The sequence below is a fragment of the Thalassococcus sp. BH17M4-6 genome (assembly GCF_049323015.1).
Classification (GTDB): domain Bacteria; phylum Pseudomonadota; class Alphaproteobacteria; order Rhodobacterales; family Rhodobacteraceae; genus Puniceibacterium.
On record NZ_JBMPGU010000005.1, the window covers coordinates 166,543 to 224,213 of the forward strand.

At 66.0% G+C, this 57,671-nt stretch carries 41 protein-coding genes (2 of these 41 only partly in view); 23 read left to right on the forward strand and 18 right to left on the reverse strand.

Translation table 11 applies throughout. The features are described from left to right. The 9 genes from ACOXXX_RS09505 to ACOXXX_RS09545 all read left to right on the forward strand — a co-directional run. Positions 1-322 carry the final stretch of a hypothetical protein gene (locus ACOXXX_RS09505; RefSeq protein ID WP_422826332.1) on the forward strand. The gene continues 755 nt to the left of window position 1, outside the view, so the window shows 322 of its 1,077 coding nt (coding positions 756-1,077); the start codon falls outside the window, past its left edge; it ends in the stop codon at positions 320-322. 82 nt (positions 323-404) lie between these two features. Continuing rightward, a complete protein-coding gene (locus ACOXXX_RS09510; protein ID WP_422826333.1) occupies positions 405-590 on the forward strand; it encodes a hypothetical protein in 186 nt (61 codons plus the stop codon). 84 nt (positions 591-674) lie between these two features. Continuing rightward, positions 675-1,793, forward strand: a complete 1,119-nt coding sequence (locus tag ACOXXX_RS09515; protein ID WP_422826334.1) for a hypothetical protein — start codon at positions 675-677, stop codon at positions 1,791-1,793. A gap of 67 nt (positions 1,794-1,860) precedes the next feature. After that, positions 1,861-3,795, forward strand: a complete 1,935-nt coding sequence (locus ACOXXX_RS09520; RefSeq protein ID WP_422826335.1) for an ATP-binding protein — start codon at positions 1,861-1,863, stop codon at positions 3,793-3,795. Then, positions 3,795-4,403: a hypothetical protein gene (locus tag ACOXXX_RS09525; RefSeq protein WP_422826336.1), complete on the forward strand. Its 609-nt coding sequence runs from the start codon at positions 3,795-3,797 to the stop codon at positions 4,401-4,403. Before ACOXXX_RS09520 ends, ACOXXX_RS09525 begins: the two co-directional genes overlap by 1 nt. Continuing rightward, positions 4,400-5,761, forward strand: coding sequence for a DUF6638 family protein (locus tag ACOXXX_RS09530; protein WP_422826337.1), 1,362 nt, complete (start codon positions 4,400-4,402; stop codon positions 5,759-5,761). Before ACOXXX_RS09525 ends, ACOXXX_RS09530 begins: the two co-directional genes overlap by 4 nt. 3 nt (positions 5,762-5,764) lie before the next feature. After that, entirely contained in the window at positions 5,765-6,031 is a 267-nt protein-coding gene (locus tag ACOXXX_RS09535; protein WP_422826338.1) for a hypothetical protein, read from the forward strand. Between the two features lie 12 nt (positions 6,032-6,043). Beyond that, the gene (locus ACOXXX_RS09540) at positions 6,044-6,694 is read left to right on the forward strand and encodes a DUF1523 family protein (RefSeq protein ID WP_422826339.1); all 651 of its coding nucleotides are present in this window, start codon (positions 6,044-6,046) and stop codon (positions 6,692-6,694) included. A 123-nt stretch (positions 6,695-6,817) separates the two neighbouring features. Continuing rightward, the gene (locus ACOXXX_RS09545; protein WP_422826340.1) at positions 6,818-7,741 is read left to right on the forward strand and encodes a calcium-binding protein; all 924 of its coding nucleotides are present in this window, start codon (positions 6,818-6,820) and stop codon (positions 7,739-7,741) included. Positions 7,742-7,750: 9 nt separating this feature from the next. Here ACOXXX_RS09545 and ACOXXX_RS09550 read toward each other — a convergent pair whose 3' ends face one another. The 6 genes from ACOXXX_RS09550 to xsc all read right to left on the reverse strand — a co-directional run bounded on the left by ACOXXX_RS09550 (position 7,751) and on the right by xsc (position 16,327). After that, positions 7,751-8,623, reverse strand: coding sequence for a dimethyl sulfoxide reductase anchor subunit family protein (locus tag ACOXXX_RS09550; RefSeq protein WP_422826341.1), 873 nt, complete (start codon positions 8,621-8,623; stop codon positions 7,751-7,753). A gap of 1 nt (position 8,624) precedes the next feature. Further along, the gene (locus ACOXXX_RS09555) at positions 8,625-9,371 is read right to left on the reverse strand and encodes a 4Fe-4S dicluster domain-containing protein (RefSeq protein ID WP_422826342.1); all 747 of its coding nucleotides are present in this window, start codon (positions 9,369-9,371) and stop codon (positions 8,625-8,627) included. Between the two features lie 94 nt (positions 9,372-9,465). Continuing rightward, on the reverse strand, positions 9,466-12,294 hold the full coding sequence (locus ACOXXX_RS09560; protein ID WP_422826343.1) for a molybdopterin oxidoreductase family protein: 2,829 nt from the start codon (positions 12,292-12,294) through the stop codon (positions 9,466-9,468). Positions 12,295-12,421: 127 nt separating this feature from the next. Next, complete coding sequence (locus ACOXXX_RS09565; protein WP_422826344.1) at positions 12,422-13,498, reverse strand: acetate/propionate family kinase; 1,077 nt, start codon at positions 13,496-13,498, stop codon at positions 12,422-12,424. Then, on the reverse strand, positions 13,495-14,427 hold the full coding sequence (locus ACOXXX_RS09570) for a phosphate acyltransferase (protein ID WP_422826345.1): 933 nt from the start codon (positions 14,425-14,427) through the stop codon (positions 13,495-13,497). Before ACOXXX_RS09570 ends, ACOXXX_RS09565 begins: the two co-directional genes overlap by 4 nt. Positions 14,428-14,548: 121 nt before the next feature. Continuing rightward, complete coding sequence (xsc, locus tag ACOXXX_RS09575) at positions 14,549-16,327, reverse strand: sulfoacetaldehyde acetyltransferase (protein WP_422826346.1); 1,779 nt, start codon at positions 16,325-16,327, stop codon at positions 14,549-14,551. Between the two features lie 295 nt (positions 16,328-16,622). Between xsc and ACOXXX_RS09580 the strand changes: the two genes are divergently transcribed. Next, positions 16,623-18,017 carry a hypothetical protein gene (locus ACOXXX_RS09580; RefSeq protein WP_422826347.1) on the forward strand — a complete coding sequence of 465 codons (1,395 nt, stop codon included), beginning with the start codon at positions 16,623-16,625 and terminating at the stop codon, positions 18,015-18,017. A gap of 7 nt (positions 18,018-18,024) precedes the next feature. Further along, the gene (locus tag ACOXXX_RS09585; protein ID WP_422826348.1) at positions 18,025-19,329 is read left to right on the forward strand and encodes a glycosyltransferase family 4 protein; all 1,305 of its coding nucleotides are present in this window, start codon (positions 18,025-18,027) and stop codon (positions 19,327-19,329) included. A 211-nt stretch (positions 19,330-19,540) separates the two neighbouring features. Here ACOXXX_RS09585 and ACOXXX_RS09590 read toward each other — a convergent pair whose 3' ends face one another. Next, the gene (locus ACOXXX_RS09590; protein ID WP_422826349.1) at positions 19,541-20,305 is read right to left on the reverse strand and encodes a WecB/TagA/CpsF family glycosyltransferase; all 765 of its coding nucleotides are present in this window, start codon (positions 20,303-20,305) and stop codon (positions 19,541-19,543) included. A gap of 115 nt (positions 20,306-20,420) precedes the next feature. Beyond that, positions 20,421-20,555 (reverse strand): hypothetical protein, encoded by a 135-nt coding sequence (locus ACOXXX_RS09595; RefSeq protein ID WP_422826350.1) that lies wholly within the window; start codon positions 20,553-20,555, stop codon positions 20,421-20,423. A 47-nt stretch (positions 20,556-20,602) separates the two neighbouring features. Here ACOXXX_RS09595 and ACOXXX_RS09600 point away from each other — a divergent pair, with 47 nt between their 5' ends. The 6 genes from ACOXXX_RS09600 to ACOXXX_RS09625 all read left to right on the forward strand — a co-directional run bounded on the left by ACOXXX_RS09600 (position 20,603) and on the right by ACOXXX_RS09625 (position 28,721). Beyond that, the gene (locus ACOXXX_RS09600; protein WP_422826351.1) at positions 20,603-21,727 is read left to right on the forward strand and encodes a Gfo/Idh/MocA family protein; all 1,125 of its coding nucleotides are present in this window, start codon (positions 20,603-20,605) and stop codon (positions 21,725-21,727) included. Beyond that, a complete protein-coding gene (locus ACOXXX_RS09605) occupies positions 21,715-22,689 on the forward strand; it encodes an NAD-dependent epimerase/dehydratase family protein (protein ID WP_422826352.1) in 975 nt (324 codons plus the stop codon). Before ACOXXX_RS09600 ends, ACOXXX_RS09605 begins: the two co-directional genes overlap by 13 nt. Continuing rightward, positions 22,686-23,912 carry a glycosyltransferase gene (locus ACOXXX_RS09610; protein WP_422826353.1) on the forward strand — a complete coding sequence of 409 codons (1,227 nt, stop codon included), beginning with the start codon at positions 22,686-22,688 and terminating at the stop codon, positions 23,910-23,912. Before ACOXXX_RS09605 ends, ACOXXX_RS09610 begins: the two co-directional genes overlap by 4 nt. After that, entirely contained in the window at positions 23,909-24,880 is a 972-nt protein-coding gene (locus ACOXXX_RS09615; protein ID WP_422826354.1) for a glycosyltransferase, read from the forward strand. Before ACOXXX_RS09610 ends, ACOXXX_RS09615 begins: the two co-directional genes overlap by 4 nt. A 10-nt stretch (positions 24,881-24,890) precedes the next feature. Then, positions 24,891-26,996, forward strand: a complete 2,106-nt coding sequence (locus ACOXXX_RS09620) for an NAD-dependent epimerase/dehydratase family protein (protein ID WP_422826355.1) — start codon at positions 24,891-24,893, stop codon at positions 26,994-26,996. Between the two features lie 213 nt (positions 26,997-27,209). Then, entirely contained in the window at positions 27,210-28,721 is a 1,512-nt protein-coding gene (locus ACOXXX_RS09625) for a CpsD/CapB family tyrosine-protein kinase (protein WP_422826356.1), read from the forward strand. 45 nt (positions 28,722-28,766) lie between these two features. Here ACOXXX_RS09625 and ACOXXX_RS09630 read toward each other — a convergent pair whose 3' ends face one another. The 9 genes from ACOXXX_RS09630 to ACOXXX_RS09670 form a co-directional block, all read right to left on the reverse strand. Then, on the reverse strand, positions 28,767-30,083 hold the full coding sequence (locus ACOXXX_RS09630; protein WP_422826357.1) for a chain-length determining protein: 1,317 nt from the start codon (positions 30,081-30,083) through the stop codon (positions 28,767-28,769). A gap of 195 nt (positions 30,084-30,278) precedes the next feature. Beyond that, on the reverse strand, positions 30,279-30,953 hold the full coding sequence (locus tag ACOXXX_RS09635; protein ID WP_422826358.1) for a 4'-phosphopantetheinyl transferase family protein: 675 nt from the start codon (positions 30,951-30,953) through the stop codon (positions 30,279-30,281). 3 nt (positions 30,954-30,956) lie between these two features. Further along, positions 30,957-35,522 (reverse strand): MupA/Atu3671 family FMN-dependent luciferase-like monooxygenase, encoded by a 4,566-nt coding sequence (locus ACOXXX_RS09640; RefSeq protein WP_422826359.1) that lies wholly within the window; start codon positions 35,520-35,522, stop codon positions 30,957-30,959. Between the two features lie 4 nt (positions 35,523-35,526). Continuing rightward, positions 35,527-36,543: a glycosyltransferase family 2 protein gene (locus tag ACOXXX_RS09645; protein WP_422826360.1), complete on the reverse strand. Its 1,017-nt coding sequence runs from the start codon at positions 36,541-36,543 to the stop codon at positions 35,527-35,529. A gap of 4 nt (positions 36,544-36,547) precedes the next feature. Next, entirely contained in the window at positions 36,548-43,027 is a 6,480-nt protein-coding gene (locus tag ACOXXX_RS09650; protein ID WP_422826361.1) for a type I polyketide synthase, read from the reverse strand. A gap of 210 nt (positions 43,028-43,237) precedes the next feature. Next, on the reverse strand, positions 43,238-44,581 hold the full coding sequence (locus ACOXXX_RS09655) for an oligosaccharide flippase family protein (protein WP_422826362.1): 1,344 nt from the start codon (positions 44,579-44,581) through the stop codon (positions 43,238-43,240). Positions 44,582-44,598: 17 nt separating this feature from the next. Beyond that, entirely contained in the window at positions 44,599-45,429 is an 831-nt protein-coding gene (locus tag ACOXXX_RS09660) for a glycosyltransferase (RefSeq protein ID WP_422826363.1), read from the reverse strand. A gap of 124 nt (positions 45,430-45,553) precedes the next feature. Further along, positions 45,554-48,472, reverse strand: a complete 2,919-nt coding sequence (locus ACOXXX_RS09665; protein WP_422826364.1) for a calcium-binding protein — start codon at positions 48,470-48,472, stop codon at positions 45,554-45,556. A gap of 152 nt (positions 48,473-48,624) precedes the next feature. Then, on the reverse strand, positions 48,625-51,003 hold the full coding sequence (locus ACOXXX_RS09670; RefSeq protein ID WP_422826365.1) for a mechanosensitive ion channel domain-containing protein: 2,379 nt from the start codon (positions 51,001-51,003) through the stop codon (positions 48,625-48,627). Between the two features lie 207 nt (positions 51,004-51,210). On the opposite strand from ACOXXX_RS09670, the gene ACOXXX_RS09675 reads away from it, so the two are divergent. The 6 genes from ACOXXX_RS09675 (at position 51,211) to ACOXXX_RS09700 (ending at position 57,297) form a co-directional block, all read left to right on the forward strand. Next, positions 51,211-52,341 (forward strand): ABC transporter permease, encoded by a 1,131-nt coding sequence (locus ACOXXX_RS09675; RefSeq protein ID WP_422826366.1) that lies wholly within the window; start codon positions 51,211-51,213, stop codon positions 52,339-52,341. 2 nt (positions 52,342-52,343) lie between these two features. Continuing rightward, positions 52,344-53,159 carry an ABC transporter ATP-binding protein gene (locus ACOXXX_RS09680; RefSeq protein WP_422826367.1) on the forward strand — a complete coding sequence of 272 codons (816 nt, stop codon included), beginning with the start codon at positions 52,344-52,346 and terminating at the stop codon, positions 53,157-53,159. A gap of 2 nt (positions 53,160-53,161) precedes the next feature. Further along, complete coding sequence (locus ACOXXX_RS09685; RefSeq protein WP_422826368.1) at positions 53,162-54,901, forward strand: MlaD family protein; 1,740 nt, start codon at positions 53,162-53,164, stop codon at positions 54,899-54,901. Then, a complete protein-coding gene (locus ACOXXX_RS09690; protein ID WP_422826369.1) occupies positions 54,898-55,560 on the forward strand; it encodes an ABC-type transport auxiliary lipoprotein family protein in 663 nt (220 codons plus the stop codon). Before ACOXXX_RS09685 ends, ACOXXX_RS09690 begins: the two co-directional genes overlap by 4 nt. A 72-nt stretch (positions 55,561-55,632) precedes the next feature. Continuing rightward, positions 55,633-56,292 carry a cupin domain-containing protein gene (locus ACOXXX_RS09695; protein WP_422826370.1) on the forward strand — a complete coding sequence of 220 codons (660 nt, stop codon included), beginning with the start codon at positions 55,633-55,635 and terminating at the stop codon, positions 56,290-56,292. A gap of 45 nt (positions 56,293-56,337) precedes the next feature. Continuing rightward, positions 56,338-57,297: a zinc-binding metallopeptidase family protein gene (locus ACOXXX_RS09700; protein ID WP_422826371.1), complete on the forward strand. Its 960-nt coding sequence runs from the start codon at positions 56,338-56,340 to the stop codon at positions 57,295-57,297. A 3-nt stretch (positions 57,298-57,300) separates the two neighbouring features. On the opposite strand, the gene ACOXXX_RS09705 is transcribed toward ACOXXX_RS09700, so the two are convergent. Then, a protein-coding gene (locus ACOXXX_RS09705) for a lytic murein transglycosylase (protein WP_422826372.1) crosses the window boundary here: on the reverse strand, positions 57,301-57,671 show its final stretch. The gene runs 868 nt beyond the window's last position; only the last 371 of its 1,239 coding nucleotides appear in the window; its start codon lies beyond the right edge, outside the window — the gene reads right to left on this strand; its stop codon occupies positions 57,301-57,303.

Here is a 57,671-nt window from a genome sequence, read left to right on the forward strand (position 1 = left end):
GATCAACAAGCTGCGCACCGACACCAAGCAGCGCGTGGTGCTGTACGACGCGCTGTCCAAATCGCTCAAGACCGCGCAGCAACAGGACGTCGCGCACCGGATCAACGAGATCGGCGTGCAAACCGACAAGGAAGCGCAGGCCGCCATGGCGGCCATCGGGACGGCCACGAACCAGCGCATGGCCGACATGATGGAAAAACACGAGGACCACATGGTCTTTGCCCGCGAGGTGCTTGAGCAGAAGGCCAAGGCCGACGAACGCTTTGCCCGCCGGTTCGCTCAGATCGTCGAGAAGCACGACAAGAACCTGTACGGCGCGTGATCCGATGCCGCTTGGCACCGCCAGATCCGTCTTGCGAAGCGCCGGTCCGGCGCTGTGGCTGGTCGGCTCGGCCGCAGCCGCGATGGTGACCTTGGCAGCCTTTATGCACGGCGCCGATACGGTCGGGTCCATCACGGCCTTCGTGGCCGTCGGCTGTCTGCTCAGAACCTTCGGGGTTGGCGGAGGGAGCCGCCGGGACGACGATACCACCAGCCACGGCGGCACGGGGGCGGGCGACTGGCTCGCGAACGGCGAAAACGATGACTGACCGCTGGCACGCTTCGGTGAGTGGTCGGGGCACCCTGACGGCATCCGGTCCCCGATGCTTGGCGACGCATGGCCCGGAGATAACATGACCGACTTTTCCCACGACCATGTCGGCCTGAGCGAGCAATTCGCCAGCCGACGCTATTTCGCCAAGTTCGAGGCGATCACCGCCCACCTGGGCCGGGTCGCCGCCGTCCTGCAATCCGAAGGACGGCTGAGCAAGGAAGAGGTCTATGTCATCGCCCGCTACGTGCGCGGGCTGGCGTTTACGTTTCGCGCACTGAGCATGAAATACCTGCTGGTCGGGCGCGACACCGGGCAGTTCTTCGGCTCCATTACCATGGACGATTGCGACTCGGGTTTTCCGGTCGCGTCGGAACTCCTGGTGATGGCCAATGACGCCCAGCAGGCCGGGCGGCACCTGTCCAACATGCCAGGCACGAAGGCGCTGAAATCGCAGATGGTCGAGCAGATCATCGGCCAGAAGAGCCTGCCCACAAGGCTGCAATTCGCGCTCAGCCAAAGGCTTTACTACGAGGAGCTGGCGCGCGGTCAGCTGTTCTGGGCGCGCAACGACCCCGAGGCGCGCTGGCTGGAAGGGTCGCATCCGCGCACCCGCTACATGATCCACTGGGCGGTCTACGACACGCAGGTCAACCTCCCGACGATCTACCTGATGGAGGTCGAGGATACGGGCCGCACCGCCCTGCCCGTGGACGAGCGCCGCTGGCCCGAGGTGCAGGCGCATCTGATGGGCCAGGCCCTTGGCGGGCTGAAACTGCTGACCATCGCCAAGGCGTTCGACGAGACGTTCGACGACCTGCACCCCAAGCGCCTGCGCCGGCTGCACGTAGGGCCGATGTATTCGCACGCCTTCACCCGGCAATCCGGCCCGATCCGCGACGTTCTGGCCGAAGCGCGCGCACCGCGGGGGCAGGACTGGGCGCTGGCCTTCACGCTGGAAGAGCTGGAAAGCGAACGCGCGGTCGAGGAACGCGCCGGCTGGTTCGGCACGGTGGAGCGCGAGATCTTCGCGCTCGATCCTTTTGCGGGCCGCGGCGCCGATACCGGCGCCACGCGGACGGATCGGATGATCGTGTTGCCCGAACGCCCGTTTCAGGTGCTGGCGGAAAAGAACCCGCCCGGATTTGCCACGGTGCGCAAGTTCGTGGTCAGCCCGGCGGGCCGGGTGCTGGTGTACTGAGCGTGGCGCGCAAAGGGACCGCGGCGATGAGTATTTTTGCCAAGAAGAAGCCGGGGACGGAGACAAGATGAGCCTGACATCCGATCTGATGGAGCTGCGCGAAGAGGATATTCGCAAGCATTACGCCGCCGCCGTGGCGCTGCTGGAGGGGTTCGATCATACCCCTCGCATCGCCAAGGCGGGGGCCGCGCCCGCGCCCGAACGGTCGACTGGCCTCGGCACGCGCCGCGCCTTTCGCAGCACCACGCCGGGGCTGGTGACACGCCGCACCGCGCGGCCCGAAGGCGTGCAGCTGATCGCCCGGATCGAGGCGGCGGACGGCGACGATCCGCTGGTATCGCCCCTGCAGGCCAGCGTGATGACCACCCTGCGCCGGGCGCTGGCCATCGCGCTGGCGGTGGGCGAGACATTTTCCGACGCCACCGGCCTTGGCGATCTGAAACGCGCCAACCTGCAGGGATCGTTGGGCGGAGATCAAAAGACCGCCTTTGCCGAACTGCTGAGTGCCGAGGCGCTGGCGGTGGCGCATGTCTTTGGCAATGCGCTGGCTTTCCTGCTAGGGCCGCAGATGACCGAGGTGTCGGTCGAGGTGGGCGAGGTCGAGGAGTTGCTGACCGACAACGCGCAGGTGGCGCTGCACGGGCTGCTGTGGGAGCTGGATCAGGACATCGAGGCGCATGCGGCAGACGACGCGCGGCTGGTGGCGACGGTCGCCGCTTTTGCCGAACAGGTGATGGAAAAGGTTGCCCTGCGCGCGCAGGGGGCGGCGCGGCTGGAGGCCTTTACCGGTGCGGGCTGGCGGGTCGAGGCGGATGATTTCACCATCCGCGGTTTCACGCCCGCAACCCGCGCGCGCGGCACGACCCTGACCATGCAGTTCAAGAAACCGCATCAGGTGGTCGGCAACCACATCGCCAAGTACCAGGCGATGCGGCTTGCCAAGATGCTCATGGCCTATGACTTCGACCGCAAGCTGAACCCCTTTGCCGAACTTGGCGGCTTCATCTTCACCTTCATGGGGGATGGCAAACCCGGGACGGGCAAGACCACGCTCATCCAGATGATGGCGGGGCTGATCAACGATTATTGCCAGGTGGCAGGCTATCCCTTCCGCTATCAGAACCTGTCGACCGACAACATCGACAGCTACCAGGGCAAGTCTGGCCAGAACGCCAAGGCCTTCATCGACAACATTCTTGACCCCAATGTCATCGGCTTTGGCACCATCGACGATATCGACACGCTGGCGGGCAAGCGCGGCGACAGACAGTCGTCTGCCGGGCAGCTGGAAATCACTTCGGTTCTTATGGAGAGCTTTGCCGGGGCCAACACGGTGGTGCGCGGCAACTGCACCTTTGGCATGTTCTCGAACTATCCCGAAAACGTGGATGACGCTTTGCGCCAGCGGGCCGGTGCGCGGTTTCTGGTGGACGGGCCGCAGACGCGGGACGATTACATCGACATCCTCGCGCTCCTGATGGGCAAGAACCACGACATCCCGCTGGGCGATCACGACCTTTACGAGGCGCAGGCGATCCAGAAGGCGGTGGCGGCGAGTTTTGAATCGCACTCCCGCCCGCATGAGGCCGGTCTGCTGGAGGTGTTCGACCGGGTGCATGCCTCGGTCGGCGAGTTGGACACGATCGCCAAGCTCGGCACGTATCTGAAGGCCATTCAAGAGGCGGACGAGCGGTTCACCGGCCGCGCGATCAAGAACATCACCGACGCGGTCAAGGTCCGGGCGATGGACTTTGAACTGCCGGATGAGTGGATGGAGGAGCCGGAGCTATTCCTCTTCAAAAGCTACGACGAAAAGGCCGCGATGATTTCCGACCTGCGCAAGCCCATCACCGTCGAGATGGTGATACAGGAGATCAACCGCTACGCGGACAGCGAATTCCGCTATGCCGACAAGTCGGACGAGGCCGCCATCGAGGCGATGGTGCGCGACTTCGGACGGCAGGAAGAGGCGAAGAAACGGTATCTGGAGGGGAAGGTTTGATGTGGGGGCTTCCCCAGACATCTGATACTTTAATTGCCCTTGGTACCTTGATTGCCGGGAGCGCGGCTCTGTGGGGCGCTTATACTGCTTCCAAAGGCCTTGATCGATGGAAGAACCAGAAAGAGTGGGAAGACAATCGTCAACTGGCGCGTGACATGGCACTGATCGCCAGAGAGTGCTCTGACTATTTCCATTCCTTTCGGAGCCCATTTATGTCGGCAGGCGAGATGGACATGGCCTTTGAGGACAAATTCGAAAAGGCGGTCGATCGGTTCAGCGAGAGAGAAAAGAATGAAGCATCAGCTCTTGCTATGAGTCGTCGACTACAGCGACTTAACGATCCAATGCAAAGACTTTATCCCAGACTTATTGAAGCAGACCTTTTGTGGGGGTCACAACTTGAGCGAGATCACTCCGAAATGCGACGAATGATAAATCGAGTTGTGACCGCACATGAGCTTCAGGACATGGGTTCTAACCGCGAAGAGAATAACGAATATCGCCGAACAGCATATGGCATGCGCGATGATGAGATTGGTCAAGATTTCGAATTGATCGTTAAGAGGATTATTGCCGAAGCCAAACGTAAAATTGGGCAATCCCGATGAAACGCTTGATCGAAGCTGGTCTCATGTTCGGCAACCTCATCGAGGTCGACAGCCCCGCGCTGGTCGAGCGGTACAACCGCGCGCTCAAGCATCTCGCGGGCAAGACAACGGCGCTGACAGATTTCCACATCGACATCTCGGGCTACAGCCCCGAGATCGGGGATGAGTTGAACGATCACCTCTATCTCAACCACAATGGCGTCAACCGACAGTTCATCCTGCTGACCACCCAGCAGAAGACCGCGCCGCTGCTCAACGCCAAATTCTCGACCTCGCGCGATATCCTGCGGCAGTTCATCGACGAGAACGAGCGCGAGCTTTTCGCGCTCACCGCGCGCGACGCGGTGGCGGGCGAGTTGCTGAATTCGGTCTATGATGTCAGCGATCCGGTGCGGCTGTTCGACATCCACACCGTCAGGATCGAGGCGGATACCACCAGCGGCACGGTGCGCGATGCCGACCGGCTGGCGCACATGGTGGACCGGTTCATGACCGAGGAGGACGCCTGGTACGACGACGTGCTGATCGCCGACATGATCACGCTTTCCAAGAAAACCGGCGACGTGGTGCGCAACCCGGTGCGGCTGAAACAGATGGAGTTCCGGCAGGAGAATTTCTGGACCGCGCATTTCGGCGGCATGTACATCTTTCGCACGGTCGAGGAACCCGCCGTCATCATGGGCGGCAACTGGGCCGCGCCCGGCAAACTGCCGATCGAATACGTGATCAACACCACCGACCGGAACCGGGTCGCGATCTTTCTGGACGTGAACGACCTGGTCGAACCCATCGTCAAGGCGCGCGGCGTCGATGCGGCGGCGATCCTGCGGCAGAAGATGGATTTCATCGTTGTCGATGCGGCGCAGGACGCAGGGCTTGATCTGACCGGCGCCACCCGCCGCGACATCCGCAATCTGGCGCGCCGCCATTCCGACCGGCTGCCCGAGGCGTGGCACGGGCTGAACCGGCTGGTGAACTGGGCCGAGGGCGTGGGCGACTGGCCGCATATCTCTTCGGACCATCCGAGCTATTTCCTGACGCTGCGGGCGGCGGATACGCCCGACAAGGATCTGGTCAACATGCTGCTCGCGGAAATGGCGCCAATGGACATCCGGCAGCTTTTCATCTGCCACAAGAGCCTGTTCTACCGCCAGTACGCCGACTGGGGCGAAACCAAGAAATCCTACGTTGTGGATTTTCTGACCCGGGAATATCAGGTGGACAAGGTGGGGGCACGCCGCGCACTCTTTGGGCACGAGGCCCCGATGGCGGAACCGGATCCGACGCCGCCGCCCGCGCCTGCGCCCAAGGACGATCTGATCGCCCGCGTGGGTCCCTGGGGCGCTGTCAGGAGGTAACGCATGTTCGCATTCGCCCGGCTGATGATCATCGCCTTCGTGGTGCTGACGATCGTCTATATCTGTGTGTCGCTCTATTCCCGCTCGGTCCGGCGCGGCAAGCTGCGGGCCGAATGGGACGAGGAAGGCATGACCGGCGACAAGGAAGCCTTTGTCGAGCAGGGGTTGAAGGAGTATGACAATTCTCTGCGTCGCAAGTTGATCCTTGGGGTCTATATCGTACCGATGTGTCTGGTGGGCCTGATCATCTACCTGAACAATTTTCACTGAAGGGGCCGCAACATGGTCTACGTCAAATGGGTGTTCATCCTGACCTTCTGGGGGCTGGTCGCGGCTGTGCTGCACTACACCCTTCCGCAGAAGGACATCGTGCGGATCACCGACACCTATGTCGAACGCATCGACTTTGGCGAGAATTCGATCTTCTGGGCGCATCCCGCGACCGGCGACAATCCTAACCCGGTGAACCGCGACGTGTTCTTTATCCAGACCTTCCAGGCCAACAACAAGCCGATGATCTACCGCAACGAGGATACCGGCTGGGGCTGGCCGCCGTATTTCAAGTTCGACACCTCGAACCTGCAAGCCGAAGCGTCGGATCTGGAATCCAAGACCACCGGCGGCGCGGCGCAATGGGCCTTGGTCCGGCATTACGGCTGGCGGAACGAATTCCTGTCGATCTATCCCAACGCAATCTCGGTCCGGGCCGTCGACGGGCCGGATGCCAGCAAGGGCATTCCCTGGATCAACATCATCATCCTGACGACGCTGGCCGCCGTCGTCTGGGCGATCTGGGTGCGCTGGCGGCGGTTCCGGCAAAACCGCATCGACCCGGTCCTGACCGATGTGGGCGACAGTTTCGAGGCGGCGGGCGATTCCTTTGCCGAACGGCGCGGGCGCTTCCGCCGCTGGCTTGACACCTGGCGCAAGTGACCGGCCACCGGTCACATTGTTGCGCATTTGAGCCATAATCTCTGCGTATTTGCTGTGTAGTTTCCGCTCTGGAGCGCCCCCGATCCGTCGGGCGGCGGCAGAGCAGCAAAGGACGCAGAGCCTATGTTTACGATTATCGGACTTGTCGGTGTGGCGCTGACGGGCGGCGCCCTGGCTGCCATCCTCGAGGACAACAACATCATCTTCGGCAGCCGCGACGAGGACGAGATCGACGCCGGGGGCGGTGATGATTTCGTGCAGGGCCGCCACGGACATGACCTGATCGACGGCGGCGAAGGCAATGACACGCTTTATGGCGCGCAGGGTCACGACACGCTGATCGGCGGGCCGGGCGATGACGTCATCCATGCCGCGCAGAACAACGACCTGCTGCAGGGCGACGCGGGCAACGACAGCCTTTACGGTGGCGTCGCGCATGACACGCTCGAGGGCGGCGAAGGCAACGATCTGCTGGACGGCCAGACCGGCCGCGACGACCTGAGCGGCGGCGACGGTGACGACACCCTGCTGGGCGGGGCCGGTTTCGACACGATGTCGGGCGACGCGGGCAACGACTTGCTGCAGGGGCATGTGTCGCACGACTGGCTGGACGGCGGGATCGGCGACGACACGCTCGAGGGTGGCAATGGCCAGGACACGCTGATCGGCGGCGAAGGGGTCGACGTTCTGGACGGCGGGCGCGGCGACGATGTGATCGCTGCGGGTGCGGGCGATCACGCGACCGGCGGGTCGGGCAACGACACCTTCGTGCGTGTGATCGACGACGGCCCCGAGGCCTATTTCGAGGATTTCACCCCCGGACAGGACACGCTGGTGGTGACCTATCCCGACGGCGACGACGTGCCCGAGTTCGACGATCTGCTGATGACCTACGACGCCGAATACGACGAAACCGAGGTCACGCTGACGACCGACGCCGGGCCGCGGCTGGTGTGCTTTCTGCCCGGTGTCACACCTGCCGAGATCACGCCCGACATGGTCGATTTCCTGAGCCTGAGCGAAGCGACAGCCCTGCTGGCCGCGTAAACCGAACCGCTACCGCGCACCGTAGTAAAGGCCGACCACATGCTCGGCCTCGGCAAAGAACAGCCAGCGCGCGACAAGCACCCCGGCGATATGGCACAGCACCGCGATCACGGCGAGGCCGTGGCCAAAGGGCAGGAGCAGCGCCAGCACCGGGAGCACAAGCATCAGGATCAGCGCGATGATCCGCAGCTTCATCCCGTGACGTCGGCCCACGACAAAGACCATTTCGCGCATCAGGTAGTTGCTGCCGGTATGCGGCGGCTCGAAGGCCCGCACCGCGCCGCGAGAGCCAAGGCCCGTGGCGGTGCCGATGTCGGTGCCCGACGCCGCCAGCCTCCGGTCGCCCGTCACCCACCAGATCACCTGCACCGCACCTGCCGCCAGCAAGAGCGCCAGCGCGATGCTGACCCGCCCCGCCAACAGCGCGCCGCCCGCCAGCGACAGCGCCAGGAAAAGCGCCGGGGTCAGCGGGGTGAACCAGCGCGGCACGGTCCTGAGCTGGGTGTAGATCATCGAGGTGGTGAAGACCGTGCCAAGGCTGAGCAGAGCGCCGAGCCACCCCAACGGCACCAGGGTCACGCCGAAGAACACCAGCCCTGCCGCATAGATCCCCATGACCACGAGCGCTGCGACGGCGCAGCACGCCTCGCGGCTGAGCCAGCTTGTCCGCCATTGCGAAAACGCCTTGAGCGCGCGTTCCGGATGGCCCAGATGCAAGGCCGAGGACATGAGCCCGCCCACCGCCATCACGTAGCCGATGAGGAAGAACACGAAGGCGATCCAGCCCGTGGGCGGCGTCGGGTCGATGCCAAGCCAGAACAGCAGCCCCAGCCCCAGGCCGGAAAAGGTGGTGAAGGCGATGATGGACGGCGCGGGGTGCATGTCAAAGCTTCTCCAGCGTCTTGTCGAGCCATCCCAGGAAGCCGCGCGGCTCTTCCGCGACGGGTTCGAGGAAAGGCGCCAGAACCGACTGGTCGGTCCAGCTGTCCCTGGGTCGCGGCGGCAGGTACTTGTTGACGGGCTTGGTGCCCTGTTCGGGCATCAGGTCGATGCCGCCACGGTCGGCCACCAATTGGCTGACGGCGCTGTCGGGATCGCCCAGATCGCCGAAATGCCGCGCGCCCGACGGGCAGGTGCGCACGCAGGCGGGCACCCGGTCCACTTCGGGCAGGTTGTCGTTGTAGATCCGGTCGACGCAGAGCGTGCATTTCTTCATCACGCCCTCGGCCGCGTCCATTTCGCGCGCGCCGTAGGGGCAGGCCCAGGCGCACAGGCCGCAGCCGATGCAGTCGGATTCGTTGACCAGCACGATGCCATCCTCGGTCCGCTTGTAGCTGGCGCCGGTGGGGCAGACGGTGACGCAGGGTGCGTCTTCGCAATGCAGGCAGGATTTCGGGAAATGCACCAGCTGCGCCGGGCCGGTTTCGGGCTGCACCTCGTAGCTGTGCACGCGGTTGAGGAAGGTGCCGCTGGGATCGGCGCCGTAGGGCTCCTGATCGCTGAGCGGAGCGCCGTAGTTTTCGGTGTTCCAGCCCTTGCAACTGACCACGCAGGCGTGACAGCCGACGCAGGTATCCAGGTCGATGACCAGCCCCATCTTGCGGTCGGTCCTGGTTGGCAGGTCGGTCATAGTCTTGCCCCCCTCGCGCGCGGAATGCCTGCGGCATACGAGAGACGCTGTCTCTCGTGCTCTCTGGAGGTATTTTGCCAAGAAGAAAGAGCGATCATTTGCCCACCTTCCAGCGCAGCGTGTCGGGGGCGGGCGGCACCGGCGAGCCTTGCGGGTCGATGACCGGCTGCGCCTCTGCCGGGGGTTTGGATTTCTCGATCTTGACGCGCAGGTCGAACCAGGCCGCCTGCCCGGTGATCGGGTCGGAATTGGCCCAGCGGAGCCCGTCGCCCTTGGGCGGCAGCAACTCATGGATAAGGTGGTTGAGCAGAAAGCCCTTGGTCGCCTCGGGCGCGTCCTGGTCGAGCGCCCAGGCGCCCTTGCGCTTGCCGATGGCATTCCAGGTCCAGACGGTGTTTTCGTTGAGCGCGGCCATGTGCGCGCAAGGCACGGTGATTTCACCGTGGGACGAGGTCACGCGCACCCAGTCGCCGTCGCGCAGCGCCAGCTTTTCCATCCAGTAGGTCGGCAGATACAGCGGATTGCGCCCGTGGATCTGCCGCAGCCAGGCGTTTTGCGAGCCCCAGCTGTGATACATTGCCATCGGCCGCTGGGTCAGCGCGTGGATGGGAAATTCGACCGGATCCTCGTGCGCATCCGACAGCGGCGGATACCAGATCGGCAGCGGGTCCATCGTCGCCTTCAGCCTGCCGCGCAGATGCTCGGGCGGCTGCCGTTCGCCGATGCCTTCGGCGGCCCGCTGGAACTTGCGCAGCGGTTCGGCGTAAAGCTGAAAGAGGTAGGGCTGCGGGGTGTCATAGAACCCCATGCTGACCGCCCAGTCCTGATAGGCTGTGTTCCAGGGTTTGAAATAGCTCGCTTCGTCCGCGATGTGGAAGGTCTGAAAGCCGCCGTTGGCGATGTAGCTGTCAAGCTGCGCCTCGTTCGGATCGCCCTTGCCCTGCACCAGTCCCTTTTCGCCCAGCCGCCAGCCGGCAAGGGGGCCGAGCCCGGGCTTGCGCTGGTGGTTGGTGATGTAGTCGGCATAGTCGGCGTATTTCTGGCCGCCGTCATCGTTGACAAAGCCCGGCAGTTTCAGCCGCGCGCCCAGATCGCAAAGCACAGACTGAAAGCCGCGGACGTCGCGGTCGGGCGCCACCACCGGCCAGCGGATCGCATCGGCGGCGGTATCGGGCTCCGAGATCGGGCGGTCGAGCAGGGAAATGCAGTCGTGCCGTTCCAGATAGGTGGTATCGGGCAGGATGAGGTCGGCATAGGCCACCATTTCGGACGAATAGGCGTCAGAATAGATGATCCGCGGGATCACGTAATCGCCGTTTGCGTCGGTGTCGGTCAGCATCTCCATCACGCCGCGGGTGTTCATCGACGAATTCCACGCCATGTTCGCCATGTAGAGAAACAGCGTGTCGATCTTGTAGGGATCGCCGGCATGCGCGTTGGAGATCACCATGTGCATCAGGCCGTGGGCCGACAGCGGGTTTTCCCAGGTGAAGGCCTTGTCGATCCGGGCGGGTGTGCCGTCGTCCTTGAGCGCCAGGTGTTCGGGCCCGCGCGGGAAGCCCAGGTGCGGACCGTTGAGCGGGCTGCCCGGCACGGCATAGCTGTGCGGTGTCGGGTGCGCCTCGACGGGGCGCGGATAGGGCGGTTTGAAGCGGAAGCCGCCGGGGGTTTCGACGCTGCCCAGCAGGATCTGCAGCATGTGCAGGGCGCGGCAGGTCTGGAAGCCGTTGGAATGGGCGCTGACGCCGCGCATGGCGTGGAAACTGACCGGGCGGCCAATCATCCGAGAATGTCTCTCGCCGCGGAAATCGGTCCATTCGCGGTCGAGCACGATGGGATCGCCAAAGGCCACATCGGCCAGTTCGGCGGCGATGCGGCGGATGCGGGCCGCGGGAATGCCACAGCGGGTTTCCACCGCTTCGGGGCTGTATTTGCCGTCCAGATAGCGCTCGGCCATCAGATGCATGACCGGGCGGTGCGTGGTGCCCGCGTGGCGGTATTTCGCGGCAAGGTCCGGTTTGACGCCGGGCGCGTCGAAGGCCGTCAGCTTGCCGGTGGCCCGGTCCATGACCAGCGGTTTGCCGTTGTCATCGCGCAGGAAGAGTCCGTAGTCCGGCGACTTCGGATCAAGGTTCACCAGCACCGGCGCATTGGTGTAGCGGGCGAGATAGTCGAGGTCGATCTTGCCCGCACGCAATAGCTCGTGCACCAGCGCCAGGATGAACAGGCCGTCTGTGCCGGGTGTGATGCCCACCCATTCGTCGGCGATGGCGTTGTAGCCAGAGCGGATCGGGTTGACGCCGATGACCTTGGCGCCGCGTTCCTTGAGCCGCCCCAGACCCATCTTGATCGGGTTGCTGTCATGATCCTCGGCCACGCCGAAGAGCATGAAAAGCTTGGTATGCTCCCAATCCGGCTGGCCGAATTCCCAGAACGCCCCGCCCATGGTGTAGATGCCGGCCGTGGCCATGTTGACGCTGCAGAACCCGCCGTGGGCGGCATAGTTCGGCGTGCCGAAATTCTGCGCCCAGAAGCTGGTGAAGCTCTGCGACTGGTCGCGCCCGGTGAAGAAGGCGAGCTTTTCCGGTGCCGTGTCCCGGATCGGCTGCAGCCAGTCGACCGCAGTTTGCAGCGCCTCTTCCCAGGTGATTTCCTCGAACTGGCCCGACCCGCGCGGACCGGTTCGGCGCAGCGGCGCGCGCAGGCGCGACGGCGCGTTGTGTTGCATGATCCCGGCAGAGCCTTTGGCGCAGAGCACGCCCTTGTTCACGGGGTGATCGCGGTTGCCCTCGATATAGGCGACCTTGCCGTCCTTCATGTGCACGTTGATGCCGCAGCGGCAGGCGCACATGTAGCAGGTCGTCTTGCGCACCTCGTCCGAAACGGGGGGCGAGGTTTCGAGTTGCGGCTGGGTCAACGCCATGATCTGCCTCGGGTCCTTGGGTGGTCCGACGCTAGGCGATTGGCCTGGAGGGAACCAGAATTTTCTGCTTTCCGGACGATTTGCCAGACAACGTCGCGGTCCGGGCGGCTTTGGCGGAACAGGGTTCTCATCCCTCCTCCAGCAGCCGCTGCGTGTCGGCGGCGATCTGACGCTCTTCGTCCGCGGGAACGATGTGATGCGGCACCGGCCCGGCCCAGGCCAGACCGTCCATGATCCGGTCGCGGATCGCGGCGGCGTGTTCGCCGATGCCGCCTGTAAAGGCCACCGCATCGACGCCGCCCATCGCGGCGATCATCGACCCGGCGTGGCGGCAGGCCCAGTAGACAAAGTGATCCACCGCGAACCGCGCCGCCGGCGCGTCCGACGCCAGCAGCGCCCGCATGTCAGACGTGCCGCCCGACAGGCCCAGCAGGCCCGAGCGGTTGTTCAGCAGCACCCCGGTTTCGTCGATGCCGAAGGCCGCCGCCATGGCCAGCACCGCGTTGGCGTCGATGCTGCCCGACCGGGTGCCCATGGTCAGCCCTTCAAGCGGGGAATAGCCCATCGTCGTCGCCACCGACCGGCCGTCGCGGATGGCGCAAAGCGACACGCCGTTGCCAAGGTGACAGGCCAGCAGGCGCTGCGGCAGCGGCTGTCCGGTGCGCTGCGGCAAGGCCGCGACGAGCGAGGCATAGCTGATGCCGTGAAACCCGTAGCGGCGATAGCCCTGCGCGGTCAGATCGGGGGGCAGTGCATAGGTCGTGGCAACCGCCGGGTTGGTGGCGTGAAAGGCAGTGTCGAAGCTGGCGCATTGCGGCAGATCGGGGGCCCGCTGCGCCAGCGCCAGGATGCCGGCCAAGTGGTGCGGGTTGTGCAGCGGGGCCAGCGGGATGCAGTCGCGAATGGCCCCGATCGCCGCCGGGGTCAGCCGCACGGGCCGCGTCAGATCGGTGCCGCCATGCACCACACGGTGCCCGGCGGCCGTGATCCGTTCGAACGGATGCCCCGCCTGTGCCAGCGCGTCGAGCAGCGCCATGAGCGCCGCGTCGTGATCGGGCGCCGACACCGCGCGCCGGACCGTGCCAAGTCGCAATTCGCCCGCCCCGCCGATTTCGGTCACCGACCCGGCGATGACCGATGTCAGGTCGGTCGAGAAAAGCTCGACCTTGACCGAGGACGATCCGGCGTTGACGACAAGGATCATCGCGCCGCCATCACCGCGCCCAGCGCGGCGGATGCGATGCGGTCCGGCGCCGCCTGCGACCGCGACGTCAGCAGGATCGGCACCTTGGTGCCCAGCACGATACCCGCGCAGCAGCAGCCCATCCCCAGGCTCATCAGCTTGAAAAGCGCGTTGCCGCTGGTAATGTTCGGAACCAGCATGATATGCGCGTCGCCCGCCACATCCGACGCATAGTTCTTGGCCTGCGCCGCTTCGGCCGAAAAGATCAGGTCGAGCGCCATGGGCCCCTGCACGATGGCCTCGGGCAGCGCGGTCCTGGCCCAGGCCGCGATCTCTTCCGCCTCGTGCGTATTGGGGATCGTGGGAATCGGATCCTCGGTCGGGGCCAGCAGGCCGGCCTTGGGCCGGTCGATCCCAAGCTTGTGCGCCATGCCGACCGCATGGGTCAGGCAGGCCTGCCGCGTGGCAACGTCCGGATCGACGTTGAGCGCCGCATCGGTCAACAGCAGGGGCCGGTCCGACGTGGGGCTGGTGATGTGAAAGACATGCCCGCAGCGCGTGCCCTTTTCCCGCAGGCCCGCGCTGGACGGCAGCAGCCCCTTGAGGAAGGTCGACGTGTGGATCTGCCCCTTCATGATCGCGTCCGCGTCACCCTCGCGCGCCAGCCGCGCCGCTTCCGGGGCGGCATGTTCATGCGGCGCGTGGATCAGACGCAGGTGCGAGATATCCCAGCCGATCCGGTCGGCGGTGGCCCTGATCTTGGCCTCGTCACCAATCAGGATCGGATCGGCAAGGCCTGCCTCTGCCGCCTCGCGGATGCCCTGCAGCGGCTTGGGGGCGCCCGCATTGACCAGCGCCACGCGGGGCACCGGCAGGCGCGCCGCCCGGTCAAGCAGGGACTGCGGACATTCCGCGCGGGTGCGCGACACGAAGGGGAAGGGATCGGTCATCTGAGGTCCTCTCAAAACGATGCTGCCCCTACCCTGACGCCCTGCCCCGCGGGTGCAAGCGGCCGCCGCGATGGCCGGGGCGCGTATGCCCCGCGCCCCGGCCACGTTGCCCGTTTCGGCGTCACACCGCCTGCTGGCGCATGTCCGCCGCGTCGATGCCTGCGACCGCCACGGGCTTTTTCATCGCGTCGCGGCGGAAGGGTTCGCCCAGTTCCTGGTTGATCATCGCCTCGATCAGGGTCGTGACGCCATTCTGCATCTGGTCCTTGATGGCCTGATCCAGCGCAGCGGTCAGTTCCTCCATCGTGCGCGCGACCACGCCCTTGAGCCCGCAGGCCTTGGCGATGCCGGCATAGGACACCTGTTCATCCAGTTCCGTGCCGACAAAGTTGTCGTCGAACCACAGGGTCGAATTGCGCTTTTCCGCGCCCCACTGGTAGTTGCGGAACACGATCTGGGTGATCGCAGGCCATTCCCCGCGGCCGATGGCGGTCAGTTCATTCACCGCGATGCCAAAGGCGCCGTCGCCGGCAAAGCCCACGACCGGCACGTCCGGGCAGCCGATCTTGGCCCCCACGATGGACGGCAGGCCATAGCCGCAGGGCCCGAAAAGTCCGGGTGCGAGGTATTTGCGCCCCTCGTCGAAGGACGGATAGGCGTTGCCGATGGCGCAGTTGTTGCCGATGTCGGACGAAATGATCGCCTCACGCGGGAGCGCGGACTGGATCGCACGCCAGGCCATGCGCGGGCTCATCCAGTCGGGCTTGTCGGCGCGGGCGCGTTCGTTCCAGGTGGTGCCGGGATCATCATCCTCGTGATCCATGCTGGACAGCTGCTGCGCCCATTTCGATTTCGTCTCGGCGATCCTGGCCTTGCGGGCGTCGCGGCCGTCGTCGCCCGCATCGTCCGCGAGGTTTGACAGGATGCCCTGCGCCACCTTGGCCGCATCGCCGACGATCCCCACGGTCACCTTCTTGGTCAGGCCGATCCGGTCGGGGTTGATGTCGACCTGGATGATCCTGGCATCCTTGGGCCAGTAATCCATGCCGTAGCCCGGCAGGGTGGAGAACGGATTGAGCCGCGTGCCAAGGCACAGCACCACGTCGGCGTCCTTGATCAGCTCCATCCCCGCCTTGGATCCGTTGTAACCCAGCGGCCCGGCGAAAAGCGGATGCGATCCGGGGAACGCGTCGTTGTGCTGGTATCCGACGCAGACTGGCGCATCCAGCCGCTCGGCCAGTTGCATCGACGCATTGATGCCGCCATCGCTCAGCACCACGCCAGCCCCGTTGAGGATCACCGGGTTCTTCGCCCCGGACAGCAGCTCTGCCGCGGCCTTGATGGAATTTTCACCGCCCGGCGAGCGTTCGAACTCGACCGGCTCAGGGATCTCGATATCGACGACCTGGGTCCAGAAATCGCGCGGGATGTTCAACTGCGCCGGGCCGCACAGGCGCTTGGCCTTGGCGATCACGCGGGTCAGCACCTCGGCCACGCGGCTGGGGTCGCGCACTTCTTCCTGATAGGCGACCATGTCCTCGAACAGCTTCATCTGTTCGACTTCCTGGAAACCGCCCTGCCCGATGGTCTTGTTCGCGGCCTGCGGCGTGACCAGCAGCAGCGGCGTGTGGTTCCAGTAGGCCGTTTTCACGGCGGTGACGAAATTGGTGATGCCGGGGCCGTTCTGCGCGATCATCATCGACATCTTGCCGGTGGCGCGGGTGTAGCCGTCGGACATGAACCCGGCGCTGCCCTCGTGCGCGCAGTCCCAGAAGGTGATCCCCGCCTTGGGGAAGAGATCGGAAATCGGCATCATCGCCGATCCGATGATGCCAAAGGCATGTTCGATCCCGTGGCGCTGGAGCACCTTCACAAAGGCTTCTTCGGTGGTCATTTTCATCGGTCGGTCCTCGCAGGGTGAAAGCCGCCGGCGGCCGCGGCAGGTTGCCATTTTACTAAAGCGCGCACCGCCCCACAGATAGGGCCAGCGAAGCCGGTGCTTTAAGTCCAGTTCGCAAAATATCCCGCCAGTTCTTCGTTCCCGTCGGCGCGACCTTTCTGCAATAGGGTCAAAGATACGCGACGTTGCGGCCGAATCGTACAAGACTCTGGCCACGCCCGCCTGTAGGGTTTCGCCTGCGATCCGGGGCATGGGGGGCCTGCGGATTGCCTGACACGAGGTCTTTGCAGCCGGGATGCCCAACCCTCTTGCCTATTTGGTGCTGGCGATCTGGCCGATCGTCACGGTCGCCCTGTTTCGCCGCCTGCCGGTCGAACAGGCGCTGATCCTGTCGATGCTCGTGGGCTATCTGTTTCTGCCCGAACCGCCCGCGCTTTTCGATTTGCCGCTGATCCCGCCGCTGACCAAACACAACATCCCGGCGCTGGCGGCCTTTGCCTGTTGTTTGTGGATGTACGGGATCAGGGGATCGCTGCTGCCGCAGTCCATCGTGGGCAAGGTGCTGCTTCTGCTCTTTGTCTTTTCGCCGATGTTGACGGTACTGACCAACCCCGAGGTGATCTTTTTCGGCCAGATCGGTCTGCCAGGACTGGGGATCAAGGATGCCATCGCCCTGCCCCTGCAGCAATTCTTGCTGATCCTGCCGTTCCTGATGGCGCGGCAGTTCCTGTCCGGCGGCGGGGCGCAACGCGATCTTCTGAAGGCGTTCGTGGTCTGGGGGCTGGTCTATTCGGTGCTGATGCTCATCGAGGTGCGGCTGTCGCCGCAGCTCAACATGTGGGTCTACGGCTATTATCAGCACCTCTTCGCGCAGGCGATCCGCGACGACGGCTTTCGCCCGGTGGTCTTCCTCTATCATGGGCTGTGGGTCGCGTTCTTCTGCATGACCGCCGCGGTGTCGGCGCTGGCGATGTGGCGGCAGGACGGCGGCAAGCGCAAGATCGGCTACCTGCTGGGCGGGGTCTATCTGGCCGTGGTGCTGGTGCTGGCGAAATCCCTGGGCTCGCTGATCTTCTTCGTGGCGCTGGCACCCTGCGTGCTGCTCTTGGGGCGCATCACGCAGATCAAGATGGCGATCCTGATCGGGGCGCTCGCGGTGGCCTATCCGATCCTCAAGGGCGCGGACCTTATCCCGCAGGACAAGCTGCTGGAGCGCGTGGCCAGCATCGACGAGACGCGGGCGGATTCGCTGCGGTTCCGGTTCGACAATGAAAACGTGCTGCTGGAACGAGCATATCTCAAGCCGGTGTTCGGCTGGGGCAGCTGGGGGCGGAACCAGATCCTCGACCCGGTGACGGGCGAACAGCTGACCGTGTCGGATGGGCGCTGGGTTATCGTGATCGGGGTCTACGGCTGGGTCGGGTTCCTGGCCGAATTCGGCCTGCTGCTGCTGCCGCTGATCCTACTCTGGCGCGAGGCGGTGGTGGACCGGGACGGCAAGGTATCGGCCTATATCGCGCCGTTGTCGCTGCTGCTGGCGATCAACATGTTCGATCTCTTGCCCAATGCGTCGATCACGCCACTGACCTGGCTTCTGGCCGGGGCGCTCATGGGCCATGCCGAGGCGCTGCGCAGCGCGCGGCTGGCGCGCGGCGGGCTGAATGCGCTGCGCTGGCAATCCATTCTCTGAGGTGACCATGCCCCCTGAACGCGCCGCGCAGACCGGCAAACCCCGTGTGCTTGCCATCGCCGAGGCGGCCAATCCCGAATGGGTCAGCGTGCCGCTGGTCGGCTGGTCGCTGGCGCAAGCGCTGCGCGAGGTGGCGGATGTGCACCTGGTCACGCAGATCCGCAACCGCGATGCCGTCCTGCGCGCCGGGCTGGTCGAAGGGCAGGGGTTCACCGCCATCGATTCCGAAGCCTTCGCGGCGCCGCTCTGGTCGCTGGCGGAAAAGCTGCGCATGGGCGAGGGCAAGGGCTGGACCATGGTTCAGGCGATCAACGCGCTAAGCTATCCGTGGTTCGAACGGCTGGTCTGGAAGACCTTCGGCGCCGATATCCGGGCGGGCACCTATGACATCGTGCACCGGATCACCCCGCTCAGCCCGACGATCAGTTCCTCGCTGGCGGGCAAATGCGCCAAGGCGGGCGTGCCCTTCGTGCTGGGGCCGCTCAATGGCGGCGTGCCCTGGCCCGCGGGCTTTGACGCCGAACGGCGGCGCGAAAAGGAATGGCTCAGCTATCTGCGCAGCGCCTATAAACTGCTGCCCGGGCGCGGCGCCACGCTCCGGCACGCCAGCGCCATCCTGGCCGGGTCGCGCCACACGGCGGGCGAGGTGCCGGAGCGGTATCAGCACAAGGTCGTCTACCTGCCGGAAAACGGTATCGACCCCGCCCGCTTTGCCCGTCGCGCCGATCCGGCCCCAGGGGCCCTTCGCGCCTGTTTCGTCGGACGGCTGGTGCCCTACAAGGGCCCCGACATGCTGCTGGAGGCGGCGGCCGACCTGCTGCGGTCCGGGCAGATGACACTGGACGTGATCGGCGACGGGCCGATGATGCCGCAGCTCCAGGCCATGGCCGCCGACCTGCCGGGGGTGACCTTCCACGGCTGGATGGCGCATCGGGACGTGCAGCAGGTGATGGCGCAGAGCCACATCCTGTCCTTCCCGTCGATCCGCGAATTCGGCGGCGGCGTCGTGCTCGAGGCGATGGCGCTGGGGGTCACGCCGCTGATCGTCGACTACGCCGGGCCGGGCGAACTGGTGCAGGACGGCCTGGGCTTCAAGGTGCCCTGCGGCACCCGCGAGGAGATCGTGAGGCGGTTCCGCGTGGAACTGCAGCGCCTCGCCGCCGACCCGGCAGCGCTTGCAAGCACAGGGGTGGCGACAAGGCAGCGGATCGAAAGCCATTTCACCTGGTCGCGCAAGGCCGAACAGGTACGCGCGGTCTATGACTGGATCCGGTCGGGGCAGCCCGGCAACCCGCCCGCGTTCTTCCTCTGATTGCAGGTTTTCGCGAACTTCACGCCCTGATACGCTGATCCAAACGCAACAGGTTCAAAGCGATGAGCCACCCTTGTCGCGCCCAATCTTGACCTAAACGTCAACTTGATCGACAACGGCGCCAGTTTCGCATCTGCAGGGGTGGCATGCGAAGAGCGTGTTGTCAGTACCCTGTTCACCACCTCTGCGCCCCGCGACCATCGCGCGGCGGTCACAGCCGGGTCGGAAACAGCCGTTGTCCCAGCGCCCGCAGCATCTGTCCCGGCAGGATGGCGATACAGCGCGCATAGCGCGGGCCCAGCCTGCGCGGGCTGCTGACCGCGCGCCACATCCATTCCAGCGCAAATCGACGGGCCCAGGCAGGGGCGCGCTCCTGGGTTCCGGCAAAGAAATCCAGCCCCGCCCCGATCGAAGCAAAACCGATTTCGGGTGCATGCAGACGCCCCGCGGCGCAGAAGATCTCTTGCCTCGGCGCGCCAAGGGCGACAAAGCACAGGCCTGCGCCCGATGCGTTCAGGTCCTCAAAAATCGCCTCGGCCGCCAGACCTTCGGGATCGAACCCGAAGGGCGGTGCCGTGCACAGCACGACCTCGAGTCCGTGCACCTCCCGCTCCAGGTAGGATTTGGCGGCCATCAGGGTCGGCTGGGTGCTGCCCACCAGCGCCACGGTCACGCCCTGCCGCGCGGCGATGCGGCACATCGGCAGGATGGCGTCCGATCCGGGGATCAGCTCCACCGGTTTGCCCGCCAGCCGCGACATCCAGACGATGGGGTTGCCGTCCGCCACGATCATATCCTGCGCCGCGTAGGCGGTTCGAAACTCTGCCGAGGCGCGCAGCTTGACCAGGTGATCGAGGTTGATCGTGGCCAGCGCAAAACCTTCGCGCCGCGCCAGCCGTTCGGCCACGCGTGCCTTCAGACCGGCCCAGGTCGCCACATTGACCCGCAGGCGCTGCGATTTCACGTAGAAGTCCATCGAACTGTGCATCTCCCCGACGCGTGTTCTACCGCAAAACCGCCCGAACGTAGGAGCCATAAATGCCACAGTCGGGAATAATTCGCCCGCAACTGTGGCCGATGCGCCGACAAAATTACGCTGCACTGCAGCTTTCTGCAAAATTGTTCCAGTCTGCCGAAATATCGACACGATTGCCTGATGAAAGCAGGGCCACGGCCATGCGGTAACGAGCAGAGGGTTTATGCAGCGATCCGATCAGACCGGTCACCGCAGAAGCGGGCCGATCCGCAATGCCGTTGGCAGGGCGGAGCGCGCATGACGTCGGTGTCGATCATCGGCTGCGGCTTTGTCGCCGATCTGTACGCCCGCGCGCTGGCAGTGATGCCGGGCGTCCGCGTGCGCGGCGTTCATGACCGCGACGCCGATCGGCTGGCGCGGTTCTGCAGCCACTGGTCCCTGCCCGCCCAGCCGACGCTGACGGCGCTGCTGGATGCCGCCGAACCGGGCAGCGTGATCCTGAACCTCACCAACCCGGATGCACATTACGCGCTGAACAAGCAGTGCCTTGAGGCGGGTTTTCACGTCTATTCCGAAAAACCGCTTGCCATGACGCTGGAGCAGGCACAGGACCTGCATGCCATCGCCGATGCCGCCGGGCTGATGCTGGTCTCGGCGCCCTGTTCGGTGCTGGGCGAGGCGGCGCAGACTTTGGGCCACGCCCTGCGCACGGGAGTCGCGGGCACGCCGCGTCTGATCTATGCAGAGCTGGACGACGGCTTTGTGCCGCAGGCGGCCTATGACAAATGGCGCACCGAAAGCGGTGCGCCCTGGCCCTATGTGGATGAGTTCAACGTCGGCTGTACGCTGGAACATGCGGGCTATTATCTGGGCTGGATGATCGCCTGGTTCGGCGCCGTGCGCACGGTGGTCGCCGCCTCGGCCGAGGTGGTGCCAGACAAGGTCGGCAGCGGTGCGATGGCCCCCGACCTGTCGGTCGCGACGCTGTTTTTCGACACCGGCCCCGTGGCGCGGCTGACCTGTTCCATCGTGGCCCCCCACGATCACCGCATCCGCATCGTCGGCGACAAGGGCGTCCTGTCCTGCGACGCCGCCTGGGACAATGCCGCCAAGGTGCGGTTCGCGCGCCGGATGGCGGTCCGGCGGCGGCTGATGGAACACCCATTTCCCCGGCGTGTGCGGCTGAAGGGGCCGACGCACCCCAAGGTCAAACGCTGGGGGGCGGCGGCGATGAACTTTCTGCTTGGCCCACAGGAAATGCTCGACGCGCTGGCCGAAGGGAGGCCCTGCCGCCTGACCAACGATTTCGCCCTGCACATGACCGAGGTGACGCTGGCCATTCAGAACGCGGGCGAAGACAGCGGCGCACAGCGCATGACCACGACCTGCCAACCGATGGAGCCGATGCCATGGGCGCGGTGAACCATGTTCTGATCACCGGCGCCGCAGGGTTCATCGGCCGCGCCACGGTGGCCGAGGCGCGCGCCCGCGGCATCCGGGTGACCGCGCTGGTGCGCAGCCAGGGTCGGCCCGAGTGGGCAGAGGATCCAGAGATCTGGCTGTGCCGCTTCGATCTGGCACAGGCCGATCCCAAGGCGCTGAGCGCGGCGCTGGACGGCGTCGATGCGGTGATCCACGCCGCCGCCCATCTGGGCGGAGAGGCCGCGCGCCACGAACGCGACACGCTGCGCGGAACCGAAACGCTTTTGACCGCGATGGCCGGGCAGGAGGTGTGCACCCTGGTGCTGGTCAGCAGCCTTGCGGTCTATGACACGATCGCCGTGCCGATCGGCGGCACTCTGACCGAGGACGCGCCGATGGAAAAGGCCGACGCCGCGCGTGACGCCTATGTTCGCGGCAAGCTGCGGCAGGAAACGCTCTGCCGAAACGCGGCCAAGGCACAGGGCCTCACGCTCTGGTGCCTGCGACCGGGCGCGGTCTATGGGCCCGGACGGCTCGACAATGCGCATCTGGGGGCCGGGGTCGGCCCTGTCCTGCTGCGGGTCGGCGGCAAGGGACAGATCCCGCTTTGCCATGTCGGGCTCTGTGCCTGGGCGCTGGTTCAGTCGGCGGTGACGCCGGGCGGTGGCACGCTCAATGTGCTGGACGACGATCTGCCCGACCGTGCGCGGTTCCTGCGGGCGCGGCGGCGCGCGGGCTGGCCGAAATTCGTGATCCCGGTGCCGTGGCAGCTGCTGATGCCGATGGCCCAGTTGTTCGACCGCCCGTCCCTGCCCGGCCTTCTGCGCGTGCCGGTGCTGCGCGCCCGCATGACGCCGCTGAACTACTCAAATGACGCGATGCGCCGGGCCCTTGGCGGACACGAGACCCGCGATTTCGAGGCGCTGATGGCCGACGCCATCGGAAAGGACGGGGCCAGATGACCGCGCTGCCGAAACTGGCCTACCTCACCGGGGAATACCCCCGCGCCTCCGACACCTTCATCCAGCGCGAGGTCGCGGCCCTGCGTCGCCTTGGGCACGTGGTCGAAACCTGTTCGATCCGCCGCACCGGGGCGGAACACCTCGTCGGGCCGGAACAGCGCGACGAACAGGCGCGCACCTTTCACGTGCTAGAGGCATGCCGCGCCCCCATCACGCTGATCCGGGCGCACCTGCGCTGGATGCGGAACCCCGGCCGCTATCTCTCGGCGCTGCGGCTGGCCTGGCGCACCGCGCCCAAGGGACTGCGCGGGCGGGCCTACAACCTGATCTATTTCGTCGAGGCCGGCGTTCTGGCCGCGCATCTGCGGGACCACGGCGTCGATCATCTGCACAACCACATCGCCAAGGCATCCTGCACCGTGGCGATGCTGGCGGGGGCGCTTTCGGGCATTCCCTACAGCTTTACCATTCACGGCCCGGACATTTTCTTTGAACCACAGCACTGGCGCATCGACGAAAAGGCCCGGCGCGCCGCATTTGTCGCCTGCATTTCGGAATTCGCGCGGTCGCAGCTCATGTGCTTTGCGCCGCAGGCTGTCTGGTCGCGCCTGCATATCGTGCATTGCGGCATCGACCCCGACCGCTATGGTCCCGGTACCCGCACCGGCAACCGCCTGCTGTTCGTCGGGCGGCTGGCGGCGGTCAAAGGCGTGCCGCTGCTGCTTGAGGCGATGCGCGACCTGCCGGAGGCCGAGTTGACGGTCATCGGCGACGGACCCGACCGCGCGGCACTGGAACGCCAGGCGCAGGGCCTCAACGTGCGGTTCCTGGGCTATCAAAGCCAGGATGCGGTCGCCGCCGCCCTGCGCGATACGGATATCTTTGTCCTGCCCAGCTTTGCCGAAGGCGTACCCGTCGTGCTGATGGAAGCGATGGCCGCAGGCGTGCCTGTCGTCACGACCCGGATCGCGGGCGTGCCTGAACTGGTCGAGGATGGCGCATCGGGGCGTCTGGTGCCACCGGGCGATGGTGCTGCGCTGACCGCGGCCCTGCGCGACCTTCTGGCTGATCCGGCGCTACGTCAGGCAATGGGCGCCAAGGGCCGCGAAACTGTTGCGCGGGAGTATACGATCGCACAAGAAGCCGCGCGCCTCTCGCATCTTTTTCAAAGCTATGCCAAAGGGGGCACGACCCCGTCAAAACGCCCCGAGGTCCGATCATGACGCCAGTGGATGCGGTTCTGATCGGGCGCAACGAAGGCCAGCGGCTGGTTGCGGCGCTGCGGTCCGTGCAAGGGCAGGCGCGACGCGTGGTCTATGTGGATTCGGGATCGGACGATGGCAGCGTGGACGCCGCCCGTCTGGCCGGGGCCGAGGTGGTTCTGCTCGACACCTCGGTCCCTTTTACAGCGGCGCGGGCGCGCAATGCAGGGTTCGCGCGACTCGAAGAGCTGGGCGACACAGCACCTTACGTGCAGTTCATCGACGGCGATTGCCAGCTTGTGGCAGGCTGGATTCCGCAGGGTGCCGCGCATCTGGACAGTCACCCGCAGGTCGCCATGGTCACCGGATGGCGGTCAGAAACGCAGCGCGACGCGTCGGTCTACAACCAGCTTTGCGACTGGGAATGGCACCGCCCGGCGGGAGAGATCCAGGCCTGCGGCGGTGACATGATGGTGCGCAGCGAGGTGTTTCGCGATCTGGGCGGCTTTGACCCCACGGTGATCGCCGCCGAGGATGACGAATTCTGCACCCGCATGCGCAAGGCGGGCTGGCGACTGGAACGGCTGCCCGAAGACATGACCCTGCACGACGCCGCCATGACGCGCTTTGGCCAGTGGTGGCAGCGCGCGGTGCGCACCGGCCACGGGTTCGCGCAGGTCGGGCATCTGCATCCTGACTACTTCCTCACCGAACGCAGCCGCGTGCTGGTCTACGGGCTTATTTTGCCGCTGCTGACACTCCTGTCGCTTGTCGCCCTGCCACTGCTGATCCTGCTGCCGCTGACCGCCTATGGCTACAACTTCGTCCGCACCCGCCGGGGTCTGCTGCTGGACGGCGTGCCCGCGGCAGAGGCGACGCCGCATGCGGCCTTGCTGACCCTTTCGAAACTGCCCAACATGATCGGCATGGCCAAATTTCACTGGCGCAGGCTGCGGGGCCGACAAATGCGCATCATCGAATACAAGTAAGGAACCCGCCATGTCTGACACCCTTCGCGTGGGCCTGATCGGGGCCGGATATATCGCCAGCTGGCATGCCGACGCCTTGCAGGCGACCGACGGCGTTACGCTGGCGGCGGTGTGCGACGTGTCCATCGGTGCCGCGCGGGCACTGGCCGAGGGCTATGGTGCGCAGGCCTTTGTGTCGGTCGAAGATCTGATCGACAGCGACTGCTGCGACGCGGTGCATATCCTGACGCCACCGCATCTGCATCACGATCTGGCGGTGCAATGCCTGCAGGGCGGGCTGCATGTGCTGGTCGAAAAGCCGGTGGCGGAAAGCGCCGATCAGACCCGCGCCATCCAGCTGGCGGCCGAGGCGACAGGCAAACGCTTTCACGCCGGGCACAACTTTCTGGGCATGCCGTCCTACCTGCGCCTGAAGGAAATGCGCGACAAGGGGCTGCTGGGCCGCGTGTCGGGGGCCGAGGTCAACTGGTGTTTCCCGCTGGCGCCGTTGCGGTCGGGGCCCTACGGATTGTGGCTGCTGAGGGAACCAAAGAACCTGCTGCTGGAGCTTGGTCCCCACCTGATGGCCTTTGCCGTCGATCTGTTCGGCACGCCGCAGATCACCCATGCCGAGCTTTCCAAACCCATCGCCCTGCCCGGGGACGACATGCGCCCGCAGGGCTGGCGCATCCTGGCGCGGGCGGGGGATGTCGACATCACCTTTACGATCTCGCTGGTGGAAACCATCGACGACCGTTCGGTGACCCTGCGCGGATCGACCGCCCGGGCGCGGTTCGATTATGCCGCCGACACGCTGATCGTGGACCGCGAAAACGCCTCTGATCTGGTCGTGAACCCGCTGCGCCGACAGATGGATCAGGGCTGGCAGCACATGCGCGAGGGATTGCGCAACGCCGGCACGCAGCTCGGCTCGCTCAATGCCAAATCGCCTTACGGGCTCAGCTTTCGGGGCATGAACGCGGGCGTCTACGATGCCCTGCGGCGGGGCAAGCCCGCCGATGCCCGCTTTGCCGGACCCAGCACCGTGACGGTGATGCAGGCGCTGGATAATGCGCTTGCTCTTCTGCCGGATGCCGCACTGGCAACCGCCGCCCCCGCCGTACAGACCCGCAAGGCCAAACCCACCGCCATGGTCATCGGCGGCACCGGCTTCATCGGGCGCGCGCTGACGCGCCGGCTGGTGGCCGACGGGCGCGACGTGCGGGTGCTGTCGCGCGGACGGCACGGCCCCTTTCCCGACCTGCCCGATGCCGTGGAAACCGTGGGCGTATCGCTCAGGGACCGCGCCGCGCTGACGGACGCGATGCGGGGCATCGACGTGGTGTTCAACTTGGCCAAGTCGATGGACAAGACCTGGGACGACGCGTTGCGCAACGATGTCGCCGTCGCCATCGGCATCGCCGAGGCGGCGCAGGACGCAGGCGTCAAACGGCTGATCTACACCGGCACCATCGCCAGCTACGACATGAGCGATCCGACACGGAAGATCACCGAAGCCACCGCATTTGCCGCCGACATGTCCGATCGCAACATCTACGCCCGGTCCAAGGCCGAATGCGAACGCCAGCTCATGCAGATGCATGCCGAACGCGGCCTGCCGCTGGTCATCGCGCGCCCCGGGATCGTCGTGGGCCAGGGCGGGCCGCTGCAACATTGGGGCATCGGACGCTGGCACGGCGCGGGCGCGGTGCGGATCTGGGGTCACGGGCACAATATCCTGCCATTCGTGCTGATCGACGACGTGGCCGACGGGCTGGTCAGGATGATCGAGCCGGACGCCGCCCTTGGGCAATCCTTCAACCTCGTGGGCGAACGGATGCTGTCGGGGCGCGGATATTTCGATGCGATCCACCGGGCGCTTGGCGCGCGCATCCGGGTCAGCTCGGGCAACCTTTATGCCTTCTACGCGTCCGACGCCGTAAAGTACGCGCTCAAGAAATACGCCCTGCGCCGTTCGGGCGTCATCCGCCCGTCGCTGGCCGACTGGAAAAGCCGCGCCCATTTTTCGCCCTTCGTGAACACCAAACCCAAGGATGTGCTGGGTTGGCAGCCCGAGACCGACAAGGACCGGTTCATTGAAAATGCCATCACCCGTGCCAATCTCTTTGGCTTCTAGGGGGTTCGTCAACAATCCCGGTGTTTTCGACTTATTCTGGCCAAATTTGTTTGGTCTAGTGATCGCAACCCGGGTCCGGACGCGCCGGATCACCCGGCACAAAGAACACAGGCAGACGCGCATGGTTATGACCGACAGTCGCAAGGCACACCGCGGGCCGGGTCTTCGACCCGTGGCCCGGCGCTGCCCTGCCCGGAGCCTGGAGGCGTGAGCATGGCCGACAGACCCAAGTTTCGGCGCAAACGCCGTGCCAAGGTAGAGGATGCGTCCGACATCCTGCCGCGCCGCGTGCCCGAAACCGAAGAAGCGCCCATTCCGCCGCTCGAAACGCGTGAAGAGCGGTTGGCCCGCCGCGCCGCCGCACAGCAGGCCGCCCGCGAGGCGGAACAGAAACGGCTGGCACAAGAGGCCGCGCAGCGCGGGGCCGAGGCCCGCGCAGAAGCGAAACGCCGCGCCGACGCCGAAGAGGCCGCAGCCCGCGCGCAAGAGACACGCCAGCGCGAAGCCGCAGATCGGCTCCAGGCCCGCAAGGCCGCAGAGGCCGCCGCCATCGCCAAGGCCGAAGCGGAAAAACGCGCACAGCGGGACGCCGCCAGGCAGGACGCACAAGCGGCGAAGAACGCCGAGCAGCGGCAGAAAGCCCAAGCAAAGGCCGAGGCCCAGCGCAAGGCCGAGGCGCAGCGCAAGGCCGAGGCAGAGGCCGCCGAGCGCCGCCAGCGCGCCCGCGCCGCCGAACAGCGCGCTCGGGCAGAGGCAGAGGCAAAGGCCGAAAAGATCGCCGCCACCCGCGCCGCTGCGCAGGAGCGCGCACAGGCGCAATTGCTGGCCAAGCAGGCCGAGGATCAGGCCAAGACCAAGGACGCGCAGCCCGTAGCGGATGCCGCGAAACCGGTGACAGAGCCGCAGTTGGAACCGGAGGCTACAGAGACCCGGGCCGAGGAGAAGGAAGACGAAGCTGTCCGAGACGCTCCCGGAGCCGATACCACGCCGCCGACCCGCGCCGACAACTGGGCGCGGCTGGGCACCTTCGAACTGGCTCCGCGTCTGCTGGAGCGCAACCGCATCATCACCGCCGAACGCAGCGATCCGGCGCACGCGATCTTTGACGTCTTGCGCACGCGGCTGCTGCAGGGGCTGGCCGAACACGGCTGGTCGCGGGTCGCCATCACCTCGCCCACCAAGGATTGCGGCAAGACCTTCACCGCCGCCAACCTGGCCATCAGCCTGTCGCGTCAGGAAAACTGCGGCACCCTGCTGCTGGACCTCGATATGCGCGCTCCCAGCCTGCACAAGGCGTTCGGCCTGAACCCGCAGGGCCGGATCGGCGACATGCTGCGGGGCGACGTGTCACCGCTTGCGCACATGTTGCGCCCGGGCCCGAACGAGGTTCACGTCGGCCGCAATATTGCCTTCGGCTTTAATACCCATGTCGAGGATTACGCCGCCGAGCTTTTGCAGGATCCCGCCACCGCAAGCAGCCTGCAGCAGATGCAGGCAAAGCTGCAGCCCGATGTCGTGCTTTACGACATGCCCCCAGCGCTGAGTTCCGATGACGTCATCGCCTCGCGCGCGCATTTCGATGCGGTGCTGTTGGTGATCGGCGGCGGCATCACCACCGAGAGCGAGGTCAAGGAGGTCGAGCGCCGGTTGGGCACGCAGACCCCGCTTTTGGGCATGGTGCTGAACATGGCAGAAGGCGTGTCGGTCAAGACCTACGCCTACTGATCCCGAACCGCCTGACCGCCACCGTCTGACGTTCCGCAAGCGCTGTCAGGATTGTGTCAGGCGCGGCAGGATCCTGTCCAGCCCGAGCTGCCAGAACTTTTCGCCCAGAAACCGGACGGCCGCAAAGACCGCCAGACCGATGGTCAGCAGGGTCGCGCCCAGGGCGATGCGGCGTTTGCGGACATCGCCACGGCTGCGGATTTGCGGGATCGACACCACCGGCTGCATGCCCAGCACCCGCTCCATCTGCGCTGAGTTGCGGATCGCAGGGTTGCGCAACTCGATCAGGAAGGCCGCGCCGACGGCGACGATGATGCTGGCCACGGCGCCCATCAGCGCGGTGCGTTTGCGGCTGCGCGAGACCGAAAACTCGGGCACCAGCGCGGTTTCCAGAATCTCGAACCGGTCGGACTGCGCGCGGTCTTCCAGCATCTGTCCCATCTCGGCCTCGGCCTTGCGGCGGGTGATGACGGTGTATTGCTCTTGCAGGCGCGTCAGTTCACGCTCCAGCGTGCCCAGGGCCCGCTCGACCTCGGGCGCGCGGCGGATCTGCGCGTCGATCTGGGTCAGCCGTTCGGCGATCAGCGCCTTTTGCTCCTCCAGCAGCGCGACCTGGCGTTCCAGCACCTCCTCGCGCTGACGGTCGGCGTTGCTTTGCAGGGTGATGATCTCTTGCTCCAGCCGCAGCGCGGCTTCCCGCAGGGACGACCCTTCGACCCGCAGCGCGGCGATGCCTTCGGGCAGTACCTCGGCATTTTCCTGTTTGAAGCTGGCGATGCGGTCTTCGATGGCGACGATGTCGGCCTCGACCCGCTCGGATTCATCGACGAAGAAATCGAAGGTTTCGCGCACCCGCGACTCGGCCCGACGCGCCGATTGTTCAACCAGCGACAGCGCAAGTTCATTGGCCAGATCGGCGGCCTTCTGCGGGTTGTTGACCTGCGCGGTGATATAAAGCCCCGACGCCGCACCGCGCTGCCAGGAGGGGGAATCGTCGCGGATCTCGACGATCCGGACCGCTTCGCGCAGGGCGGCGACGCGTTCGTTCAGCGACATGTCCGGCTGATCGGCATAGATGCCGTGCTTGTCCATGATCGCCACGACATTGTCGCGGGCCATCAGGCGCTGTTCGATGAGGCGCAACCGCAGTGACGCGTCCTCGGCTTCGCCCGACGTGCCGGCCATGGCATCGGGAATCCGCGCCTCTTCGATCTGCACGACTGCGGTCGCCTCGTACATCTTGGTCATGCCCAGGGCGTTGAGCACGGAAAGCACGGAGCCGATGATGACGATGAAAAGGATCATCGCCTTGCGCCGCCGCAGGGCGGCCATGACTTCGGAAAACGACTGGAACTGGTTCATACTACTGCTCCCGCAGTGGGCCCCCAATGCGATCGGTCAGACGGCATATTGGCACGCGCGACGCTCGCCCGTACTTTCGCCCTCTTCCTGCCGCAATTTAGGGGATTTGGCTAAATTTTGCCATGATTTTTCCGGGTGAGGGTCGAAACAGATCATTTCCAAATCCCGGATTACGAACACATTTTCGCCATAATGCTAGTCTTCGCCGGGCGGCAGGAGACAAACGGACAGCACCAACCCCGCGTGCTGCCATTGCCGGACGGTCAGCACGTCACCCTTGGCAAACGGGGCGATATCTCGGGTAAAACCGAGGCGGGCACGCCCGTCACCCTCTGCGTCGAAGCGCAGCCCGTCAAAGCCGAAAAGCGTCCTGCTCAACGGATATTGCGCCTTGTAGGCGGCTTCCTTGGCGGAAAAAATCCGTGCCCCGGCGTGATCGGGGTCGGCGGGCAGGCCGGCCCGTTCCGTTTCGGTGCTGACCCGTTCGAGCACACCGGGCTCGAGTATTTGCAACACCTCGAGGTCAAGGCCAACGCCCTGCGCATCCGACAGCCGCGCGGCGGCGGCAAGGCACAGGCTGCCGGTATGGGTGATGCTGGCGCAATAGCCCGCAGGCCAGACCGGCGCGCGGTCCGGCCCCGCCGGGATCGCACAGGCCGGGCCGCCACGGGCCGCCAGTGCTGCCCGGGCGGCAGCGCGGCCTGCCTTGAATTCCGCCCTGCGTGACGCCACCGCGCGGCCAACCGCCGCCTCCTCCTCGGGGAAAAGCGGCGGTTGCGGCGCGGTGGCATCGGCGAGTTCAAGCGACAGCCAGCCGGGAAGGTCCGCGCGCGCGCGGTCGCGCAAGGCTGTCAGCGCGGCGAAATCCATGGCTCAGGCGCTGCGGCGGGCGCGCATCGCGCGACGGCGGGCCATGGCATCGCTGCGGGCCTGCGCGCGGTCGTTTGCCGGAGCGTTGGCCGCCACCGGCGTCGCCGGTTTCGGCCCGGACTCTGCGGGGGCAATCAGCCCGCTGACGCGCCCCGCCAGGGCCGACAGCACCGGGAAGCGGAAGATATCGGTGATCGACAGCGCCTGCGCGCCCAGTTCTTCGCGGATCAGCCGGTGCGCCTGCACCGCCAGCAGCGAATGCCCGCCCAGATCAAAGAAGTTGTCGCGCCCGGTGACCGCATCCAGCCCCAGCACTCGCGCCCAGATCGCACCGATCCGCGCCTCCGTATCGGCAGAGGCCGTGGCCACGGTGACCCGCGCGACCGGGCGCGGGGTCTGTTTGGCCAGCGGCTTCACCGGGGCGGGCAGCGCGCCGCGGTCCACCTTCTTGTTCGGGGTCAGCGGAAAACGGTCCAGCCGCATGAACCGCGACGGCACCATGTAGTCCGGCAGCGCCCCGGTCAGCGCGGTCTTGAGCGCCGCCTCATCCAGCGCTGTGTCAGAGGTGTAGTAGCCGACCAGCCGCAGATCGCCCGGCAGATCCTCGCGCGCGGCGACCACGGCCTGCCGCACGCCTGTCTGCGCCTCGAGCGTCGCTTCGATCTCGCCCAGTTCGATCCGATGTCCGCGCAGCTTGATCTGGTGATCGACACGTCCGACGAAATCGATCCGCCCGTCGGCGCGGCGCGTGACCAGGTCGCCAGTGCGGTACATGCGGCCCGAATGGAACGGATTGGGCAGGAATCGTTCCGCCGTCAGCTCGGGCCGGTTCCAATAGCCGCGCGTGACGCCGTCACCGCCGATCCACAGCTCGCCCGGTACGCCGACGGGCACCGGCTGCTGATCCTCGTCCAGAACGTAAAGCTGGGTGTTGGCGATGGGAGTGCCGATATTGACCACGCTGTCGCTGGCCCGCGCCGGTTCGGTCGAGGACCAGATCGTTGTTTCGGTCGGCCCGTACATGTTGGTGATCGTCGCGTCGGTCAGGCCGTTGAACTCCGCCACCAGCGCGCCGGGGAGCGGTTCGCCCCCCAGCATCAGATGCTTGACCCGGCCCAGGGCAAAGCGCGCCTCGTCGTTCATCGCGATCATCCGCGCCATCGAGGGCGTGCATTGCAGGTGGCTGACGTCATGGCGCAGGATTTGAGCGGCGATCGAGAAATCATCCGCAGGCAGTTCGGTGTTCTGGTTGGCGCGCGCGCATACCTCGGCCAGAGGCTTCAGCCCTTCGAGCACCAGATCGGGCGCGATGCCATAGTCGATCAGGCAGGCGATTTCGCCGACGCCGATCTTCTTGAGCGCCTCGGTTCGGGCCAGCGCATCCTCGACGGTGCCGAAAAGGCCCGAATCGTTGAAATACCGCTCGAAGGCGAAATCGAGGATGCCTTCAAGCTCGTCCTCGTCCAGCGACCCAAGATCCAGTTCGAACGCGTTCTTGACGCCTTCGGGTTTCTTGAACGCCGGGAACGCCCAGGCGTATTGCTTGATCAGCCCGGCGGCAGAGCGCAGGTAGCCCTTCATCGGCTCGCGGGCGATTTCGCGCGCGTCCTCGCGGGTGTCCGCCAGGCAAGTGTGCAGCATCAGCGTGACGGTGAAATCGGCCGGATCATATCCGGCCTCGCGCAGGGCGGCATGGTAGATCTTGATCTTGCCCGCGACCTCATCGACCGACTGGCCCAGCAGGTGGGTCAGCACATTGGCGCCAAGGCGCCCGGCCTCTTTCCAGGTTTCGGGGTTGCCGGCGGTCGTGACCCAGACCGGCAGATCCTTGGACACCGGACGCGGCTGCGTGACGACGGCATGCAGGCTGCCGTCCTTGCGCGGGAATGCGACCTCCTCCCCGGCCCAGAGCTTGCGCAGGGTGGTGATGCTGTCGATCATCGCGGTCTTGTTGTCGGGCGGCGAATTTTCCGGGCGCAGCACGAAATCGTCGGGCTGCCAGCCGCTGGCAATGGCCATGCCCGCGCGCCCGTTGGTCAGGTTGTCGATCACCGCCCATTCCTCGGCGATGCGGGCGGGATGATGCAGGGGGGCGACGCAGGATCCGGCGCGCACGCCGATGTTTTTCGTCAGCCCCGCAACGGCGGCCCCGGTGACCGACGGATTCGGGTAGGGCCCGCCGAAGGCGTGGAAATGCCGTTCGGGCGTCCAGACCGCGACGAATCCTTTTTCGTCGGCGAACTTCGCGCCTTCCAGCAGCGTCTTGTACTTGTCCGGGCCGACGCCGTCGTCGTTGCCCCAGTAGTACAGCGAAAATTCCATACCGCCAGTGACCGGCAGCGGCCCGTTGGAGATCAGCCCGCGGTCGGCATCCGAGCTGAGCACGACCTTGAAGCCGCGCGCGGTGGCATAGAAAAGCTCGAGCACGGAGATGTCGAACGACAGCGACGTGACCGCAAGCCAGGTCCCGCCCGCATCATGCGCCACCCGCTGGTCCATTCCGGCATAGAAGTTGGCGACGTTGCGGTGTTCGATCATCACGCCCTTGGGCTTTCCGGTCGAACCGGAGGTGTAGATAAGATAGGCCAGATCCTCCGTGCCGGAGGTGTCGGGCAGGTTGTCCGCCGCCGCCTCAGCTATGCGGGGGTCGGTATCCAGCACCAGTACCTGCGCGTCATGTCGCGGCAGATCGGCCTGCAACCCGTCCTGCGTCACGATCACCGACGCGCCGCTGTCTGCGATGAAATGCGCCAGCCGGTCGGCGGGATAGCCCGGGTCCATCGGCAGATAGGCCCCGCCTGCCTTGAGGATCGCCAGCGCGCCGACCATCAGGTCGATGCCGCGTCGGGTGCACAGGCCCACGACCCTGTCGGGCCCCACGCCCATGTCCCGCAGCACCCGTGCGGCCCGGTTGGCGCGGGCGTTGAGCTCGGCATAGCTCAGGCTTTGGTTTTCAATTACCAGCGCGGTGGCGTCCGGCGTGCGGGCCGCCTGCGCCTCGAACGCGCGGTGCATGGTCAGGGCGGTGTCATACTCCGTCGCGGTATCGTTCCAGGCGTTCAGCACCAGATCGCGTTCGGCCACCGGCAGACGGGGTAGATCGCCCAGCGGCACATCATCGGGCGCGGCGGCAAGCGCGTCGATCCGCGCGGCAAGAAGGCCCGCAAGCTCGGGCGTGACGGCGCCGGTATCGTGATGCAGCGTCGCGCCCTGGTCCGACAGTTCGACGGTGAGCGCGGCACCGGCCACCGGGCCTGCGTTCAGCGACAGCGCGATGTCGGGCGTGACAAGCTGCCCGATCGCCGGATCGCGCAGCGGCAGGTCGGCGGCAAAGCCCAGATGCTTTTCCGCCTGTGTCACGGCCTCTGCCATGTCGTGCGCGAGCGTGGCCAGGTTCGGGCTGTCCGTCACGCGCAGGGGCAGCCATGCGCTGACCATGCCGGCGGAAGCATGGCTGCGCAGCGCGGCGGTCGTGAGTGCCAGATCGCACGGCCCAGCCATTTGCAGGACCCAGGCGGCGACGGTGGCGGCCGTGACACCTTCTGCCAGAGGCAGCGTGGCGGTCGTGCCCTGCGCCATGCCGCGGCCATTGACCCCGGCGGGGGTGAAGGCCTGCAGCCGCTTGCGCCAGAAACCGTCATGGCGGATCACCTCGGGCGGGGTCGCCTTGGCGTCGGCCCCAAGGACCTGCCCCACCTCGAACATCTTCGTCGCAGCAACCGCGCGCCCCGCATCGTCGCGCAAACCCGACATCACCAGCGCGCCCTGCGCGCAGGCGATGGTCACGCTGGCGTCCGTTACGTCGATCACCGTGCCGGGGGCCGCCTGCGCCTGCGCCAGCCGCGCGCTGCCAACGTGGACCACCGCTTCCTCAACCACGATCTTCGCGGTGCAGAGCGGGTTCCAGTACCCGCCGTGATCCAGCGCCCGGATCAGCCGCTCCTGCGTGTCGGCGGTGGCCGCAAAATCCAGCATGCCCCCCTTTTGCGGACGGTCGTCGCGGGCGTGATAGCTGCGCTTGCTCAGATCCTGCGCACGCCTTTCCGGCGCGCCGGTTTCCAGCGCCACGCACAGCGCGTCGAACGATTCGATCCCGGCGGCAAAGCATTTGGTGTTCAGCGTCAGCGCGGTTTCGCCGGGGGCGATGTCAAAGAGCCGTTGTTCCAGAATGTCGCCTTCGTCGATGCCGCCCTCGATCATATGCCAGGTGATGCCATGGCGCGCCTCGCCCTCGACCAGCGCCCAGACCGGCGCGTTGAGGCCCGCGTGTCGCGGCAATGGCCCGTCATGAAAGTTCACCGCTCCCTTGGCGGGCAGGTCCAGCACGGCCTGCGGGATGATGTCGAGGTTGGCGATGCTGAGCAGCCAGTCGCAGCGCAGCCCGCCCAACCGCTCCGCCAGGCCCGGCCCCGCGTCGACGACCCGAACCCCCTGCCCGCGCGCCCAGCCCGCCACGTCGGCGTTGCGCGTCACGAGCGCAGCAAGCCTGTGTCCGCGCGCCAGCAGGCGTTCGGCGCATTGCTGCGTCAGGGATTCGTTGCCGATCACGATGGCGGTGAAACTGGCCATGAGATTACTCCGGTTTGGGTCTTAGGAGCGTCGCCCGCTGCGGCGACGCCTGTCGCGCGCCCGGTGTCGACCGAAGAAGCGCGCGCAGATCGTGCAGGATCAGACCGCGCAGGAAATGCGGCGGATCGGCGGGGGGCTTGCGCTGGATCACCCGCCGAAGACGCCACAAAATCCCGCCCGTAACATGCGCGAGGCTCGCCAGTGCCGCATAGCCGCGGCCGTGGTTCTTGCTGAAATAGTGCCAGCGGCTGTCGAACCAGTAGGACGGCATGCGCGTCCAGGTCTTCATGCCGGTGGACACAGATCCGATATGCTCGACCGCGCTTTCGCGGACATAATGCGTCTCGAAGCCGGCGCGGGCGGCGCGCAGGCAAAGGTCGGTTTCCTCGAAATAGAGAAAGAACGTCTCGTCAAATAGGCCGATCCGCTCCAGCACCTTGGCCCGCATCAACATCGACGCGCCCGCCAACCAATCGACGCGCTGCGTGTCCTTCGGCACGCCGATAGGGACGGCGCGTTCGGACAACAGCCGCGACAACGGGCCGAACCGCGCCGCCCCTTCCAACTCGGACAGCACGGTCGGAAAGCGGAAGGCGGTGACATGCGCGTCACCCTCGGGCCCGTGAATATAGCTGCCCGCAAATCCGGCCTGCGGATGCGCCTGCAGATGGCTGCGCAGGGTCCGGATCGCATCGGGCGCAGGAAAGGCATCCGAGTTCAGGATGTAGATGTAATCGGGCGTGCCGCCGCCCTTGAACCCCGCGCGGATGCCAAAGTTGTTGCCCGCGCCGAAGCCGCCGTTGTGGCCCGACTGGATCACGCGGATGGGCGCGCCATGCGCCCATTCGGCGCTTTGCAGACCGGTTGCGATCTTGTCGAACGACCCGTCGCCGCTGTCGTTGTCGACGATCACCACCTCGCCCGCGATCCCCTCCATCGCGCGCAACGCCGCACGGGCCGACCGCAGGGTCATGTCGGCGGTGCGGTAGTTCAGCAAGACGGTGAGCACGCTGTGGTCCATGGCGCTACTCCGCCGCCCGGCGCGGATCGAATTCGATGATCTGGCCCATGTCGCCCGCCTGCGCTTCGGCGGCGACGATCTCTTCGCGCATCTGCGCGGCCAGCACCCGCACGTTGGGTTCCAGCACCATGCTGTCGTGATCGCCCGGCACCTCGTGCACGGTGATGCGCGGGGCGTGCTGGGTCCAGTCGTTGTCGGGCAGGACATAGGCGCGGTCGGCATCGACCATGCGCCCGTCACCGACAGTCCAGTGGCCCTGCTGCGGCGGCCGGAAGAGCGCAAGGCGGCCATCCCAGGGCCTGACCTGATACTGCGCCACGGCACCCAGGAACGCCGCCTCGATCGCGGCATTGTGGAAGGCGTGTTCCGTCGCGCTTTGCTGGTATCCCTTCTGGCGCTTGCGCAGTTCCCAGCGCAGGCGGTTGCGCGCCCATGTCAGCGGATAGAGTGGCCCCTTGCGGCGCAGTTCCTGCAACTGGATCAGCAGCCTGTCCCGCCCGGTCAGCGGACGGCGTTGCGGCAGCGGGGTATCCAGCATCACGATCTGCGCGACCTCGTCACCCATGGCGCGCAATTGTTGCGCGATCTCGTAGGCGGTGATGCCGCCGCCAGAAAATCCGCCCACCATATAGGGGCCTTCGGGCTGCACCTGCTTCATCTCGGCGATGTAGTCGCGCGCGGCGTCCGGGATGGTCTGGTGCGGGGCCTCGTCGCCATAAAGGCCGCGCGCCTGCAGGCCATAGAACGGCCGGTCGCTGCCCAGAAGATGCGCGAGATGCCGCAGGTTCAGCACGTTGCCGAACATGCCCGCGACCAGGAAGAACGGCGTGCGCGATCCACCTTCGCCGTCGTGCATGGCAACCAGATGCTTGTAACGGCGTTCGGGCGCGCGGGGGCTGGCCGGGGTGTCGCCGGTGTCGGTGTCGCTGGCACCTGTGCGCTCGGCGATAAGTGCGGCGCATTTGCGGATCGTCGGCGCTTCGAACAGGATCGAGATGGGGAAATCGACGCGGTATGCCTTTTTGACCATGGAAAACAGCCGCACCGCGATCAGCGAATGCCCGCCAAGGTCGAAAAAGCTGTCCTCGACCCCCGGGTCGGAAACCCCCAACAGCTCTTGCCAGAACCCGGCCAAGGTGCGTTCGATGTCATTCGCGGGTGCCACGTAATCGCCATCGAGCTGCGGGCGGTCGAATTTCTGAGCCTCGCCCGCCTCGGCGGTACTGGCGGCGGTCTGCCGGGTCAGCGCATCCAGATCCATCGACGACACGACGATCTGGCTATGGCCCAGTCCCATCGCACGCTGGAACGCCACGACGCCTTCGTGGGGCAGGATGCCCTGCGTGAGATTGTGATGCAGCCGTTCCTCGGCCGCGGAAAGCGGTTGCGACGTGCCGTCGGCGGCATCGTCGAATTCCACCTCTGCGGCGGTCAGGCGCGGCGGGGCGGCCAGAACGGCGATGTCGTCAAGCCGCCGGATGGTAAAGCCGCGGATCTCCACGCAGACGGTGCCGTCGGGGGCGGCCAGCGTGACGTCGAAGCTGGCGGATTCCGCGCCTGAGTGATTTTCCCCCGCGTTGCGCACCCACGAAACGATGCGGGAAGGCAGCGGGTGATAGACCCGCACGCGATCATAGGACACCGGCGCCCAGAGATGCGTTGGGGTGTAGCCCGCGATCAGTTCCATCGCCCAGCCGGTGGCGATGTCCAGCAGCGCGGGGTGCAGCACGAACCCGGCATCTTCCTGCGCGGCGGCGGGCAGCGACAGCGTGGCAATGCCTTCGCCCTGCCCCAGCGCGCGGGTGTCGAGCACCTTCCAGCGCGGACCGAAATTCAGATGCACCTCCTGGGCCGACCGCAGCTTGCCGCCATTGGCATGCGCCTCTTCGGCACCGCAGCGGGCGCGGATGGCGGCGATGTCCAGTTGCCGCGGCTGCGGCATCGGGGTCAGCGCAATCTGCGCCTGCGCGGTCAGGCAGCGCCCTTCGCGGCCTTGAAGGGTGCAGTCGGCCAGCACCTCGAGCCCGTAGCCCACGTCCTGCCGGGAGAGCCGAAGCGTCACCCCGCGGCTTTGCCCCTTGGCCACGTGCAGCGGACGCAGGAAGGTGAAATCACGCAGCTCGAACGCGCCGGTTTCGCGCTGCGCGCGCAGCGCATGGGCCGCCAGCGTCAGATAGCCGGTGCCGGGCAACAGCGCGTCGCCCTGCGCGGTCCGGTGTTCGTCGATGATCCAGTCATCCTCGGAGAATTCCGCATGGAACAGGCGGTTTCCGGCAGCGTCAAAGGTTGCCGTGTCGATCAGCGGCTGACCTGCGTCGCTGACCGGGATGTCGGGCATGTCGCCGGTGCGGCTGGCCACGGCTTCGGCGGCCATGCCGACCTCGTTCCAGATGCCCCAGTTTATCGCGGTGACCTGTGTGGCCCCGCCGCGACGCGAGGCGGCAAAGGCGTTGAGGTATTCGTTCGCCGCGACGTAATCCACCTGACCGGCAGGCGCCGTGACGGTGGAGGAGGAGCTGAAGAGCGCGATCCAGTCGACCGATCCGTCGGGGAAGAGCTGGTCGAGCACCTGCGTGCCGTGGATTTTCGGGGTGAACACATCCTCGACCGAGGACGGGGATTTCGCCAGAAGCGGCGCGTCGGCGATGACGCCCGCGCCGTGAATGACGCCGGTGATCCGCCCGAATTCCCCGGTCGCGGCATCGACGGCGCGGCGCATCTGCGCCAGATTGCAGACATCGGCGGCCGCGACGCGCACCGTGGCGCCTGCCTTTTCCAGCCCCAGAACCGCGCGGATACGGCGGGCGGTGCTGTCCTGAGGGGCGTGCCGGGCCAGGTAGTCGGGCCAGTCCCGGCGGTCGGGCAAAGTACCGCGCGCGATAAGCACAAGGTTGGCGCCCTTCGCGGCAAAGTCCTGCGCCAGCGTCAGGCCGATGCCGCCAAAACCCCCGGTGATCAGGTAGGTGCCGTTCTGCGGGGTTGGGCGTGCGGCGCTGGCGGGCAAGGGCGCCGGTTTCATCGCGCATTCGAACCGCCGGTCACCGCGCAGCGCCGCAATGGTCTGGCCGGGGTCGGCCATCAGATCCTCGAGCACGCGACCCGCGAGCGTATCGAGCGCCGCCCCCTGCGCCGCCTGCGCCTGCCCGCGTTTCCAGAACGGCAGGCTTGGCATGGCGGGCAGTTCAACATCCAGCGTTGCCACGGTGACGCCCGGCAATTCGCGCGGGATCACCCGCGCCGGGCCCGCGATGGTCGCCTTGCCGGGATAGGCCAGTGGTTCGTCGCGCACCTGTGCGGCACCGTTGGTCACCACGGTCATGTGCAGCGGGCGCGGCAGGTTCTCGTCTGCGATCGCCTGCGCGAGGAACATCAGGGCATAGAAGCCCTGTTCCTGCACCCGGTGGAAAAAGCTCGACCCCGGGCGGTGGCTTTCATCCGCCGTGAGCATCCAGAACTGCGCCACGCGGGTCGGTACATGGCCCTGCCGCAGCAAATCCTGCACCAGCTGATCGTACCCCTCGCGCCCGCGTTCGGGGGCCAGCAGATAAGACGTCTCGCTCAGCCGGGCAAAGCTGTCGCCGGGGCGCACCTCGATGACCGCGTGGCCCGCGGCGGTCAGCCGGGCGGCGCAGCGCGCGGCGATGCCCGCGTCGTCCATGAACATCAGCCAGGTTTGCGGCTCGGCATCGGCCAGCCCTTCGGCCACGTCGACCTCGGCCTGGGCGGACCGGGGGCGCCAGACCGGCTTCCATCCCCAGCCCGAAATATCGTCGCTGCGCATCAGGTACTGCGGCGCGGTATCGGCCTGCGCGGCACCGGGCGCGATAAAGTACGGCGCGCGCTGGAAGGCGTAGGTGGGCAGCGGCACGCGGTGACGCTCTGCATCGCCCCAGACCTGCTCCCAGTCGAAATCGGCCCCAAGCGCCCAAAGGCGGCCCAGCACCTCGAACATGTGCTTGTCGTCGGGGATCACGTCCTCGGGGTGGCGCAGCGACGACAGGACCTGCTGGCCGGGAACTGCGCCATGCTGGCGGGTCAGCGCCGACAGCGCCTTGCCCGGCCCGACCTCGAGGAAGATCCGGTTGTCCCGGGCCAGTGCGCCGATGCAATCGGCAAACTGCACGGTGCCGCGTAGATGCTGCACCCAGTAATCCGGGTCGGTCGCCTGGGCATCGGTCATCATCTGGCCGGTGCGGTTCGAGGTCAGCGGGATCTGCGGTGCGGACAACGTAATGCTTTGCAGATAGGCACGGAACCGGTCGAGGATCGTGTCGAGCATGCGCGAATGCGCGGCGATGTCGATGGCGATGCGCTGGCAGTCGATATCTCGTGCCCTGAGCACGGCCTCAAGTCGGTCAAGCGCGACCTGCGGGCCGGAGGCGACCGAAAGTTCGGGCGCGTTGACAGCACCAAGATCAAGATCGCCCCCCAGCAGCGGGCGCAGTTTGTCAGCGGGCAGGCTGACCGAGAGCATGCCGCCCTCGGGCATGGTGTCGAACAGCTGGCCGCGCAGATGCACGAGGCCGATGCAATCCTCGAACGACATCACGCCTGCGACGCAGGCGGCGGTGTTTTCGCCCATGGAATGCCCGGCAAGGGCGGCGGGCGTGATGCCCCAGGACATCCAGAGCTGCGCCAGCGCGTATTCCACGATCATGATCAGCGGCAGTTGCAGCGACGGACGGGTGAGCACCTCATCGGCCCGGTGCCGGTCCTCTTCGGCGGGCAGCCACAGCGCGCGGATATCCGCGTCCGTCAGGGTGCCAAGGTGATCGAGCCCGGCATCCATCCACTCGGCAAAGACCGGTTCGGTCTCGTACAGGTCGCGGGCCATCCCGGCATATTGCGCCCCGCCCCCTGGGAACAGGAAAGCGATGTCAGGATCGGCCAGCGCGGTGTGGCTGTGCACCCGGCGCGGCGCATCGGTGGAAAGCAGGGTCGCTGCCTCCTCTGCGGTTTCCGCCACCACGATCCGGCGCTTTTCAAAGGCGCGCCGCCCCTCTTTCAGAGTCCAGGCCACATCGGAGAGGGGCTGTTCGGGATGCGCGCGCAGATGCGCGGCCAGCCGCTTGGCATTGTCGTCCAGCGCCTGTTTCGACCGGCCCGACACCGTGAGGATCTGGAACGGCCAGTCGCTGGCCCCGGATGCGCCGCGCGCCGGTGCCTCTTCCAGCACCGCATGCGCGTTGGTGCCGCCGACGCCCAGGGAATTGACGCCCGCGCGGCGCGGATGCGCCCGCTGAGGCCAGTCCGCCAGCCGGTCGTTGACGCGGAAGGGCGAGGCGTCGAAATCGATGGCAGGATTCGGTGCCTCGTACCCCAGCGACGGCGGCATCTGCCGGTTGTGCAGCGCAAGGCTGGTCTTGATCAGCGACGCGACGCCCGCTGCCGTGTCCAGATGGCCGATGTTGGTCTTGACCGATCCGATGCGGCAGAACCCCCTGGCATCGGTCGTCTGGCCGAACGCCTGTGACAGCGCCGCAACCTCGATCGGGTCGCCCAGATAGGTGCCGGTGCCGTGGCATTCCACATAGTCCACGGTGTCGGCGGAAATGCCAGCGACCGCCTGTGCCTCGGCGATGGCCTGGGCCTGTCCGTCGACCGACGGCGCCAGATACCCGGCCTTGGCCGCGCCGTCGTTGTTGACCGCCGTGCCCTTGATCACCGCCCAGATGTGATCGCCGTCCGCGACCGCATCCGCGAGGCGCCGCATAACCACGACCCCCGCGCCCGATCCGAAGACCGTGCCCTGGGCGCGGTGATCGAAGGCATGGCACTCGCCATCCGGGCTGAGGATTTCGTTTTCCTTATAAAGATAGCCGCGCCCCTGCGGCAGTTCGATGGTCACGCCGCCCGCCAGGGCCATGTCGCATTCGCCGTTCAGCAGTGCCTGCGCGGCATAATGCGTCGCGACAAGCGAGGTCGAACAGGCGGTCTGCAGGTTGATCGAAGGGCCGTGCAGGTCGAGCACATGGCTGAGCCGCGTGGTCATGAAATCCTTGTCGTTTCCGGTGTGGCGCAACAGAAACATGCCGGTGTTGTCCACCAGGTCGGGGTTCGAGCAGACGTTGAAATAGAAATAGCTGCCCATGCCGCAGCCGCCGAACACGCCGACCTGCCCGTCAAAGGTGTCGGGCACGTGACCGGCGTTTTCCAGCGCCTCCCAGGCGCATTCCAGAAACTGGCGGTGCTGCGGGTCCATGATCGCCGCCTCTTTCGGCGACAGGCCGAAGAAATCCGCATCGAACATCTCGAACCCGTCGAGTGGGGCGGCGAACGGAACGTAGTTCTTGTGCCGCATCAGGCCGGGGTTTTCGCCCGCCTCGCGCAGCTCATCCTCGGACAGGCGACGGATCGACGACACGCCGTCGCGCAGATTGCGCCAGTAGGCGGCGATGGACGCCGCACCGGGCAAATGCGCAGCCATGCCGACAATGGCAATGTCGGTATCACTTATGGTCGCATCGATGTGATCAACAGACATTCGGAACAGACCCCGCCACTCACTGAACACCCAATTCGTTAACGTCGAATTGAGGAGGAATTGCGGCGATTTCTGGGCTTCCTCCTCGGACTTGCCGCATTTTACCGCCAAATCGCGCCCACTGTATATGGGGGTGAGGCAATGCGTAGACTACGGGGAATTGTCACGATCCTGGAAACCCCGCGCGGCCGGGCAAAGGGCGCTCGGCGCTCAGGCTCCGGCGGCGATCAGCGCGGCCACGGCGCCCCAGTTCAGCCATAGCGCCAGCCCGCCCAGCCCCAGCCCGAAGACCGCGAAAACCCCGTCGTGCAGCGGGTCCCAGGCCCCCATGCGGATGGCGAGCCAGACCACCACCGGATAGACCAGCAACACCGCCATGCCCTGGCCGGTCAGCGCCCCGATCAGGCCCGCCGCCTCGAACCCGATCAGCAGGCCCGCGATCATCAGCACCGCACGCGCCGCCGCCAGCACGAAGAACCGCTTGGAATCGCCTGCGGCCAGCGCCGCCTGATCGTAGGTCAGCACGATGATCTGCGGGATCTGGATGCAGCCGATCAGCACCACGACGGCGCCCGCCATGGCATAGCGCGGGTCATACAGCAGCGTGACCAGCCAGTCGCCCAGCGCCGCAAAACCACCCACGAGCAACAGCAGCGCAAAGCTGAGCAGAAAGCGCATGCGGCGCAGCTTGAGGAAATTGTCGCGGCTCTCGCGGGGCGGGCGTTCGCGGTAGATCGGAATCAGCACCTTGCGCGTCACCATGCCGCCCAGCAGCAGCGGGAAGGAAGCGAGGAAAAAGCCGATGTTGTAGACCCCGAACATGTCGAGCGGCAGGTATTTCCCGACGATGAGCTTGTCGCTTTGCAGGAACAGGAAGCCGCAGACCGTGGACAGAAATATCCATTTGCCGAAATGCACCAGTTCCTGCACCGCCGCGGGTTCCCAGCAAAAGCGGTTCGGCTCTCCGGGCAGGTAGCGGTTGTAAAGCACCAGGACCGCCACGGCGCTGACCAGCCCGCTGATCACCAAAGACCAGACCGATCCGGTGAGCCAGGAAAGGACCACCGCCACGAAAATACCCAGCACCTGCGCCAAAAGGTCGAGCGCGGTCAGCCGCCCCAGCACAAGATGGCGGTTGGCGGTGTCCATTCGCGTCGGGTTGAAGCCTTGGATGATCAGCGTGAGGCTGGCCACCGGCAGCAGGTACATCAGCTGCGGCTCGCCATAGAACTGCGCCATCGGCCAAGCCAGCGCGCAGGCCGCGAGCCACAGGCACCCGCCCCGGATCGCCTGGATCGTCCAGGCGGTGTTGAGGAAATCGCGGTCGTCACCGCGTTTGCTTTGCATGATGGCCGGTGTGACGCCCACGTCCGAGAACATCGCCAGCCCCTGCATGAAGACGGCGATCAGCGCCATCATCCCGAACGCTTCGGGAAAGAGCAGCCGCGTCAGGATCAGGTTCGACGCCAACCGGATCACCTGGCTGCCGCCGAAGCCGCCCACGGTCACCAGCGACCCGCGCAGAGCGCGCGCGCTCAGGCTTCCACCGCGCATGCGAGAGAGCACGCCGATCATCGGCCCCGGCTCCAGCCCGAGGCGCGGCCGCGCGTCAGCCTGCTGGCCAGTGCGACGCCGGAATAGACTGCAAAGCCCACGGGGTCGCGCAGCGCCATGCTTAGCTTTTCCGAGGTCGGAAAGGCGGGTTTGTCGTCATTGGCCAGAAGGGCGGGGTAATCGGTGGCGATCTCGTCGACTCCGACATCCTGACGGCGCCGCACCTTGACAAGATTTTCCCATCCTTCGACCAGGGGCCAGTCATAGCTAGCGGCGGCCGACACCCTTTCACCCGGCGCGAAGTGCAGCCGCACGAAGGTGTCGTCGGAAATGATCTGCGGGAAGGTGCCCCAGCGGGCGCGACCCGCTGCATTGACCGCAAAAAGCCCGCAGCCCGGCACGCCGTGGCGCATGAAAGGCACCTGCCGGTAAATGCGAGCATAGGCGCGCGCGGCCCGGCCACGGGCGGTGATGCGCACCTGTCCGCTGGCATAGCGCGGCGCGTCGGTGTCGAGCAGTCGGTAAAGATCGTGCAACAGCGGAGGGCTGACGGTCACGTCGGCGTCCAGATAGGCGCGGATCGGCGCGGTCGCCGCCGCGTCGCCTGCGTTGAGGGCTGCGAGCTTGCCACCCTCGGCCCGGTCGAGGACCACGAGCGACCAGTCGCGTGCGGCGAACCGGGGCGCAAAGCCGCGTGCCAGCTTGGTGGTGTCGTCGGTGCAGCCGTTGGCGATCACGATGACCTCGACCCGCGAACCGGGCCAGTCCGAGGCGCAAAGCGCGGTCAGGCAGCCGCCGATCAGCGCCGCCTCGTTGCTGGCCGGAATCAGCACGCTGATCATCGGCATATCCGCCCCCGTCACCTGGTCAAATCACCGGCCTGCCTGTGCAAACCGCCACCGTTGGCGCGGCTATGCCACCACAAGATGGCCAAAGAAAGGAAATCCGCCGGTTTTGCGGGGTCGCGACCGATCAAAGCCCGCCGTCAAGGCGCAGTTCGGCCCCGGCGTCGTCAAAGGCGACAACCTCGATCCCGGCCAGATAGGTCGTGCCCTGCGCCCCATTGGCGAGGGTCAGCGGCCCTTCGCTGCTGATCTGGTAATCGTCCGGTGTGCCGGGCAGGATCGCGCGGTCTTGTCCCGGGCCGCCGTGCAGATGATCGGCACCGCCGTTGGAAATCAGGACGTCGGCACCGGCGCCGCCCAGCAAGATATCCTCTTGCGCAGTGCCGGTCAGGGTTTCACCGCCCGGCCCGGCCTGCCGCATCACGCCGTCGGCAAAGGCGGCGAGGTCGCGATCTTCCCAATCGGCGGGGGCGGTGGCGTTGTGGGCCATAAGCACATCCCAGCGCGGGTTGGCATCGTCCAGATGCCGCAACGCGCCCCAGCTGCCCCATTTCGTCGGCGTGGCAACGTCGACAAAGGCATTGAAAAGCCGCCCGCCGGTGTCGATCCAGCCTGCCAGAAGCTCCTGATAGAGACCGGCCATTTCCGAGCTGTAGCTGAAAGCAGTCAGAAAATCCGTCATCCGCGCATCTTCGATGAGGGCTCCCTGCCCGATGGCATGTGTGCCGCCCTCGTACATGATCAGTTGCAGACCGGCGGCGCGCGCCGCCTGCGCGTGGTGCGGCCAAAGATCGGTCAGCAGGTCCCGAAGCGAGCCGGTGCGCAGCGCCTCTGCCGCTGGGGCGAACGCCGCGTCGAAGCGGCGCGGCTTCACGTATTCGCGCAGGGCTACGCGGCGCAGGCCCTCTGCCGCCCCGGCGCGGGTCGCCTCGGCTTCGGCGGTGTCGAGCCAGCCGTTGATCTGCGCGGCGGTGTCGGGCGTGGCAAAGCCATGGCCGAAATAGCCCGACACCGCGTAGGCGTCGAAACTGTCCTGCGGGGTGCGGCCCAGTTCCAGCCAGGCGAGCGGCGCCATCAGCACCTGCTCTTCCAGACCGGGCCAGCCGGTGTGCATGGCGGTGACCCGCACCAGCCGGTCGGGGCTGCCATCGAAGACCTCGGTGAAAATGTCCATGACCTGCGCCGCGCGCAGGCCGTAGAACTGCATCCAGCCGCTGTCGCTGGGCCCCCAGCGCGACTCGGCCCGGGCCTGGGCCCATTGCGCCTGCGGAAAGATGAAGTTCCAGACCTCGTTGGAATATTCGACATAGGCCTTGAGCCGGGGATCGAGGCCGGTTTTGACTGCCTCGGCAAAGGCGCGGACGTAAGCGTCGTCGGCCATGTGCGGCAAGGTGAACCAGGGATCGGCGCCGATCTGGTTGGCAAGCTTCAGCATCACCTCGATCGGCACGCCACGCCGGGTATAGGTGACATCGCCGGGGCGGGGCCGGTCGTCCCAGACTTGCTGATCCGATCCGTTGGTTGCCATCCAGTCCATGAACCGCAGCGCCCGCAAATCGGCGATGCGGCGGGTCCAGTCGGGATTGAAGATCACCCCCGCCTCGAGCAGGGGCAGGTGATCCTCATGCACGACCCGGATGTTATGGATCGGATCGTCGGGATCGGTGGCGCGGATCGCGACGCCCACCAGCCCGTCACCGGGAGTGTAGGAAAACGACGCCTCGCCGGGGCCAAAGAACTGCTGGCGCGCGCGTCCCGTCAGGGCCAGTTCGCCTTTGCCGTCATAGCGCACGATGTAGCGGCCTTGCAGATACTCCGCCTCTTCGGGCTGGTCGGTGAGGATCAGCGCCTCGATCCGGTCGATGCCGTCGGGGATGCGCAGGGGCCAGCCATCGGCGTCGAGATAGCCGCCCTCGCGCAGCGCGTCGGCGTCCATTCCGCCCCACTGGCCAGGGGCATGACCGATCCATTCGCGCGAGGATTTCATCAGGTCGACAAAAGGATGCTGGGTCGACCAGTCGGAGATGCCGTTGAGCCCGATGGCCAGCGCGGGCAGGCCGCTGGGCCGTGCGCCGCGCGGCGGCAGGTCAAGCGCCGCCCGGATCGGCTGAAGCGCCGGGGGGCGCACCTCTTCGGCCCTATTCCGGGCCTCATCGGTCTGGCCCGATACCGCCTGCCAGACGATCCGGCGCAGGATCGGGTAACCGTCAGCAATCATCGGGTGCAACGTGTCGGGCACCGTGAAGGTTTCCGGCGGGGCGGCCTCGAAAAAGGCGGCATAGGTGATCATCGCGGCCAGGAAATAGGTGTTCGCGGTGCCGTGCGGCGCATCGTCGGAAAAGAACTCCGTCACCGGCAATTCGGACAGCGGGGAGTTGGTCAAAAGCTCCGTCAGGATGCGGGACACCGGGATCAGGCGGATGTCGTCGCCGGGGCGGGCGTCGCGCAGCGCCGCGACATAATCGTCGTACCATTCGGCATAATCGCCGGAGTTGAACCGGTAGTAGCGCCGCAGCTGCCGCGCGCTTGGGGGAAAGCTGCGCACGAAGCTTTCCATGTCGGCCCAGCCTTCGTAGATGAAATAGCGCGCGTCCGGTCCCGCATCCGCCGCGTCGAAGGCCGCAAGCGTCGCGCCAAGCGGTGTGACATTGCCGGGATTGTCCCATTCGTAGGGCAGATCGGGCGCGCGGTACTGGATGAAGTTCTCGGGGTTCAGAAGGATCGTGTCGACGCCAGCATCGGAAAAGCCCTGACCGCGGCCGATGCGCAGACGGTCCACCCCCGGAAAGCTCCAGTTGGGTTCGGGCGGCAGTTCATCCGGCAGGGCCTTGAGGAACATCCATTGGCCATCGACCGAGAACTCCTTGCCCGCGGCGTCGGCCAGCGCGTCCAGCCAGTGCGGCACGTTGGTGGCGGGATCGTCGCTGAGGTGATGCACCAGGCTGTTGGCGAACATGTAGGCGCGGACCGCGTCACGCTCCTGCGCGATGCTGGCGCCGACCGCTGCCAGCCACAGTCCAACTGCAAGAACCCCGGTTCTGAACATGCCCGCTCCTGATACGCTACGCCGCAAGGATATGGGTCGGCGTCACGTCAGCACAATGAAAATGGGCAGATCATCGGTGGATGTCACGGAATTCGGAAACGATCCCGGGCGAATGCCCGGAATCGTACACGCTAGGGCCCCCGCTGTGCAATTCAGCGCTCTGCACCGCCGTCGTCTTCGCTGCCGGTGTCCGGATCATCGTCATGCCATTTGCGCCCGCCGTTTTCCTGCTCGGTCGCGGTGTCGGTGTCCGACTCTTCGGCGGTGCTGTCGATGGTCGCGTCCTCGGGTCCCTCAAGGCGGATGGGCTGGGTCGAGCCATCCTTCGCCTCACCGAAAAAGATCGTCTGGTGCGGGAAGGGAATTTCGATTCCGCGCTCATCGAACACACGCTTGAGGATGGCGTTGTATGCACGTCCGACCCCCCACTGCTTGCCCGGCAGGGTCTTGATCCGGGCGCGCAGCACCACGGCGCTGTCGCCGAAGTTGTTGAGCCCGAACCATTCCAGATCCGAGGTGATGAACGACGCCTGTTCGGGATCCTCGCGCAGTTCGTCGAAACAATCCAGCATCGCCTGTTTCACGTCCTCGACGTTTTCTCGGTAGGCCACGCCCATATCGCAGACAAAGTACGAGAAATCGCGAGTGAAGTTCGACACCATGTCGACGCTGGAAAACGGAATGATGTGGTAAACGCCGTGGATGTCGCGCAGCGACACCGACCGCACCGTCAGCTTTTCCACCGATCCGGTGGTGCCGCCGACGGTGACCACATCGCCGACGTTGATGGCGTTTTCGAACTGGATGAACACACCGGTGATTATGTCCTGCACCATCTTCTGCGCGCCGAAACCGATGGCCAGACCCAGCACCCCGGCCGAGGCCAGAAGCGGGCCGATATCCAGCCCGATCTCGCTCAGGCAGAACATCAGCGTGAGGATCAGGATCGCGATGGTCGCGGCGTTGCGCAGGAGCGTGAGCAGCGTTGTTTCGCGCGCAGACGGCACCGTGCCGTAATCGGGATTCAGGCGGTAATCCACCCAAGACGTCATGGCCAGCCAGATGCCGTAGGCGATCAGCAGGATAAAGAACACCGACACCGCGGCGCCCGACATGTTCAGCCCAAGTTCGCTGTCCAGCCAGCTGCCGATATCCACGATCCGGATCACGTTCAGCACGTAGATCAGCACCACAGCCGCCACGACGTAGCGGAGCACGAAAAGCACCTTGGGCACGAAGCCGTTCAGCCGCGGCTGCAGCAGCGGCAGCTTTTCGTTGACATGATCGGGCAGGGTGATGCCGCGCCGCATCGCCCGCGACAACGCGGTATAAAGCGCCGAGGCCAGGATCACCGCCGCCGCGACCTTGAGCGAGGCCGTGACATAATCCATGACCACATCGGTCGGGCGGCTCATCACCGTGACGAACATGAATGTGAGATACGCCAGCGCCAGCCAGTGCCATTTGTTGACCAGCATCCGCGTGATCCCGTGCAGGTCGTCCGCTTCGGGGACGGCTCCTTCGCCGTCCTGGCGGGGCGGGGCGATGGCATTGTGCAGCCAGTCGGACACCGGGCGGCGATAGCGCACGACCGCGAAGAACAGGTAAAGCAGCGTGAGCACCGACAGCGCCGCGGACACGCCTGTCCCGGCGGCGTAAGAGGCCGACTGGTTCACGATCGGCAGCACCAGCAATTGCCCGTAGCCCAGGATCGTGACAGCCACGGTCAGCACGCGGTTGAGCCGCCGCGCCGCCTGGTCGCTGATCGGCAAGAGCCGCAGCCCCGAGGCCGAGGGCGAGATCACCGCGCGCATCGCCACCTTGACCATTTCGACCAGCAGGAAGGCGTTGAGATACAGGCTTTGCCGAAAGCCGATCTGCCCGACTTCGCCCAGCAGCATGACCGTCACCACATAGCCGATGGCCCAGGCGGCCAGCACGATCAGGGCATCGACGATCAGCGATCCGGCATAGAGCATCACCGCCCGCACGAGGCTCGCGTTCTGCGCTGATTTCCCCATGGACCGGAAGAACGGCATGGCCAGCATGCGCAACGCCACGAACACGACGACCGTCAGCGCAATGACCAGCAGAAGCCCGCGGAACGCCTCGAAAAGCACGCTGAGTTCGTTGCCCCCCAGCCCGTCGAAGACTGATCCTGTGTTGGCCAGGGACTGCCAGACCCGCTGCGCCTCGGCCGCGGCGGATTCGGCGACGTTCTGGGTCAGCGTTGCGATCCGGCCGCCCAGCGACATGCGCGGTTCATCGGCGGTCCCGGTGGCTTGGGCTGCGGCATCGGGGGCCGCCTTGGTCGCCTTTTCCAGTTCCGTGATCAGCTCTGCACGTGCCTTGTCGTTCTTCAGCACATCCAGAAACGGGACAAGCGGATCGACATTGCTGTCCGTGCTGGCAGAGCTGTCGCCGCCCGATGGCGCGGGCGTCGACTGTGCGAAGGACGGAGAGCCAAGACTGAGAAGCGAGACAAGAACCAACAGGAAAACGGAAAGGCCGCCCCGGATCGAGGCGGTCATCGGCAACTTGTCAAAAATCATCGTCGGTCTTTCTCCGGTGCACGGTCGGGCAGATAAATCACGGGTTAACGCCCGGTCCGCGAAATGGTTTCGCCCGGACGCTTGCCAGGTCTGGTCGAGCCGGCGCATATCGCGCCTGTCCAGTGCTTTCAAGCCGTGCTATCTGGACCGCAGCCTGCCTGCCCCCCACGATTGCCGCACACGCCAATGCCAGACCCTGACCCGCTCTTGATCGAGATTGCGCCCGATGGCGCGGGCCAGCGGGTCACGCTGCGCGGCCCCTGCACGGTGCGCACGGTCACCGATCTGCGGCAGCGCTTGCAGGCCTTGCCCCCCGACCAGCCGGTGACGCTCGACCTCACAAAGGTGACGCGGTTCGACACGGCAGGGGCCTGGGCGATCAGCCTGTGCCAGCAGCGGCTGGAGGCCGCTGGCGCAAGCGTGACGCTGGACGGGGCCGATGCGTCGGTGCAAAGCCTGCTTGAGACGGTGACGCGCGCCCTGCCCGATCCGGACCATCCCGAACCGGAACCGCGCCGTTTGTCGGACCACGTCGCTGCGGTGGGCGAAGCTGTCTATCGCGGCACACAATTCGTGCTGGCGCTGGTGGCCTATTTCGGGCTGTTTCTGGCCCGGCTTCTGCGGTCCCTGCGTCATCCCGGCGAATTCCGCCTGACCTCGCTTGTGCATCACAGCCAGGAGGTTGGCGTGAAGGCGGTGCCCATCGTGGCGCTCATGGCCTTTCTGATCGGGGTGGTGCTGGCGTTCCAGGGATCAACCCAGCTACGGCAGTTCGGGGCTGAGGTCTTTGTGGTCGACCTCATCGCCATCTCTATCCTGCGCGAGCTGGGCATTCTTCTGACCTCGATCATCGTGGCGGGGCGCACCGCGTCGGCCTATACCGCCGCCATCGGGTCGATGAAGATGCGCGAAGAGATCGACGCCATGCGCACGCTGGGTCTGGATCACGCCATGGTCCTGTTCGTGCCGCGGATCCTGGCGCTGGTGTTGATGCTGCCAATCCTGGGGCTGATCGCCAATATCGCCGGGCTGGTGGGCGGCGGGCTGATGGCCTGGATCGATTTGGGCATCAGCCCGGCGATGTTCGTCACCCGGCTGGTCGAGGGCACGTCGGTCGATCATGTGCTGATCGGCATGATCAAGGCGCCGGTCTTTGCGGTGATCATCGGCGTCGTCGGCTGCCACGCGGGCATGCAGGTAAAATCCAACGCGGAATCGCTGGGCCGCATGACGTCGAACGCCGTCGTGACCGCTATCTTTGCGGTGATCGTGGCCGATGCGATCTTTTCCGTCATTTTCGCGCAGCTGGGGATGTGACCGTGCCGACATCAACGCCCCCCGACGACCGCGAAACCGTCATCCGCCTGCGCGGCATCCGCAACCAGTTCGGCAGCCACGTGGTGCATGACGATCTGGATCTTGACGTCTATCGCGGCGAAATCCTGGGCGTGGTCGGCGGATCGGGCACCGGCAAATCCGTTCTGCTGCGCACCATCGCCGGGCTGCAGACGCCCGCGGCCGGCACGATCGAGGTGCTGGGCGTCGATGTGCGGTCCGCGGACGAGGACGCGCGCCAGGTGCTCGAATCCCGCTGGGGGGTGATGTTTCAGGACGGCGCGCTCTTTTCCTCGCTCAACGTGCGCGAAAACGTCGAGGTACCCATGCGCCCCATCGACGGGCTTGATCCGGCGATCCGGCGGGATCTTGCCGACCTCAAGGTGTCGATGGTGGGCCTGCCCTATATTGCCGGCGACAATTACCCGTCCGAGCTTTCGGGCGGTATGCGCAAGCGGGCCGGGCTGGCGCGCGCGCTGTCCATCGACCCCGAGATCCTGTTTCTGGACGAACCCACCGCCGGGCTCGACCCCATCGGTGCGGCGGAATTCGACAGGCTGATCCATGGACTTAGCCGGTCGCTGGGTTTAACGGTCTTCCTTGTGACACACGACCTGGACACGCTGCATGCAACCTGCGACCGCATCGCTGTCCTGGCCGAGAGAAAGGTTCTCGTATCCGGGACAATGCAGGACATGATGAAAGTCGATCACCCCTGGGTGCATGCCTATTTCCATGGTCCCCGCGCGCGGGCCGCGCTGGATTCGGCGCAGGCCGCAACCGATGACGGGCGCGGATAGGTATGGAAACCCGGGCAAATTTCATCCTGATCGGGGCCTTTACCCTTGCCGGTCTGGCGGGGATCGTCGGCTTTTTCCTGTGGTTCGCGCAGGTCGAGCTGGACCGCCAGTTTTCCTACTACGAGGTGGCGTTCAGCTCGGTTTCCGGCCTGTCGAACGCGTCCGACGTGCGGTTTGCGGGCCTGCCCGTGGGCCAGGTGGTGGACGTGCGCCTGTCGCCCGACCGCGACGGCACGATCCTGGTGCGGCTCGAGGTCGATGCCAACACGCCGGTGCGCATCAACAGCGTCGCCACGATTGAATCGCAGGGCGTGACCGGCGTGTCTTACGTGGGCATCGACGCGGGCAGCCCGGCGTTGCCGCTGCTCGAGGATGCCAGCGAAGAAGAGGTTCCGCGCATCGTCGCGGGCCGTTCGGCGCTGCAGTCGCTGACCGAGGACGGCCCCGAGCTGGTGGCCGAGGCGCTGCGGCTGGTCGAAGCGGTCGCCAGCCTTTTCACCGATGCCAATCAGGGCCGACTGGAAAACATCCTGATCAACGTCGAAGCCGCGTCCGAAGACTTTTCCTCGACCCTGGAAAGCTTTTCCGATGTGACCGACTCCGTGTCGGGCTTCGCCGACCAGATCGACCGGTTCAACACCACGCTGGAAACCCTGTCGGGCGACCTGTCGGTGGTGCTGCAAAGCGCCGATGTCACGCTGAACACGATCACCGAGGTGGCAGAACAGGGAAAGGGCTTCCTGACCGATGGGTCCAACGCGCTGACGGCCGCTCAACAGACCCTCACCGATGCCGATACCTTCCTGTCGGGCGAATTGCCTGCGCTGACCGGCGACGTGCGCGCGGCGGTCGAGGACCTGCGAAGCCAAATCGCCGCCCTGACACTGAATGCCAACAGCACTCTGGATGTCTTCAGCGAAGCCGGCCGCACCGCCACCGCGCGGCTGGTCGAGGCAGAGCGCGTGCTGAACGAAACCAGCGTGATGATCGACCAGCTCGAGGTGACGCTGGACGAGATGTACCAGGCCGCGATCAACTTTGACACGCTGGTGGTCAATGACGGCTACGCGCTGGTGGACGAAACCCGCGCGATGATCGACGGCGCGGCCAAGGCGATCGACGCGGTGACCCGCACCACCGAAAACGACCTGCCCGACATCATCGAAAATATCCGCAGCATGACCGACAACGCGAACCTGATGATCGAAAAGGTCGGCACCGACCTCAGCGCCGCGTCAGGCCGTATCGACGGGCTTTCGGTGGCGGCGGAAACCGCGATCACCACCGCCACGACCACCTTTGCCAATGCCAACGACACGCTGACCGCGATCAATTCCGCGCTCGAGATCGGCCAAGGCGCGCTGAGTGCGGCAGAGCGGGCGTTCGAAGGCGCGGACCGGGTGATCAACGAGGATATCTCGGGCATCACCGCCGATCTGCGCGGAGCCATCTCGCGGCTGAACGGCGTGGTCGATCAGGTGTCGGACGACATCCCGGCGGTCACGGCGGACCTGCGCGCCGCCAGCGCCTCGGCCCAGAGCCTGTTTGAAGAGCTTGAGGGCGTCGCCGCCACATCGGGCGCGGCGGTCAACGATTTCACCACCGGCAGCCTGCCGCTTTATGGCCGTCTGGCGCAGGAAACCCGCACGCTGATTTCCAATCTCGACCGGCTGACCAACCAGATTTCGCGCGATCCGGCGCGGTTCTTCCTGAACCAGCAGACCCCCGAATTCAGAAGATGAGAGCCTTTTCAATGCTGCCCTTTTCCGTCCGCCGCCGCGTCATTCCGTTTCTGGCCCTGCTGGTGCTGTCGGGCTGTTCCGCCTTGTCAGCACTTGGCGATGCGACCGAAACGCTGGATGTCTACGAATTGCGCGCACCGGACACGCTGCCGGTCGCCAGCCGCACCCTGCCGCTGCAAGTGACGGTCGAACTGCCCACCACCAGCGGCGCGCTGGTGACCGACCGGATCATGATCAAACCCGATGCGCTTCAGGCGCAATACCTGCCCGGCGCCCGGTGGAGCGAGGAAACACCGGTGATGGTCCAGACGCTGCTGCTGCGCAGCCTCGAGCAGACGAACGGGCTGAGCTACGTGGCGCGGCGCCCCCTTGGCGCGGGCGGCGACATCGCGATCCTGACCGAGGTGACGGATTTCCAGGCCGAATCCCCGAACGAAGACGCGCCGGTGACGGTCACTCTGCGCATGACCTCGCGGCTGGTGCGCGAACGTGACGTCAGCATTCGCGCGTCGCGCACCTTCACCGCCACCGCGCAGGCGGCGTCGACGGACGTCGGCGATGTGGTCGCGGCCTTCGACAGGGCGTCGGACCAGCTGTTGCAGGATTTCGCGACCTGGGCGGTGACCAGCCTGGGCGCCCGGCTGAGTGCGGGCGGCTAGACGCGCCGCTTGTAAACGCGCCGGGCCGCATCACATACTGCGAACATCCTTCGCTGCGGAAAGGCCCCTACCATGCGCATCAATGCCGATTTCGATCAATCCGTCGTGCTGGACACGACCACGATGGGCTGGGTCCCATCCCCGATGGCCGGGGTTGAGCGCAAGATGCTGGACCGCATCGGCGAAGAGGTGGCGCGCGCCACTTCGCTGGTGCGCTATGCGCCGGGGTCGCGGTTCTCCTCGCACACCCATGGCGGGGGCGAGGAATATCTTGTGGTCGAAGGCACGTTTTCCGACGAACACGGCGACTATCCGCTGGGCACCTACGTGCGCAATCCCATCGGCACCAGCCACGCCCCGCACAGCGACGATGGCTGTACCATTCTGGTCAAGCTGCATCAGTTCGAAGACGACGATACCGAGCAAAAGCAGATCGATACCGCCAATGCCGCCTTTGAGGACACCGGAACCGAGGGCGTGACCGCCCTGCCCCTGCACCGACACGGCACCGAAGAGGTGCGGATGCTGCGGTTCTCTCCCGGTGCCGCGATGACGCAGGAGGTGCCGCCCGGAGGATTCGAAGCGCTGGTGCTGGAAGGGTCCGTGACCGACGACCTTGGCCAACACGGCACCGGCACCTGGCTGCGGCGCAACGACGGCACCGCCACCGACCTTCGCAGCGACGGCGGCGGCCTGCTTTTCATCAAGACAGGGCACCTGCCCGCCGCGTGAGCCGTAGGGCGTCACGCCTCTCTCTATCGAGTTTCAGGAAAACCAATGCAAATCTTCACCTGCCCCGCCTGTTCGGCGCGGCTTTATTTCCATAATACCGGATGCCGCTGCGGCCATCAGGTCAGCTTTGACCCCGATGCAGCCACCATGCGCATCAACGCGATTCCCTGTGATAACCGCGAGGTCATCGGCTGCAACTGGCAGGCCGATCAGTGCGGGCTGTGCCGATCCTGCGCGATGACAAAGACGGTGCCGGACATCGGCACGCCAGATAACGTCCCGCTTTGGGCCAAAACCGAAGCGGCCAAGCGCTGGATGCTGGCCAACCTCATGCGCTGGGGCTGGTTCACCGCGCAGGATGCCGGCGACCGCCCGGTGTTCAAGCTTTTGTCCGAACAGACCGCGACCGGCGATGCGGACGTGATCATGGGGCACGCGAACGGTGTGATCACCATCAACGTGACCGAGGCGAGCGAGGCCACGCGCAAGGAGCGGCAGGAAGACCTGGGCGAGCTCTACCGTACGATGCTGGGGCACATGCGCCACGAGATGGCGCATTTCCTGTTCGTCAGGCTGAGTGCGTCCGCCGAGTTCGTGCAGGCGTTCCGCGCGCTTTTTGGGGACGAAACCGCGGATTACGGCGCCGCGCTGAAACGGCACTACCAGTCGCCCAAACCCGCCGACAACAATCATATCACCAGCTATGCCACTGCCCACCCGCACGAGGACTGGGCCGAGACCACCGCGCATCTGCTGCACCTGACCGATCTTCTGGACAGCGCGTCGGCGGCGAGCCTGGTTCTGCCCGGGGGGCCGGCACAAGGCATCGACGCCTATGCCGAAACGGATACGGAACGGCTGGTCACCCAGGCGGTCGAAACAGCCATCGCGATCAACCACGTGAACCGGGCGCTGGACCTGCCGGATCTCTATCCCTTTGTCCTGCAACCGGGCGTGCGGGACAAGCTGGCGTTCGTGCATCGGCACCTGCGCCTGCGCGCCTGACGCTCAGCGCGCCAGCGCGGCTTTCATCGACGCCTCGGGAAAGCAGGTGGCGGCCTGACCGGTCGCTTCCTGCCAGCGTCCGATGGACCGCCGCGTCTTGAATCCGGGCAGGCCATCCGCGCCGCCGACATCGTGACCCATCGACTCGAGCCCGCGCTGCATCGCCGCGATGTCCGATCGGTACATCTTGCCCACCCGCCCCCATCCCGCGCTGAAATCGCCTATGCCGTACTGGATGCGGTCGCCCACGTGCCCGACGAACAGCGCGTAAAGATCGCTCATGTTGTAGTCCTTGAGGACGTAGAAGTTCGGCGTGACGATGAAGGCGGGGCCATTGCGCCCGGCGGGCATCAGCAGAAAGCCCCGCCCGCGCG

What these genes read in the sequence shown, in the direction of transcription:
- ACOXXX_RS09510 (WP_422826333.1), top strand. Translation starts at nt 405, where the DNA reads ATGGTGACCTTGGCAGCCTTTATGCACGGCGCCGATACGGTCGGGTCC.
- ACOXXX_RS09515 (WP_422826334.1), top strand. Translation starts at nt 675, where the DNA reads ATGACCGACTTTTCCCACGACCATGTCGGCCTGAGCGAGCAATTCGCC.
- ACOXXX_RS09520 (WP_422826335.1), top strand. Translation starts at nt 1,861, where the DNA reads ATGAGCCTGACATCCGATCTGATGGAGCTGCGCGAAGAGGATATTCGC.
- ACOXXX_RS09525 (WP_422826336.1), top strand. Translation starts at nt 3,795, where the DNA reads ATGTGGGGGCTTCCCCAGACATCTGATACTTTAATTGCCCTTGGTACC.
- ACOXXX_RS09530 (WP_422826337.1), top strand. Translation starts at nt 4,400, where the DNA reads ATGAAACGCTTGATCGAAGCTGGTCTCATGTTCGGCAACCTCATCGAG.
- ACOXXX_RS09535 (WP_422826338.1), top strand. Translation starts at nt 5,765, where the DNA reads ATGTTCGCATTCGCCCGGCTGATGATCATCGCCTTCGTGGTGCTGACG.
- ACOXXX_RS09540 (WP_422826339.1), top strand. Translation starts at nt 6,044, where the DNA reads ATGGTCTACGTCAAATGGGTGTTCATCCTGACCTTCTGGGGGCTGGTC.
- ACOXXX_RS09545 (WP_422826340.1), top strand. Translation starts at nt 6,818, where the DNA reads ATGTTTACGATTATCGGACTTGTCGGTGTGGCGCTGACGGGCGGCGCC.
- ACOXXX_RS09550 (WP_422826341.1), bottom strand. Translation starts at nt 8,623, where the DNA reads ATGCACCCCGCGCCGTCCATCATCGCCTTCACCACCTTTTCCGGCCTG.
- ACOXXX_RS09555 (WP_422826342.1), bottom strand. Translation starts at nt 9,371, where the DNA reads ATGACCGACCTGCCAACCAGGACCGACCGCAAGATGGGGCTGGTCATC.
- ACOXXX_RS09560 (WP_422826343.1), bottom strand. Translation starts at nt 12,294, where the DNA reads ATGGCGTTGACCCAGCCGCAACTCGAAACCTCGCCCCCCGTTTCGGAC.
- ACOXXX_RS09565 (WP_422826344.1), bottom strand. Translation starts at nt 13,498, where the DNA reads ATGATCCTTGTCGTCAACGCCGGATCGTCCTCGGTCAAGGTCGAGCTT.
- ACOXXX_RS09570 (WP_422826345.1), bottom strand. Translation starts at nt 14,427, where the DNA reads ATGACCGATCCCTTCCCCTTCGTGTCGCGCACCCGCGCGGAATGTCCG.
- xsc (WP_422826346.1), bottom strand. Translation starts at nt 16,327, where the DNA reads ATGAAAATGACCACCGAAGAAGCCTTTGTGAAGGTGCTCCAGCGCCAC.
- ACOXXX_RS09580 (WP_422826347.1), top strand. Translation starts at nt 16,623, where the DNA reads ATGCCCAACCCTCTTGCCTATTTGGTGCTGGCGATCTGGCCGATCGTC.
- ACOXXX_RS09585 (WP_422826348.1), top strand. Translation starts at nt 18,025, where the DNA reads ATGCCCCCTGAACGCGCCGCGCAGACCGGCAAACCCCGTGTGCTTGCC.
- ACOXXX_RS09590 (WP_422826349.1), bottom strand. Translation starts at nt 20,305, where the DNA reads ATGGACTTCTACGTGAAATCGCAGCGCCTGCGGGTCAATGTGGCGACC.
- ACOXXX_RS09600 (WP_422826351.1), top strand. Translation starts at nt 20,603, where the DNA reads ATGACGTCGGTGTCGATCATCGGCTGCGGCTTTGTCGCCGATCTGTAC.
- ACOXXX_RS09605 (WP_422826352.1), top strand. Translation starts at nt 21,715, where the DNA reads ATGGGCGCGGTGAACCATGTTCTGATCACCGGCGCCGCAGGGTTCATC.
- ACOXXX_RS09610 (WP_422826353.1), top strand. Translation starts at nt 22,686, where the DNA reads ATGACCGCGCTGCCGAAACTGGCCTACCTCACCGGGGAATACCCCCGC.
- ACOXXX_RS09615 (WP_422826354.1), top strand. Translation starts at nt 23,909, where the DNA reads ATGACGCCAGTGGATGCGGTTCTGATCGGGCGCAACGAAGGCCAGCGG.
- ACOXXX_RS09620 (WP_422826355.1), top strand. Translation starts at nt 24,891, where the DNA reads ATGTCTGACACCCTTCGCGTGGGCCTGATCGGGGCCGGATATATCGCC.
- ACOXXX_RS09625 (WP_422826356.1), top strand. Translation starts at nt 27,210, where the DNA reads ATGGCCGACAGACCCAAGTTTCGGCGCAAACGCCGTGCCAAGGTAGAG.
- ACOXXX_RS09630 (WP_422826357.1), bottom strand. Translation starts at nt 30,083, where the DNA reads ATGAACCAGTTCCAGTCGTTTTCCGAAGTCATGGCCGCCCTGCGGCGG.
- ACOXXX_RS09635 (WP_422826358.1), bottom strand. Translation starts at nt 30,953, where the DNA reads ATGGATTTCGCCGCGCTGACAGCCTTGCGCGACCGCGCGCGCGCGGAC.
- ACOXXX_RS09640 (WP_422826359.1), bottom strand. Translation starts at nt 35,522, where the DNA reads ATGGCCAGTTTCACCGCCATCGTGATCGGCAACGAATCCCTGACGCAG.
- ACOXXX_RS09645 (WP_422826360.1), bottom strand. Translation starts at nt 36,543, where the DNA reads ATGGACCACAGCGTGCTCACCGTCTTGCTGAACTACCGCACCGCCGAC.
- ACOXXX_RS09650 (WP_422826361.1), bottom strand. Translation starts at nt 43,027, where the DNA reads ATGTCTGTTGATCACATCGATGCGACCATAAGTGATACCGACATTGCC.
- ACOXXX_RS09655 (WP_422826362.1), bottom strand. Translation starts at nt 44,581, where the DNA reads ATGCGCGGTGGAAGCCTGAGCGCGCGCGCTCTGCGCGGGTCGCTGGTG.
- ACOXXX_RS09660 (WP_422826363.1), bottom strand. Translation starts at nt 45,429, where the DNA reads ATGCCGATGATCAGCGTGCTGATTCCGGCCAGCAACGAGGCGGCGCTG.
- ACOXXX_RS09665 (WP_422826364.1), bottom strand. Translation starts at nt 48,472, where the DNA reads ATGTTCAGAACCGGGGTTCTTGCAGTTGGACTGTGGCTGGCAGCGGTC.
- ACOXXX_RS09670 (WP_422826365.1), bottom strand. Translation starts at nt 51,003, where the DNA reads ATGACCGCCTCGATCCGGGGCGGCCTTTCCGTTTTCCTGTTGGTTCTT.
- ACOXXX_RS09675 (WP_422826366.1), top strand. Translation starts at nt 51,211, where the DNA reads ATGCCAGACCCTGACCCGCTCTTGATCGAGATTGCGCCCGATGGCGCG.
- ACOXXX_RS09685 (WP_422826368.1), top strand. Translation starts at nt 53,162, where the DNA reads ATGGAAACCCGGGCAAATTTCATCCTGATCGGGGCCTTTACCCTTGCC.
- ACOXXX_RS09690 (WP_422826369.1), top strand. Translation starts at nt 54,898, where the DNA reads ATGAGAGCCTTTTCAATGCTGCCCTTTTCCGTCCGCCGCCGCGTCATT.
- ACOXXX_RS09695 (WP_422826370.1), top strand. Translation starts at nt 55,633, where the DNA reads ATGCGCATCAATGCCGATTTCGATCAATCCGTCGTGCTGGACACGACC.
- ACOXXX_RS09700 (WP_422826371.1), top strand. Translation starts at nt 56,338, where the DNA reads ATGCAAATCTTCACCTGCCCCGCCTGTTCGGCGCGGCTTTATTTCCAT.